The organism is Streptomyces sp. NPDC107498 (genome assembly GCF_055582805.1).
In genome coordinates this window covers 1-57,671 of record NZ_JBVJPE010000015.1, presented here as the reverse complement: position 1 = coordinate 57,671, position 57,671 = coordinate 1, and the positions used below count along the sequence as shown (strand labels likewise).

Genomic DNA, 57,671 nt, shown 5'->3' with positions numbered 1-57,671 from the left:
ACGCCGAGCTTCGCGGCAACCTCGGGGTGCAGACGCACGGACACCTGGTGCGAGCCCAGGGTCTTGATCGGCGAACCGAGCTCGACGCGACGCTTGTCGACGTCGGGGCCACCCGCGGTCTTGATCGCCGAGGCGATGTCGGCCGGGGTCACGGAGCCGAAGAGACGGCCGGCGTCGCCGGAGCGAACGGCCAGGCGCACCTTCGTGCCCTCGAGCTGGGCCTTGATCTCGTTGGCCTGCTCGATGGTCGCGATCTCGTGGATCTTGCGGGCGCGGCGGATCTGCGCCACGTCCTTCTCGCCGCCCTTGGTCCAGCGGATCGCGAAACCGCGCGGGACCAGGTAGTTGCGAGCGTAGCCGTCCTTGACGTCGACGACGTCGCCAGCGGCACCGAGGCCGGAGACCTCGTGGGTGAGGATGATCTTCATTTCTCGGTCACCCTTCCCTTATCGCGCGGTGGACGTGTAGGGCAGCAGCGCCATCTCACGGCTGTTCTTGACGGCCGTGGCGACGTCACGCTGGTGCTGCGTGCAGTTGCCGGTCACGCGGCGGGCACGGATCTTGCCGCGGTCGGAAATGAACTTCCGCAGCATGTTCGTGTCCTTGTAGTCCACGTACGCGGTCTTGTCCTTGCAGAACGCGCAGACCTTCTTCTTAGGCTTGCGCACAGGCGGCTTCGCCATGGTGTTTCTCCTGTGTGATCAAGAAGTGGGGGTACGAGCTGCTTCCAGGGCGTGCCCTAGAAGGGGGGCTCGTCCGAGTAGCCGCCGCCGGAGTTTCCACCCCAGCCGCCACCGCCGCCGGCCTGCTGGCCGCCGCCGGAGGGGCTGCCGGTCGCCCACGGGTCGTCGGCGGGAGCACCGCCGCCACCCTGCTGGGAACCGCCGGAGTTTCCACCCCAGCCGCCACCGCCGCCGGCCTGCTGGCCACCGCCGCCGTATCCGCCCTGGCCGCCGCGACCGGTGGTCTTGGTGACCTTGGCCGTGGCGTTCTTGAGGCTGGGGCCGACTTCCTCGACGTCCAGCTCGTAGACCGTGCGCTTGACGCCCTCACGGTCCTCGTAGGACCGCTGCTTCAGCCGGCCCTGCACGACGACGCGCATGCCTCGCTGGAGCGACTCCGCGACGTTCTCCGCCGCCTGACGCCAGACCGAGCAGGTCAGGAAGAGGCTTTCGCCGTCCTTCCACTCATTGGTCTGACGGTCGAAGGTGCGGGGGGTGGACGCGATACGGAACTTCGCGACCGCCGCACCGGACGGGGTGAAGCGCAGCTCGGGGTCGTCGACAAGATTGCCGACGACCGTGATGACGGTCTCGCCTGCCATGGGGGAACCTCTCGGCGGGTTTGCTTCTGGCTGCTTCGTTGCTACTCGAACCCGATGACCTCTGAGCTAGAAGCTCAGTGGGTCTCGGGACGGAGGACCTTGGTCCGGAGGACCGACTCGTTCAGGTTGAGCTGGCGGTCGAGCTCCTTGACGACCGCAGGCTCGGCCTGCAGGTCGATGACCGAGTAGATGCCCTCGGGCTTCTTCTTGATCTCGTAGGCGAGACGACGACGGCCCCAGGTGTCGACCTTCTCGACCTTTCCGTTGCCCTCACGGACGACGGAGAGGAAGTTCTCGATCAGCGGGGAGACAGCGCGCTCCTCGAGATCGGGGTCGAGGATGACCATCACCTCGTAGTGACGCATGTGGAACCCACCTCCTTTGGACTCAGCGGCCACGGTCGTTCCGTGGCAGGAGGGTCGTGATGCGTAAGCAACGGTATCCGCCACCACTGACAGACCCCCTCGGCGAGCGAGGAGCGCTGTCGGGGATCCCGGAGGGACCTGGGCAGACACCGGCGCAGCTGTACAGAGTACCCGCACATCGGCTTGCGGTTGAAATTCCCCGGAGAGGGGACGCAATCTGTACACAACGGATGTGGGCGGCGCCGGGACGCGCCGCCTTCCGGTAGCCACGCCAGGAGGTGCCCCATGGCACAGGCAATGCGACGCGACCCCGGCCACTCCCTCTTCGCGACCGACGGCAAGCCCCACCCGCTCCAGGACGCGCTGATGGGCGTCACACTGGCCCTGGGGATCCTCTCCTTCGTGACGGCGCAGTTCCACAACCTGCACCTGTTGAGTTCCTGGGCGGGTCTGATCGGCATCCTGACCGGCGCGTACGGCCAGTTCATCTCCGTGACGACACGCGAACGCTTCCTGATGATCATCGGGCTCGGCGCCTCGGCGGTCGGCTTCTACCTCGGAATGGCGTACGGCGGCCTCTTCGGCTGAGAACGACCGCGCGTCGGCGCAGACACACCCATTCGGGGCGCTCCTCGGTCACAGTAGGCTTCGGCGCGAGAGCCGGAGCCCCTGACCGATGGGGACACACCTGCCGAGGAGCGCCCCGCATGAGCCTGACCCTGAGGACCATCAGCCGTGAGCAGCATCTGGCATTCATCCAGAGCCAGCCCGCCGCGAGCCACTGCCAGGTCCCGGCATGGGCTGATGTGAAGACCGAGTGGCGCTCGGAGAACCTCGGTTGGTTCGACAAGTCCGGCGAACTCGTCGGCGCCGGCCTGGTGCTCTACCGCCAGCTGCCGAAGATCAAGCGCTACCTCGCCTACCTGCCCGAGGGGCCGGTCATCAACTGGTACGCGCCCAACCTCGACGACTGGCTGCAGCCGATGCTGGCGCACCTCAAGCAGCAGGGCGCCTTCTCGGTGAAGATGGGCCCGCCGGTGGTCATCCGCCGCTGGGACTCGGCCGCCATCAAGGCCGGCATCCAGGACCCGGACGTCAAGCGCCTCAAGGACGTCGAGGCCACCCACATCGAGCCGCGCGCCTTCGAGGTCGCGGACCGGCTGCGGAAGATGGGCTGGCAGCAGGGCGAGGACGGCGGCGCCGGCTTCGGCGACGTGCAGCCCCGCTACGTCTTCCAGGTCCCGCTCGCGAACCGCTCGCTCGACGACGTCCTCAAGGGCTTCAACCAGCTGTGGCGCCGCAACATCAAGAAGGCCGAGAAGGCCGGCGTCGAGGTCGTCCAGGGCGGCTACGAGGACCTGGCCGAGTGGCAGCGGCTGTACGAGATCACGGCCGTCCGCGACCACTTCCGGCCGCGCCCGCTCTCGTACTTCCAGCGCATGTGGACCGTCCTCAACAACGAGGACCCCAACCGCATGCGGCTCTACTTCGCCCGTCACAACGGGGTGAACCTCTCCGCCGCGACCATGCTCGTCGTCGGCGGGCACGTCTGGTACTCCTACGGCGCCTCCGACAACATCGGCCGTGAGGTCCGCCCCTCGAACGCGATGCAGTGGCGGATGCTGCGCGACGCGTACGCCATGGGCGCGACCGTCTACGACCTGCGGGGCATCTCGGACTCGCTCGACGAGACCGACCACCTCTTCGGACTCATCCAGTTCAAGGTGGGCACGGGCGGCGAGGCCGTCGAGTACGTCGGCGAGTGGGACTTCCCGCTGAACAAGCTGCTGCACAAGGCGCTCGACATCTACATGTCGCGCCGCTGACCGTTCCGTAGGCTTCGTACTCGTACACACCTCTGACCCACCGCTGCCATCAGAAAGGTTCCGGGCCGGCCATGGCGCTCTCCCTCTACGTCGACACCGCTCGCTGGCGGGCGCACCAGAAGACCGTCATCGACCAGTTCCCGGGGCTCATCCCGGTGTGCAAGGGCAACGGGTACGGCTTCGGACACGAGCGGCTCGCGGACGAGGCGGCCCGGTTCGGTGCCGACATGCTCGCCGTGGGCACCACGTACGAAGCCGCGAAGATCAAGGACTGGTTCGGTGGCGACCTGCTGGTCCTCACCCCCTTCCGCCGGGGTGAGGAACCGGTTCCGCTGCCCGACCGGGTGATCCGTTCCGTGTCGTCGGTGGACGGCGTCCACGCCCTGGTGGGCGCCCGGGTCGTGATCGAGTGCATGAGCTCGATGAAGCGGCACGGCGTGCGCGAGGAGGAGCTCCAGCAGCTCCACGCCGCCATCGAGGACGTCCGTCTGGAGGGTTTCGCCCTCCACCTGCCCCTGGACCGCCCGGACGGCACCGACGCGGTCGAGGAGGTCATCGCCTGGATGGACCGGCTGCGGGCCGCCCGGCTGCCGCTGCACACCATGTTCGTCAGCCACCTGCGGGCCGAGGAGCAGGCCCGGCTGCAGCAGCAGTTCCCGCAGACCCGCTTCCGCGCCCGGATCGGCACCCGGCTGTGGCTGGGCGACCACGAGGCCACGGAGTACCGGGGCGCCGTCCTCGACGTGACCCGGGTCGCCAAGGGCGACCGGTTCGGTTACCGCCAGCAGAAGGCCGCGTCGGACGGCTGGCTGGTCGTCGTGGCCGGCGGCACCTCCCACGGTGTGGGCCTGGAGGCCCCGAAGGCGATGCACGGCGTCATGCCGCGCGCCAAGGGCGTCGCCCGGGCGGGCCTCGCCACCGTCAACCGGAACCTCTCGCCCTTCGTCTGGAGCGGGAAGCAGCGCTGGTTCGCCGAGCCGCCGCACATGCAGGTGTCGATCCTGTTCGTGCCGGCCGACGCCCAGGAGCCCCGGGTGGGCGACGAGCTCGTGGCGCACCTGCGCCACACCACGACGCAGTTCGACCGCCTCGTCGAGCGCTGAGCCGACCGGAGGCAGCACCCGGCGGAGCCCGCCGAAACGCATCACCCCCGGGAGTCCTGCTCCCGGGGGTGATCGCCGTGCGCGTGTCGCCGTGCCTATTCGGGGGCGGCCCAGGGGTCGTCGACGATGCCCCAGCGGACCCGCTGGCCCTCCTCCACGGCCGGGGCGGCGTGCCGGGCCGGGTGGGCCGCCCTGCCCATGACGACGACGTCCCCGGCGCCGTCCAGGACGCCCCCGGAGGGGTCGTCCGCGCCGTCCTGCCGGATCGGGTCCTTCTCGGGCGCCAGGACGTCGCGGACGACCATCGCGCAGAGGTACAGCGTGCCGAGCAGGTGCAGGACGATCGCGAATTGGTAGCCGTCCACCGGCAGGCCCTGCTTCTCGCCGCCGGACGTGAACGCCAGGTACATCCAGATGCCGACGAAGTACATGACCTCGCAGGCCTGCCAGACCAGGAAGTCGCGCCAGCGCGGCCGGGCGAGCGCGGCCAGCGGGACCAGCCACAGGACGTACTGCGGCGAGTAGACCTTGTTCGTCAGGACGAAGGCGGCGACGACCAGGAAGGCCAGCTGGGCGAAGCGCGGCCTGCGGGGCGCCGTGAGCGCCAGGAACACGAGGCCCGCCACCGCCACCGCCATCAGCAGCAGCGCGTACAGATTGGCCCGGCCCGGCGTGATCACGTCACCCGTCCGCTGGCTGACCAGCAACCAGATCGAACCGAAGTCGACGTTCCGGTCCCGGCTGAAGAGGTAGAACTGCTTCCACCCCTCCGGCGCGAGCAGCATCACGGGCAGGTTCACGACCAGCCAGGACCCCAGGAAGCCGAGCACCGCGGTCCCGTAGGACCGCCACTTCCCGGCCCGCCAGCAGAGCAGCAGCAGCGGACAGAGCAGCAGTATCGGATAGAACTTGGCGGCGGTGGCCAGGCCCAGCAGGATCCCGAAGGCCAGCGGCCGGCTCCGCGACCACATCAGGACGGCGGCGGCGGTCAGCGCGACGGCCAGCATGTCCCAGTTGATCGTGGCGGTGAGCGCGACCGAGGGCGCGAGGGCGACCAGCAGGCCGTCCCAGGGGCGCAGCCGGTGCGTCCGGGCCACACAGACCACCAGGACGGCCGCGCACACCATCAGCATGCCGGCGTTGACCAGCCAGTACGCCTGCTCCTGTTGGGTGGTGTCGCCGCCGCCGGGCGTCAGCCAGGCCGCGACCTCCATGAAGAGGCCCGTCAGGACGGGGTACTCCAGGAACGGTATGTCGCCGCCCAGCCGGTCGAAGTACGGGACCAGGCCCTCCGCGAAGCCCCGCCCGACGAAGAGGTGCGGGATGTCCGAGTAGCAGGCGTGGGTGTACTGGGAGGTCGTTCCGCGGAACCAGGCCCAGTTGTAGCAGGGCAGCTTCTGCACCATGCCGAGGGCGTACATGCCGAGGGCCACGAGTGCGATCACCCGCACCGGCGTCAGCTGCCCGGTGCCGGCCGCCGCCCGGCGTCCGTAGGGGCCGCCGATCAGTTCGCTGCCCGCGGCGGCCACCTCGTCCCGGTGGGTGGGGATGACCGTCTGCGAGCGCTCCCGCGGCGCGCTCGACTTCTGGAGGCTCGGCATGGGGGACATCCTGCCGTACGTGCCCGGGAAAACGGCGGGAGCCGCCGTGTCCGGTCCGTACGGAAGGTACGGAGCGGACGCGGCGGCTCCCGGGCGTGCTCGGATCATCCGCGCGGGGCGCGGGGATCAGGGGACCCAGGTCCCGTCCCCGGGTTTGTTGCCGTTGCCGTTGCCGCCGGTGGTGGTGTCCGTCGGCGAGTCCGTCGGCGTCGGCGACTCGGTGGTGGGTGGCGTGGTGGTGGGCTCCCCGGTGTTGCCGCCCGTGCCTCCCGGGTGGTGGCAGTTCCAGTCGAAGACGTCACAGGTCGTCTTGCCCGGCTTCGGCGTCTTGGTCGGCGTCGGCGGGGGAGTCGTCGTCGGGGTGGTCGGGGGAGTCGTCGTCGGCGTCGCCGACTCGGTGGGCGTCTGGGTGGCCGTCGGGGTCGGCGTCGGGCTCTGGGCGCCGCCGCCGAAGACGGGCTTGGCGCCCTCCAGCTTCTCCGGCTTCGGGAAGTCCTCGACGGGCATGTCCGCCACGGCGTCCGCCATGTAGGCCTGCCAGATCCGCGAGGGGAACGACGAACCGTGGATGACCGGCTGGTCACCCGTGCCGTACATCTTCTCGAACTTGCGGCCTTCCTTGGTCTCGTCGTCGTCGAAGCGGTACATGTCGATCGCGGTCGCCAGCTGCTTCGTGTAGCCCACGAACCAGGCCGACATGTTGTCGTCGGTCGTACCGGTCTTGCCGGCCACCGGGCGGCCCGGGATCCGGGCCTTGGTGCCGGTGCCCCGGTCGTCGTCCACGACGGACCGGAGCACGTCGGTGACGTTGTTGGCGATGGCCGGGCTGAAGGCCGACTTGGGCTTGCCCTCGTGCTTGTTGATGACGACGCCGCTCCGCTTGACCTTCTCCACGGAGTACGGGTCGTTCTGCTCGCCCTCGTTGGCGAAGGTGGCGTACGCACCGGCCATGCGGATGGCGCTCGGGCTGGAGACGCCGAGGGAGAAGGAGGGGAACTCACCCTTGACGAGGGACTCCTCGCGGAGGCCGGCCCTCATGGCCGCGTCCCGGACCTTGTCGATGCCCACGTCCATGCCGAGCTGCACGTACGGCGAGTTGGCGGACTTGATCATGGCGTAGCGCAGGGAGATGGGGCCGTAGCTGGCGTTCTCGTCGTTGCTCTGCTTCCACTCGTCGCCGTTGTCGTCCCGCCAGATCTCGCCGTTGTACTTGCGGATCGTCAGGTCGTCCTTGCCGTTGTAGAGGCTCTTGTCCGGATCGAGGATCGTGCGCTCGGACGCGTCCTGGTCCGGGCCGAGCCTCTCGTCCCGGACGCCGTCCTTCATCGCGGCGGCGAGCACGAAGGGCTTGAACGTCGAACCGACCTGGGCACCGGTGCTGTCGGCGTTGCTCCGGAAGTGCTTGGTGGCGTCGACGCCACCGTAGAGGGCCACGATCTTCCCGGTCTCCGTGTCGACGGAGGCACCGCCGAACTGGACGTGCGTGTCCGTCTTCGGCCGCTTCTTCGGGTCGATGTTCTCCTTGATGACCTTCTTGATCGTGGCTTCCATCTTGTCCACCTTCTTCTTGTCGAAGGTGGTGTAGATCTCGTAGCCGCCGCGCTGCAGCTGCTGCTCGGTGATCCCGAACTGGTTCTTCATGTTCTGGTCGGCGGTGCTGACCAGGTAGCCGATCTGACCGCTCAGGTTGGCGCTCTTCCGGGGCGGCTGGACCTTGGGGAAGGTGGTGTACTTCGCCCGCTCCGCGGCCGAGATGTGCCCGTCCTTCTGCATCTCGTCGAGGATCCAGCTCCACCGCTTGGTGGCCCGCTCGGTGTTCGCCTTGGCCGAGGCGTTGGGGTCGATCTCGGGGTAACCGGCGGGGTCGTAGTACGTCGCGCCCTTCAGCACCGCGGCGAGCAGCGCCGACTCGCTGGCGTTGAGCTTCCCGACGTCCTTGTTGAAGTAGGCGCGGGCCGCCGCCTGGATACCGTACGCACCACGCCCGTAGTACGAGGTGTTCAGGTAGCCCGCCATGACCACGTCCTTGTCGACCTCGTTGCCGACCTTCATGGAGATGAAGAGTTCCTTCACCTTCCGGGTGACGGTCTGCGACTGGTCGTCCAGGCGGTTGTTCTTCACGTACTGCTGGGTGATGGTCGAACCACCCTGGGTCTCGCCGCCCTTGGCCATGTTCCACACGGCGCGGGCGATGCCCATGGGGTCGACGCCGGAGTCGTCCCAGAAGGTCTTGTTCTCCGCCGAGATCACCGCGTTCTGCATGGACTTCGGGATGTCCGCGAACTGGACGATCTGGCGGTTGGTGCCACTGCCCGTCGCGACCATGCGGGACCCGTCGGCCCAGTAGTAGATGTTGTTCTGCGAGGTCGCGGTGTCGGCCTCGTTGGGGATGTCCACCTGCGAGTACGCGATCGCGGCAGCGCCCATCAGACTCGCCGCGAAGAACAGGAACGTGCCCGTCACGAGCTTCCACGACGGCATCCAGCGACGCCAGCCGTACTTGTTGTGGCGCGGGTAGTCGATGATCCGCTTCTTGCCCGGCGGACGACCGCCGCCACCACCGCGGCCCGGACCGCCACCACGACCGCCGCCACCGCCACCGCGCCGGCCCCCACCGGGGCCGGCGGGGCCACCGGGACCGGCATCGGCTCCCTTGCGGCGGCTGCCGCGCTGGGCGGCCCGCCGGGCCTCCGCGCGCCCGCCGTAGGGACGCTGCTCCTCTCCATGGGAGGAGGGGGGTCCGTACGAGGCCGAAGGGGCCTCCGTACCGACGTCATGGGCCGGGGCCGACCTGCGGCCCATCGGCTGCTGGGCAGCGCGCCGTGCCGCCGCGCGACCACCCGTCGGCGGCTGCTGCGGCGGCATTTTGCGACGATGCTCGCTCATCGAACGACTACTCCTCGGGCAGGCGCGTACGCCTGGAAGCGGCAGTTGAGTTCCGGTCCCCCCGAAATGCGCACGCGGGAACCCCATCGGAGGCCCCCCCGTGTCGCAGCCGGTCACCCGCAGCACTGACGTCCCACGGTGCCGCTCGGTTCCCGGTGATCTGCATGCCGCACAGACTACGCACGGCCAAAACCCGCCTGGAGCCGGAGTTCACCCCAAATCAGGCAAGTCGACCGCCGCGAATCGATGATGTGACGCCGGTCACGGTGGTCCCGCTTGTCGAGACAGGGAGGCCGTTCTATCGTGCTGATGTATCGAGTCGATACATCAGCACGGCATAAGGGCCCCGAAGGCGGAGGAGGAGGCGACGGATGAGCAGACGCTCCGGCATCCTCGAGTTCGCCGTTCTCGGCCTGCTGCGCGAGGCCCCCATGCACGGGTACGAGCTGCGGAAGCGCCTCAACACCTCACTGGGCGTCTTCCGGGCCTTCAGCTACGGGACGCTGTACCCCTGCCTCAAGACGCTGGTCGCCAACGGCTGGTTGATCGAGGAACCGGGCAGCGCCCCCGAGGAGGCCCTCGCCGCGTCGCTCGCGGGACGCCGGGCCAAGATCGTCTACCGGCTGACCCCGGCGGGCAAGGAGCACTTCGAGGAGCTCCTCTCCCACACCGGCCCGGACACCTGGGAGGACGAGCACTTCGCGGCACGCTTCGCCTTCTTCGGACAGACCGAGCGCGAGGTGCGGATGCGCGTGCTGGAGGGCCGCCGCAGCCGGCTGGAAGAGCGCCTGGAGAAGATGCGCGCCTCCCTGGTCCGGACCCGCGAGCGCCTGGACGACTACACGCTTGAGCTGCAGCGCCACGGCATGGAGTCCGTGGAGCGCGAAGTGCGCTGGCTGAACGAGCTCATCGAGAGCGAGCGGGCGGGGCGGGATCAGCGATCCGGCCCGGACGCCCCCGCTCGGCACGACAACGATTCTGGAGAAACGGGCGGCCTGCCCCGGCACGGGGGCAGTACCCGGCCGGATCCGTCCGACGACACCGCCAAGTGAAACCCTGCGCACAGCAGGGCTTCCACGATCACACAGGGAGCAACCGGAATGGGTTCGGTTCGCGTAGCCATCGTCGGCGTGGGCAACTGCGCCGCCTCGCTGGTGCAGGGCGTCGAGTACTACAAGGACGCCGACCCGGCGACCAAGGTGCCCGGCCTGATGCACGTCCAGTTCGGCGACTACCACGTCGGTGACGTCGAGTTCGTCGCCGCCTTCGACGTCGATGCGAAGAAGGTCGGCCTCGACCTCTCCGACGCCATCGGCGCCAGCGAGAACAACACCATCAAGATCTGCGACGTCCCGAACAAGGGCGTCACGGTCCAGCGCGGTCACACGCTCGACGGTCTCGGCAAGTACTACCGCCTGACCATCGAGGAGTCCGCCGAGGAGCCCGTCGACGTCGTCCAGATCCTCAAGGACCGCCAGGTCGACGTCCTCGTCTGCTACCTGCCCGTCGGCTCCGAGGACGCGGCGAAGTTCTACGCCCAGTGCGCCATCGACGCCAAGGTCGCCTTCGTCAACGCCCTTCCGGTCTTCATCGCCGGCACCAAGGAGTGGGCCGACAAGTTCACCGAGGCGGGCGTCCCGATCGTCGGCGACGACATCAAGTCGCAGGTCGGCGCGACCATCACGCACCGCGTGATGGCGAAGCTGTTCGAGGACCGCGGTGTCCGCCTTGAGCGCACGATGCAGCTCAACGTCGGCGGCAACATGGACTTCAAGAACATGCTGGAGCGCGACCGCCTCGAGTCCAAGAAGATCTCGAAGACGCAGGCCGTCACCTCGCAGATCCCGGACCGCGAGCTGGGCGAGAAGAACGTCCACATCGGCCCCTCGGACTACGTGGCCTGGCTGGACGACCGCAAGTGGGCGTACGTCCGCCTGGAGGGCCGCGCGTTCGGCGACGTCCCGCTGAACCTGGAGTACAAGCTCGAGGTGTGGGACTCCCCGAACTCGGCGGGTGTCATCATCGACGCCCTGCGTGCCGCGAAGATCGCCAAGGACCGCGGCATCGGCGGCCCGATCCTCTCCGCCTCCTCGTACTTCATGAAGTCCCCGCCGGTGCAGTACTTCGACGACGAGGCCCTGGCCAACGTCGAGAAGTTCATCAAGGGTGAGGTCGAGCGCTAAAGCGCCGCACGCTTGTCGATCGAGGGTCCCCGAGGCACTGCCCGGGGGCCCTCGTCGTATGTGAGTCTTGCTGCCATGTCCGTCGTACGTGATCTGCGCGTACTCCTGCGCCTGAGGAACTTCCGCCGTCTGCTCGCCGTCCGGCTGCTCTCCCAGTGCTCCGACGGCGTCTACCAGGTGGCCCTGGCCACGTACGTCGTCTTCTCCCCCGAGAAACAGACCTCACCCGGCGCGATCGCCTCCGCCATGGCGGTGCTCCTGCTCCCGTACTCGCTCGTCGGGCCCTTCGCCGGGGTGCTCCTCGACCGATGGCAGCGCCGCCAGGTCTTCCTGTACGGCAACCTCCTGCGCGCCCTGCTGGCCTGCGGGACCGCCCTCCTCGTCCTCGCCTCCGTACCGGACTGGCTCTTCTACGCCTCCGCCCTCTCCGTCACCGCCGTCAACCGGTTCGTCCTGGCAGGGCTCTCCGCCTCGCTCCCCCGTGTCGTCGACGAAGAGCGGCTCGTGATGGCGAACTCGCTCTCGCCCACCGCCGGCACCCTCGCCGCGACCATCGGCGGCGGCCTCGCGTTCGGCGTCCGGCTCCTCGCCGACGAATCCGATGCGGTCGTCGTGGCCTTCGGCGCCGTCCTCTACCTCTGTGCCGCCCTCGCCTCCCTGCGGATGTCCCGGGAGCTCCTCGGACCCGATGCCGGCCCCGCACCCCGGTCCCTCGGCCCGGCACTGAAGTCGACGGCCCACGGACTGGCCGCGGGGGTGCGGCACCTCGCCGAACGACGCCCCGCCGCCCGGGCACTCGTCGCGGTGTCCCTCATGCGCTTCTGTTACGGCGCCCTGCTCGTCACCGTGCTCATGCTCTCCCGCTACTCCTGGAGCTCCACCGACTCCGACGGCCTCGCCCTCCTCGGACTCGCCGTCGCCACGTCCGGCGCCGGCTTCTTCGCGGCCGCCGTCCTCTCGCCCTGGGCGGTCGGGCGGTTCGGGCCCTTCGGCTGGATGACCGTGTGCACGGCTGCGGCCGCCGTCCTCGTCCCGGCCCTCGGGCTGCCCTTCACCCCGACTCCCTTCCTCGTCGCCGCCTTCGTCCTCGGCCTCATCACCCAGGGGGCCAAGATCGCGACCGACACGGTGGTCCAGACGGCCGTGGCCGACTCCTATCGAGGCAGGGTCTTCTCCCTCTACGACGTGCTGTTCAACATCGCCTTCGTGGGGGCGGCGGGAGTCGCGGCGCTGATGCTGCCGCCCGACGGCCGCTCACCCCTACTGGTCGTGCTGGTGGCCGTGATCTACGCGGTGATCGCCGTGGCCTTGCACCGGGAAAGCCGGAAGGGGTGGTGTTTCACGTGAAACACCACCCCTTCCAGAGCATCGAGCGGATCCGTGTTTCACGTGAAACACGGGCCCGTCCGGGCGCAGTCCCGACTCAGCCGCGCGCTGCCCACCACTCCTTGAGCGCGGCGACGGCCCGGTCGTGCTCCATCGGCCCGTTCTCGAGCCGGAGTTCCAGCAGGAACTTGTACGCCTGGCCGATCGCCGGCCCCGGTGCGATGCCCAGGATGTCCTGGATCTGGTTGCCGTCGAGGTCGGGCCGGATCGCGTCCAGCTCCTCCTGCTCCTGGAGCTGGGCGATGCGGTCCTCAAGGCCGTCGTAGGCGCGGGAGAGCGCACTCGCCTTGCGCTTGTTGCGCGTGGTGCAGTCCGAGCGGGTCAGCTTGTGCAGCCGCGAGAGCAGCGGACCGGCGTCACGGACGTAGCGCCGCACGGCCGAATCGGTCCACTCACCGGTGCCGTAACCGTGGAAGCGGAGGTGCAGCTCCACGAGACGGGAGACGTCCTTGATCATCTCGTTGGAGTACTTGAGCGCGGTCATGCGCTTCTTGGTCATCTTCGCGCCGACCACCTCGTGGTGGTGGAAGGAGACCCGGCCGTCCTTCTCGAAGCGGCGCGTGCGCGGCTTGCCGATGTCATGGAGCAGGGCGGCGAGGCGCAGCACCAGGTCGGGCCCGTCCTCCTCCAGGTCGATCGCCTGGTCGAGCACGGTCAGCGAGTGCTCGTAGACGTCCTTGTGCCGGTGGTGCTCATCACTCTCCAGACGCAGCGACGGCAGCTCGGGCAGCACGTACTCGGCGAGGCCCGTGTCCACGAGGAGTCCGAGGCCCTTCCGCGGGTGCGCCGAGAGCAGCAGCTTGTTGAGTTCCTCACGGATGCGCTCGGCGGAGACGATCTCGATCCGGCCCGACATCTCCCTCATGGCCGCCACGACCTCGGGAGCGACCTCGAAGTCCAGCTGCGCGGCGAACCGGGCGGCCCGCATCATGCGCAGGGGGTCGTCGGAGAAGGACTCCTCCGGCGTGCCCGGCGTGCGCAGCACCCGTGCGGCCAGGTCCTCGAGACCGCCGTACGGGTCGATGAACTCCTTCTCGGGGAGGGCCACGGCCATGGCGTTGACGGTGAAGTCACGCCGGACGAGGTCCTCGTCGATGGAGTCGCCGTAGGAGACCTCGGGCTTCCGGGAGGTCCGGTCGTACGCCTCCGAGCGGTACGTGGTGACCTCGATCTGAAAGCGCTGAACAGCGTCTCCGACGCGGGCGTCCTTCTGGCAGCCGACGGTCCCGAAGGCGATGCCGACCTCCCACACCGCGTCGGCCCACGGGCGGACGATCTTCAGCACGTCCTCGGGGCGGGCGTCGGTGGTGAAGTCCAGGTCGTTGCCGAGCCGGCCGAGCAGCGCGTCCCGCACCGAGCCGCCGACCAGCGCGAGGCTGAACCCGGCCTCCTGGAAGCGGCGCGCGAGGTCGTCGGCGGCGGGGGACACACGCAGCAGTTCACTGACCGCGCGGCGTTGCACCTGGCTCAGTGCAGTCGGGGTGTCTTCGTTGGCGTTCGGCACAACAGAAAAGGGTACGTGCCCCGGCTCACCGCGATGTCCTCGTTTTCCGCCGGGCGAGGACCCCCGGCGTCCGCTCCCCGCCGGCCGGGGGCGTGCGGTGGTGCCAGCGGCGGCGAGTCGAAGATCGGGTCGAAGATCGGCTGGAGCACTCCCCGGCACTTGCCCACGGCGTGCCTCGTTACCATGCCTGGACACAGCAACCGGGAACCACCGACACCACTGGCACCACAGACAACGACGAGGACGGGCGAGGCGTGGCCGAGGCGGCAGACATCCAGGGAACCGGTGCCTCACCCGCCCGCCGATGGCTGCGGCGCACGATCACCGTCGCCTTCGGGGCGCCGCTCCTCGCCGGCCTGCTCCAGGCCCCGGTCGTCGCCGCTCCGACGGCCGCCGCCGAGGACGGCGTCGGTTCCAGGACCGTGGATGTGTCACTCGACACGCTGGCCCCGAACGCTCCCGTCGCGGGCGACACCGTCACCGTCACCGGCACGGTGACCAACCGGGGCAAGAAGACCGTCACCGGCGCTACCGTGAACCTGCGCGTCGGACCGAGGATGACGAGCCGCAGCGAGATCGAGCAGATCACGGGGCGCACGGGTTTCCGGAAGGACAGCGACCCCGCTCCCCTCGAGGACGCCCCCACCGTCAAGATCCCCCGGCTGGGGGCCGGTCTCAGCACCGACTTCTCGCTGTCCGTGCCCGTCTCCGAGCTCGGGCTCGACGAGGAGGGCGTCTACCAGCTGGGTGTCTCCCTCACCGGACAGACCTCGGACCGGCAGTACGACCGGGTGCTCGGCATCGAGCGGACCTTCCTGCCGTACCAGCCGGAGGCCACCGAGAAGAAGACCCAGCTCACCTACCTCTGGCCGCTGATCGCCTCGTCGCACGTCTCGGCGCAGACGGCCACGGACGACCAGCAGACCCCGGTGTTCGAGGACGACCAGCTGGCGGCCGAGCTGCGTCCGGGCGGGCGCCTGGACCAGATGGTCACGCTGGGCAAGGACCTGCCGGTCACCTGGGTGGTCGACCCGGACCTGCTGGCCTCCGTCGACGCCATGGCGAACGGCTACCGCGTCAAGGACGGCGACCTGGACGTCCCCGGCAAGAACCAGGCCGTCGCCGAGCGGTGGCTGGACGCGCTGGAGAAGGCGGTCCAGGGGCACAAGGTCGTCGCCCTGCCCTTCGCGGACCCCGACCTGGCCTCGCTGGCCCACCGGGGCAAGGACGTCCCCGGCTCCCTCGGGCACCTCCAGTCGGCGACCGCCCTGGCGGGCATGACGGTGGAGACCGTCCTCCACGTGCAGGCGTCCACCGACTTCGCCTGGCCCGCCGACGGAGCCGTGGACCCCTCCATCACGGCGGTCGCGACCTCGGCCGGCGCCGACAAGGTGATCGCCCGGAGCGACAGCGTCCGCGACGACCTCCCCTACACGCCCACGGCCGCCCGCCCCTTCGGCAACGGCAGCACCACGGCCGTGGTGAGCGACGCGCTCCTGTCCACCGCCTTCGGTGGGGACATGGTCCGCGCGGAGACCTCCACGCTCGCGGTCCAGGAGTTCCTCGCCCAGTCCCTGGCGATCACCCTGGAGCAGCCGGAGGACCAGCGCAGCATCGTGGTCGCCCCGCAGCGGGTGCCGACCGGTGCCCAGGCACAGGCCATGGCGACCGCCCTGAAGGGCCTCTCCGGCCGGCGCTGGACCCAGCCGAGCGACCTCCTCGCCGCCGCGGCGGCCAAGCCGGACCCGGACGCCTCCACCGCGGTGCCGAGCAGCTCCCGCTACCCGAAGGAACTGCGCGACCGGGAGCTTCCGGTCCAGGCCTTCCGCGACATGAAGACCACCCGGGACGAGCTGGACGACTTCAAGGTCGTCCTGACCCAGCCGGAACGCGTCGTGACGCCGTTCGGCAACGCGATCAACCGCGAGATGTCGACCTCCTGGCGCGGTGAGGCCCGGGCGGCCGCGATCTACCGGAACAACGTCCTGGACTACCTCCAGACCCTCACCAAGGGCGTCCAGCTCGTCGACAAGTCGGACCTCACGCTCTCCGGCCGCAGCGCGACGATCCCCGTGACCGTCCAGAACAAGCTGCTCCAGGGCGTGGACAACCTGGTGCTGCGCCTCACCTCCGCCAACAAGAACCGGCTGGAGGTGGACGGCGACAGGTACGCCGAGCTCCCGGTGAAGGTCGGCGGCGGACACAGCCAGTCGGTGAAGTTCCCCGCCTCGGCGAACGTCAACGGCCAGGTGCCGATGACGGCCCAGCTCTACACCGAGGACGGCACCCCGTACGGGCAGCCGATGAACTTCACCGTGAAGGTCTCCGAGATCACCCCCACGGTGATGCTCGTGATCGCCGGCGGTGTCCTCCTCCTCGTCCTCGCCGGCGTGCGCATGTACAGCCAGCGCAAGCGGGTGGCCGCCCGGACCGCCGAGGCCGAGGCCGTCGAGACCGCCGAGGACGACACCGCTTCGGAGCCCGGTCGGGACGGGCCCGGCGAAGGGAAGTCCCACCGGGACGAACCCGTGCAGCCGAGTGACCCGACACCGGACACCGGACCCGAAAGCGGGGACCCGTCGGGCCAGGGTGAGAAAGTGGACCGTTGAGCGATGTCGTGGCCGGTCGGCCGGGGACGATGAGGTGGGGTAATCCATGAACGCGCCGTACGACGGTGACCGCGGCCAGGGCGCGGACGGTCCCGCGCCGTCCGGTGGGACGCCCGCGGTGCCTCCCGGTGCCGGCCACCCGCCGGTCCCGCCCCCGCAGGGCCAGGATCCCTACACGCAGAACCCGCAGGGCCAGGCCCCCTACGCACAGAACCCCCAGGGCCAGGGCCCCTACGCACAGAACCCTCACGGCCGGGGCTCCGACGCGCAGGACCCGCAGGGCCAGGACCTGTACGCCCAGGACCCCTACGTCCAGGACGCCTACGCCCACGACCCCTACCGGGCGCAGGACATGTCCGCGCAGGACCCGGTGACCGAGGCGCTCTACGACCGCGCCGCGCACCCGCCGCCCCCGCCCGGCACCTACCAGGACCCGCACGCGCTCTACCAGCAGCCCGCCGCGCCGCAGCACGCCCCCGACCCCCGGGTGTGGGCGCAGACGCCGGCGCCCGAGCCGGACGGGCCCTCGCGCCACCTGCCGTACGGCGACGACGCGCGCACGGTCCAGTTCACCGGGGTCGACGACCTGGTGACCCGGGCCGGTGAGGAGGCGCCCGAGCCGGACGCGTTCGCGCACCTCTACCGGGACCAGCAGGCGCCGGGCCAGGTGCCCACGCCCACTCCGGAGCCGGACCCCCTGCCCGCGCCCGCCCCCAAGAAGTCCGGCCGTGCCTCCGGACTGCTGAAGTCGAGCGCGGTGATGGCGGCCGGCACCCTGGTCTCCCGGTTGACCGGCTTCGTCCGCAGCCTGGTGATCACCGGCGCGCTCGGCGCGGCCCTGCTCGGCGACACCTTCACCATCGCCTACACCCTGCCGACGATGATCTACATCCTCACCGTCGGCGGCGGCCTCAACTCGGTCTTCGTCCCCCAGCTCGTCCGCTCGATGAAGAACGACGAGGACGGCGGCGAGGCCTACGCCAACCGTCTGCTCACCCTGGTCATGGTGGCGCTCGGCCTCATCGTGGCCCTGGCCGTCTTCGCGGCGCCACTGCTGATCCGGCTGATGTCGAACACCATCGCCGACGACGCCGCCGCCAACAGCGTGGCGGTGACCTTCGCCCGCTACTGCCTGCCCACGATCTTCTTCATGGGCGTGCACGTGGTGATGGGCCAGATCCTCAACGCCCGCGGCAAGTTCGGCGCGATGATGTGGACCCCGGTCCTCAACAACATCGTCATGATCGTCACCTTCGGCCTGTTCATCTGGGTCTACGGCACCTCCGCCGAGTCCCACATGGGCGTGCAGACCATTCCGGACGAGGGCATCCGCCTGCTCGGCATCGGCACCCTGCTCGGCCTCGTCGTCCAGGCCCTGGCGATGATCCCGTACCTGCGCGAGACGGGCTTCCGTTTCCGTCCCCGCTTCGACTGGAAGGGCCACGGGCTCGGCAAGACGGTCAAGCTGGCCAAGTGGACCGTCCTCTTCGTCCTCGCCAACCAGGCGGGCGTCCTGGTCGTCACCCAGCTCGCCACCGCCGCCGGCGAGGAGTCCGGGAAGAACGGCGCGGGCTTCCTCGCCTACTCCAACGCCCAGCTGATCTGGGGCATGCCGCAGGCCATCATCACGGTCTCCGTCATGGCCGCGCTGCTGCCGCGGATCTCCCGCGCCGCCCACGACGACGACCCCGGCGCCGTCCGCGACGACATCTCGCAGGGCCTGCGGAACTCGGCCGTCGCGATCGTCCCGGTCTCCTTCGCCTTCCTGGCGCTCGGTGTCCCGATGTGCACCCTGCTCTACGCCTCCAGCGGCATCGAGGCGGCCCAGGGCATGGGCTTCATCCTGATGGCCTTCGGCCTCGGCCTGATCCCCTACTCCGTGCAGTACGTCGTGCTCCGCGGCTTCTACGCCTACGAGGACACCCGGACGCCCTTCTACAACACGGTGATCGTCGCCGCGGTCAACGCGGCCGCCTCGGCGATCTGCTACGTCGTCCTGCCCGCCCAGTGGGCGGTCGTCGGCATGGCCGCCTCGTACGGGCTCGCCTACGCCGTCGGCGTCGGCATCGCGTGGCGCCGGCTCAGCAAGCGCCTGGGCGGCGACCTGGACGGCACCCACGTGCTGCGGACCTACGCACGGCTCTGCATGGCCTCCGTGCCCGCCGCGATCGTCGCCGGCGCCGTCGGTTTCGGTCTGCTGAAGCTCCTGGGCGAGGGCGCCCTGGGCTCGCTCGCCGCCCTCGTGGTCGGCGGAGCGGTGCTCCTCGGCGTCTTCTTCGTCGCGGCGAAGCGCATGCGGATCGCGGAGCTCAACAGCCTGGTCGGTATGGTCCGCGGACGTCTGGGACGCTGAACCGCAGGTCCCGCACAACCATCGGCGGGGGCCGCGTGTCGTGCATAGCGTCCGACTGTGGGCACAATTGGCTTGGCTGTTGGATGTGGCGCAATGGATGGGGAGGCAGGAACGACGGTGGCGGAACGTAGCACGGCTGCCGTCGACGTGGCCGACAACAGCGGTGACGACCCGCTGACCGCCAAGGCGGACACGGCCGCGACCGACGGGGTGGCGGAAGACCAGAAGACGGCGGAGAAGTCCGCCGAGGCCACGGAGAACAAGGCGGTCGAACGACAGGGCGGCGAACAGCCCCTCATCACGGCACCCGAACTGCACAGCGGTCACAAGCTGGCCAGGCGCTACCGGCTGGAGGAGTGCGTCACCCGTCTGGACGGGTTCAGCAGCTGGCGCGCCGTCGACGAGAAGCTGCGCCGCGCGGTCGGGGTCCACCTGTTGCCGGCCGACCACCCCCGGGCCCGGTCGGTCCTGGCCGCGGCCCGCTCCTCGGCCCTCCTCGGCGACCCCCGGTTCGTCCAGGTCCTCGACGCCGTCGAGGAGAACGACCTCGTGTACGTCGTGCACGAGTGGCTGCCCGACTCCACCGAGCTGACCGCGCTGCTCGCGACCGGCCCCCTGGAGCCCCACGACGCGTACCAGCTCGTCAGCCAGGTCTCCCAGGCCATGGCCGCCGCCCACCGCGAGGGCCTCGCCCACCTCCGACTCACCCCGAGCGCGGTGCTGCGCAGCTCCACCGGCCAGTACCGGATCCGCGGCCTGGCCGTGAACGCCGCCCTGCGCGGCATCACCGCCGAGCGTCCGCAGCGCAGCGACACCGAGGCCATCGGCGCCCTGCTGTACGCCGCGCTCACCCAGCGCTGGCCGTACGAGAACGACGCCCACGGCCTCTCCGGCCTCCCCAAGGGCGTCGGCCTGCTCCCGCCCGACCAGGTGCGGGCGGGCGTCCACCGCGGCCTCTCGGAGATCGCCATGCGCGCCCTGGCGAACGACGGGGCCACCGCCTCGCGCCAGGAACCGCCCTGCACCACCCCGGACGAGCTGGCCAAGGCCGTGGCGGCGATGCCCCGCGTCAGGCCGCCGGAGCCGGAGTTCACCGCCCCGCCCGAATACCAGCACACGACGTACCAGCAGGGCACCTACGGACGCCCCCAGCCGCGTCCCCCGGTCCCCCAGCCGATCGTCGTCCCTCCGGCCCCGCTGGAGAGCCGTACGGGCAAGGCGCTGAAGTGGGCCGTCTCGGCGCTGCTGATCGCCGCGCTCGGCCTCGGCAGCTGGCAGATCGCGGACCGGCTGCTCGCACCGGAGGGCAAGGACGAGACGCCGATAGTGCACCCGTCGGCCGACGACAAGCCCGCGCCGTCGAAGCCGATCGCCATCTCGTCCGCCCAGGACTTCGACCCGCCCCCCGGGGGCAACGGCGAGGAGTACCCGGAGACCGTGGCGAACGCCTTCGACGGTGATCCGAGCACCTTCTGGCACACCAAGAACTACACCACCGAGAAGTTCGGCAATCTGAAGAGCGGCGTCGGGGTCGTGCTCGACCTGGGCTCGGCCCAGAAGGTCGGCTCGGTCGACCTGTCGTTCGTCGGATCCACCTCGGTGGAGATCCGCACGGCGCCCGCCGATGCCTCCTCGGCGCCGTCCACGGCAGAAGGATTCACCACTCAGGCGTCCAAAACGGGCAGCGACATGAAGGTGAAGCTCATCAAGCCGGCCACGACCCGCTACGTTCTGGTCTGGCTGACGGAGCTGCCCCTCACGGACGGCGAGTTCCGCGGCCAGCTGACCGAAGTCAAGGTCATGAGCTGACGACCACAGGGGAGGGGGCTCACCGTTGGACCGTCCGATAGAGGCCGTGGACGACCAGGAACTCCTGGCCCGTCATGTCGCCGGTGACCCCGACGCCTTCGGTGAGCTGGTCCGCCGCCACCGTGACCGTCTGTGGGCGGTCGCGGTGCGGACGCTCGGCGACCGCGAGGAGGCCGCCGACGCCGTCCAGGACGCCCTGATCTCCGCCTTCCGGGCCGCCCACACCTTCCGGGGCCAGTCGGCCGTCACGACCTGGCTCCACCGCATCACGGTGAACGCCTGCCTCGACCGTGCCCGCAAGGCCGCCTCCCGCAAGACCTCGTCCGTCGACGACACCGACCGGTTCGAGCAGCTCCTCGAACCCCACGAGTCCGCCGAGGCCCCGGCCGAGCGCCAGGACCTCCACCGGGAGCTGCTGGCCGCGCTCGCCACGCTTCCTCCGGACCAGCGGGCCGCCCTCGTCCTGGTCGACATGCAGGGATACCCCGTCGCCGAGGCGGCCCGTATCCTCGGCGTCCCCACCGGAACCGTGAAGAGCCGCTGCGCACGCGGGCGGGCACGCCTCCTTCCGATGGTCACTCATCTGCGCGCCGACACCGTGGGTAACGAGGCCGCCGAAGGGGGAAGGAACCGGACGCCGGGGACATCCGTCCCACCGGTGCCGGGGCCGACGGACACCGGACCGACAGATCCAGCTGCTGTGAAGGGCGGAGGTGGGCGCACGTGACTTCCACGGCCGGCAGGGCCGACACCACACAGCACCCGGACGTCTCGGAGATCTCCGATCTGACCGAGGGGCTGCTCTCGCCGACCCGTTCGGCGGCCGTACGGCGGCACGTGGACGGCTGTCCCCTCTGCGCCGACGTACGGTCCTCCCTGGAGGAGATCCGGGGCCTGCTCGGCACCCTGCCGGGACCGCCCCGCATGCCCGCCGAGATCGCCGGGCGGATCGACGCCGCCCTGGCCGCCGAAGCCCTCCTCGACGCCACCTCCCCGGAACGCGACACCCCTGTTTCACGTGAAACATCGCGTTCCTCGGCCGAAACCGCTCCTCCCTCGCCGCCTACCCCGGTCGTGGACCGCCCCGCCGGACGTCCCCGGGCCGGCACCGGCCCCGGGCGCCCCGGGAAGCCCCGCCGCCGCCGGATCGCGCTGCTCTCCACGATCGGAGCCGCGTTCGGAGCCGTGGTGCTCGGAACGAGCCTGTACCTCAGCCAGGCGGGCAACCTGACCGCCGGCAGCACGGCCCAGGACACCAAGAAGGCCGCCACCGTCGCGGGAGCCGCTCTCAGTCCCTTCTCCGGCGCGCCCGTCGAGGACCGCGTCCACGCCCTCCTCACCGAGAACCGCGCGCCCAAGACCCCCCAGGGGATCGGGCCCGAGTCCATGTCCGCCGAGTCCGGTGGCGACACGCCCCAACGCAGCAGGGGCACCACCGTCCCCGCCTGTGTCCTGGCAGGCACAGGCCGCAGCGACGGCGTGCTCGGCTACGAGCAGGGCGAATACCGGGGAACACCCGCCTATCTGCTCGTCCTGACGGATCCCGCGGACAGCACGCGGGTCCAGGCCTATGTGCTCGACGCCTCCTGCGCGGCACGGCCCACGGAGAGCGGAAGCCCGGCCGCCGACCTCCTCCTCAGCAGGACGTACCCTCGCTCCTGACCTCTCTTCCCGTCCGGTCACGGCGCCATGCGGCGGTCTCGGGAATGCACGCCCCTTAGGATCCGTTGGGTGGGGTGAGAGCGACCGAGACAACCGCCCCCGTAGGCAGTGACAGTCTGCAGAGACGAGGAAGAAACCCGTGAGCGACGTCCGTAATGTGATCATCATCGGCTCCGGTCCCGCGGGTTACACCGCCGCGCTCTACACGGCCCGAGCGTCGCTGAAGCCCCTGGTCTTCGAAGGTGCCGTCACCGCCGGTGGCGCCCTCATGAACACCACCGAGGTCGAGAACTTCCCCGGTTTCCGTGACGGCATCATGGGCCCGGACCTGATGGACAACATGCGGGCCCAGGCGGAGCGCTTCGGCGCCGAGCTGGTTCCGGACGATGTCATCGCCGTGGACCTGACGGGTGACATCAAGACCGTCACCGACACCGCCGGCACCGTGCACCGCGCGAAGGCCGTGATCGTCACCACCGGCTCCCAGCACCGCAAGCTCGGCCTCCCCAACGAGGACGCGCTCTCCGGCCGCGGTGTCTCCTGGTGCGCCACCTGCGACGGGTTCTTCTTCAAGGACCAGGACATCGCCGTCGTCGGCGGCGGCGACACCGCGATCGAGGAGGCCACCTTCCTCTCGCGCTTCGCCAAGTCCGTCACGATCGTCCACCGCCGGGACACCCTGCGCGCCTCCAAGGCCATGCAGGAGCGTGCCTTCGCCGACCCGAAGATCTCGTTCGCCTGGGACAGCGAGGTCACCGAGATCCACGGCGAGCAGAAGCTCAGCGGTCTGACCCTGCGTGACACGAAGACCGGCGAGACCCGCGCGCTCCCCGTCACCGGTCTCTTCATCGCCGTCGGCCACGACCCGCGGACCGAGCTCTTCAAGGGCCAGCTGGACCTGGACGAGGAGGGCTACCTCAAGGTCGCCGCCCCGTCGACGCGTACGAACCTCACGGGTGTCTTCGGCGCCGGTGACGTCGTCGACCACACCTACCGTCAGGCCATCACTGCCGCCGGCACCGGCTGCTCCGCCGCGCTCGACGCCGAGCGCTTCCTGGCCGCCCTCGCCGACAGCGAGAAGCTGGCCGAGACCCCCGCGGTCTGACGCCCCGCCTTCCCTCCCCCTACCCCGAGAAACAAAGGAGAGCGCCGTGGCCGGCACCCTCAGGAACGTGACAGACGCCGACTTCGACGAGGTCGTCCTCAAGAGCGAGAAGCCCGTCCTGGTGGACTTCTGGGCCGAGTGGTGCGGCCCGTGCCGCCAGATCGCCCCGTCGCTGGAGGCCATCGCGGCCGAGCACGACGAGATCGAGATCGTGAAGCTCAACATCGACCAGAACCCGAACACGGCTGCCAAGTACGGCGTCATGTCCATCCCGACGCTCAACGTCTACCAGGGCAGCGAGGTCGTGAAGACCATCGTCGGCGCCAAGCCGAAGGCCGCCATCCTGCGCGACCTGGACCCCTTCCTCGACACGACCAAGGCCTGACACGCCTGCGTGTTTCACGTGGAACGGCCCGCTCCTTGCCGGGGGCGGGCCGTTCTCGTCCTCCGAGCTAGAGGGGCCGCAGGGCGGGCTCCTTCTGTACGGCGCCGAGCAAACGGTCCAGGGCCATCTCGACGTCCTCCTTCCAGGAGAGCGTCGTCCTGAGCTCCAGCCTCAGCCGCGGGAAGGCATGGTGCGGACGGACGGTCTTGAAACCCACCGCAAGGAGATGCTCGGCCGGCAACACACAGGCCGGCTCCTTCCACCGGGCGTCGCCGAACGCCTCGATCGCCTTGAAGCCGCGTCTCATCACGTCCTTGGCCACGGTCTGCACCATCACCCGGCCCAGGCCCTGCCCCTGATAACCCGGCATGATCCACGCCGTCATCAGCTGGACGGCGTCCGCCGCCACGGGACTCGTCGGAAAGGCCGTCGAACGCGGCACATAAGCCGGGGGAGCGTAGAGGACGTAACCGACGGGCACCTCGTCGACGTAGACCACCCGGCCGCAGGAACCCCATTCCAGGAGAACGCCCGAGATCCAGGACTCCTTCTCCAGCTCCGGGTGCCCCGCCTTCACCGCCGCCTCACCGCTGACCGGGTCGAGCTCCCAGAAGACGCAGGAGCGACACCGCTTGGGGAGATCCGGAAGGTTGTCCAGGGTGAGCGGTACGAGCCGACGCCCCACGGCTGCTCCTCGTTTCCCTCGCCATCGAGCACGGATACGCCTCTCGGAATCGTATCGATCGGGCGATCGAGGCGATACCGCGCACAGGCAAAGGACGGGCCGCGCTCCGGTGAAGACCGGAGCGCGGCCCGTCCTGAGCAAGCTCGGTGGGCAGGGAGGGGATCAGCCCTCGCCCTCGACGTCCTGTTCGGTGTTCGTACGGCTCAGGACCCGGCCCTCGCCGGGAGCCAGGGTCGAGAGGATCCGCTCCAGATCGTCCATCGAGGCGAACTCGACGACGATCTTGCCCTTCTTCTGCCCCAGGTCGACCTTCACGCGGGTCTCGAAGCGGTCCGAGAGCCGGGTGGCGAGGTCCGTCAGCGCGGGCGAGACCCGGGCACCGGCACGCGGCCCCCTCGGCTTGACCGCGGACGCGGGCTCCTCGGAGCCCATGAGGCTCACGATCTCCTCGACACTGCGCACCGAGAGGCCTTCGGAGACGATCCGGTACGCCAGCTTGTCCTGGGACTCCGGGTCCTCGACACCGAGCAGGGCCCGCGCGTGTCCGGCGGAGAGCACTCCGGCGGCGACCCGGCGCTGCACCGGCAGGGAGAGCCGCAGCAGACGCAGCGTGTTGGAGATCTGCGGGCGGGACCGCCCGATCCGCTCCGCGAGCTGGTCGTGGGTGCAGCCGAAGTCCTTGAGCAGCTGCTCGTAGGCGTGGGCCTCCTCGATCGCGTTCAGCTGGGCCCGGTGAAGGTTCTCCAGGAGCGCGTCCAGGAGCATCTTCTCGTCTTCGGTGTCCCGGACGATCGCCGGGATCCGCTCAAGACCCGCCGTCGTCGAAGCCCGCAGACGGCGCTCGCCCATGACGAGCTCGTAGCGGTCGGCCTCGACCTTGCGCACGACCACGGGCTGGAGCAGGCCGACCTCCTTGATGGAGGTGACGAGCTCCGCCAGCGCGTCCTCGTCGAAGACCTCACGCGGCTGGTGCCGGTTGGGCACGATCGCGTCGATCGGCAGCTCGGTGAAGTAGGCCCCTGCCGGAGGCTCAGGGAGGGCCGACGGCTCGGGTTCGTTCCACGTCGGGTCCGACTCCGGAGCCTGCGGGCTCCGCGGCAGCGTCGCCAGCTTCGCTGCGGCCACCCCGCGCTCGACCTGTCGTTCCTGGGGAGCAGCGGGGATCAGCGCACCGAGCCCACGCCCCAATCCCCTACGTCGCTCACTCACTGGATCCCCTCCGACATGCTGCGCTGGTTGCTCTGGTGCCCTACATGGGCGTGCTGCGGGTCGTAGTGCACGGCGGCCCCCCGCAGGGCGATCTCACGAGCCGCTTCGAGATACGACAGGGCGCCGCTGGAACCCGGGTCGTAGGTGAGGACCGTCTGCCCGTAGCTCGGCGCCTCCGAGATGCGGACGGACCTCGGAATGCTGGTCCGCAGCACCTCCTCGGCGAAGTGACTGCGCACCTCGTCGGCGACCTGGGAGGCGAGCCTCGTCCTGCCGTCGTACATGGTGAGCAGGATCGTCGAGACGTGGAGCGCCGGGTTGAGGTGGCCTCGCACCAGGTCGACGTTCCGCAGGAGCTGTCCGAGGCCCTCCAGCGCGTAGTACTCGCACTGGATCGGGATCAGCACCTCGGCGCCCGCCACCATGGCGTTGACCGTGAGGAGACCGAGCGAGGGCGGGCAGTCGATCAGGATGTAGTCCAGCGGCTGCTCATAGGCCTGGATCGCCCGCTGCAGACGGCTCTCACGCGCCACCAGGGACACCAGCTCGATCTCCGCGCCGGCGAGGTCGATGGTGGCCGGGGCGCAGAACAGACCCTCGACGTCCATGACCGGCTGCACCACATCGGAGAGCGGCTTGCTGTCCACCAGGACGTCGTAGATCGAAGGGACCTCGGCGTGGTGGTCGATGCCGAGTGCCGTCGAAGCGTTGCCCTGCGGGTCCAGGTCGATGACCAGGACGCGAGCACCGTGCAGCGCCAGGGAGGCGGCAAGATTGACCGTCGTGGTCGTCTTGCCCACGCCGCCCTTCTGGTTGGCGACCACCATCACACGGGTGTGGGCCGGGCGGGGAAGTCCCTCACCGGCACGGCCCAGCGCCTCTACTGCCAGCTGGGCAGCACGACCGATGGGGGTGTCGTCCATCGGGGGCGGTGTTTCACGTGAAACATCCTCCCCCACCGATTCGGTTCGGGGACCGGGGACCGGATCGGTCATCGGTCCCGCGATGTTGGCGTCGGACCGCAAGGATTCACTCTCCTCGGCTTCAGGCTCGCGATGAGGAGAGCCTGCCATGCTTTCGGGGTCACGAACCAGCGAGGTCGGTGGTTCTGTGGGTGAATCCACCTCTGTGGACAACTCCGTAACCCTCACGGGTGGCTTCACACGGGGCCTACGGTCCCGGGGCGTGGCAGCCGCGCGACCGCGGCTGATGATCCCCTGCAGCAGTGAGCGACGTTTCACGTGAAACACCATGCCGCCGCCGCCCGGCCGGGACCGTTCGACACTCCGAAATGGTACGTATGCGACGCTCAGCGGCGCCGACGGGTCTTGCTCGTCCGGGCGGCCTTGGCCCGCTTGGCCGCGAACCGCACACCGCCGGGGCTCTCGCCGACCTCCACCCGCACGACCGTGGACAACGGGTCGACGATCCCCTCACCCACCTGAAGCACCGAGGTCTCCACCACACCGAGCCGGGAGAGCGCGGCGCGAGCGCCGTCGATCTCCTCCTGCGCGGTGTCACCCTTGAGCGCCAGCATCTCTCCGTACGGGCGCAGCAGGGGGACGCCCCAGCCGGCCAGTCGGTCGAGCGGTGCCACGGCGCGGGCGGTCACCACGTGCACGGGCGTGATCTTGCCGAGCATCTCCTCCGCGCGCCCCCGCGCCACGGTCACGTGGTCGAGACCGAGCAGCTCGACGACCTCCTGGAGGAAGTTCGTCCTGCGCAGGAGGGGCTCCAGGAGCGTGATCTTCAGATCGGGCCGGACCAGAGCCAGGGGAATGCCGGGCAGGCCGGCGCCCGAGCCCACGTCGCAGACGGTGACGCCCTCGGGGACGACCTCCGAGAGGACGGCGCAGTTCAGCAGATGACGCTCCCAGAGACGCGGGACCTCGCGCGGGCCGATCAGGCCCCGCTTCACACCCGCGTCCGCGAGCAGCTCCGCGTACCGCACGGCCTCCGGGAAGTACTCGCCGAAGACTGTCCGCGCCTGCTCCGGCGCCTCGGGGAGCTCCGCTGCCTCCGTCACGGGAACCGTCCTTCCGTACCGCACGCCTCGCGTGCGAGCGCACTGTGGTGGCTGACTATCAAGGCTGACAAAGATCGGCCCCGCCTGCGAACAGACGGGGCCGACACTACGTGAGGGGTCAGGCCGGGAGCACAACGACGAAGCGCTGCGGCTCCTCGCCCTCGGACTCGCTGCGCAGGCCGGCGGCGGCGATCGCGTCGTGCACGACCTTGCGCTCGAACGGCGTCATCGGGTCCAGCTTGACCGGCTGACCGGTGGACTTCACCTCGGCCGCGGCCTTGGCACCCAGCTCGGCGAGCTCGGAGCGCTTCTTGGCCCGGAAGCCGGCGATGTCGAGCATCAGACGGCTGCGGTCACCGGTCTCGCGGTGCACGGCAAGGCGCGTCAGCTCCTGGAGCGCCTCCAGGACCTCGCCGTCACGGCCCACGAGCTTCTGCAGGTCGCGGCTGCTGGAGTCGCTGATGATCGAGACCGCGGCCCGGTCCGCCTCGACGTCCATGTCGATGTCGCCGTCGAGGTCGGCGATGTCGAGCAGGCCCTCGAGGTAGTCGGCCGCGATCTCGCCCTCCTGCTCCAGGCGGGTCAGGGTGTCGCCACCCTCGGCGGCGGCGGAGGTGGTGCCTTCCGTCACGGATGGACTCCTTCTTGCTTCTGGGAGGCTTACTTCTTGGAGGAGGGGTGCTTGGGCCGCTGCTGGCCCTTGCGCTGGCCCTGACCGGACTTGCCCTGACGGGAGCCGCCGGAGCTGGCACGGCTTCCACGCTGGGGCTTGTCGCCCTGCGTCTCGGCCTTGGCCTCGGTGACGGCCGGATCCCGGGGCTTCTTCTCGAGCGAGGTGGTCGCCTCTTCGGCGGCCGGCTCGGAGCCTTCCTCGGAGTCCTTCACCACGGGCTGCGGAGCCACGGAGGCCTGGCGCTGGGCCTTGGTCTGGCGCTTGGGCTGCTGGCGCCTGGCGGCGGCACCGCCCTCCGCCTCGGCCACGATCGTGTCGCTCTTGATCACGGTGCCGTCCGCCTGGGCGGCGAAGCCGGCTTTGGACAGGCCCACGAAGAAGCGGCGCTCGTTCTCGTTGCGGTCGCTGCCCTTGGCGACGATGACCTTGACGACGTTCTTCCGGCGACGACCCTTGACCTCACCGCCGTGCGTGATGCTCTTCAGCAGGCGCTGGAGGTAGGCGTCCTGGGCCTTGCTGCCCGGGGTCGGGTTCTGGTTGATCACGTACATCTGCTGGCCCATGGTCCACACGTTCGTGGTCAGCCAGTAGATGAGGACACCGACGGGGAAGTTGATGCCCATGCCGGCGAAGATCAGCGGGAAGATGTACATGAGCATCTTCTGCTGCTGCATGTACGGGGTCTTCACCGAGAGGTCGACGTTCTTCATCATCAGCTGGCGCTGGGTGAAGAACTGCGAGGCCGACATCATCACGATCATGACGGCGGTGACGATGCGAACCGACGTGATCGAGGCGTCGAGGGCGGCGACCTCAGCGGCGGAGTCCGTGAACTTCGCGGCGAGCGGGGCACCGAAGATGTGGGCCTGACGGGCGCTGGCGAGCAGCGGGCCGTCGATGACGCCGATCTCCTTGCCCGAGGCGATCGCGGAGAGCACGTGGTACAGGGCGAAGAAGAACGGGGACTGCGCCAGGATGGGAAGGCACGAGGAGAGCGGGTTGGTGCCCGTCTCCTTGTACAGCTTCATCATCTCTTCGGACTGACGCTGCTTGTCGCTCTTGTAGCGCTCCTGGATCGCCTTCATCTTCGGCTGGAGCGCCTGCATGTTCCGCGTCGACTTGATCTGCTTGACGAACAGCGGGATCAGACAGATACGGATCAGCACCACGAGGGACACGATGGACAGGCCCCAGGCCCAGCCCGTGTCGGGACCGAAGACCGCCCCGTACACCTTGTGGAACTGGACGATGACCCAGGAAACGGGCCAGGTGATGAAGCTGAACAGACTGGCAATCGTGTCCACTAATCAGGCTCCTTGAGCATTGGGCGAGGTCTCGGCGGCCGGGCTCGTCTCGGTGGGGGACCCGCCCTTGTCACCGCGCAGCGCGTTCCGCAGCATCTCGTGCCAGCGGGGACGCTTGCGCGGGGGGACGTGGTCCACGCCGCCGGGCGACCACGGGTTGCACCGCAGGAGGCGCCAGGCGGTCAGGGCCGTGCCCTTGATCGCGCCATGCCGGTCGATGGCCGTGAATCCGTAGTGGGAACACGACGGGTAGTACCGGCAGACGGGGCCCAGAAGAGGGCTGATCGTCCACTGGTACAGCTTGATGAGAGCCAGCAGCGGGTACTTCATCGCGTGCCCCCTCCCAGCAGCCGCTGGAGAGCGGCGTCCAGGTCTCGGGCCAGCTGTGCGTGATCGGCGTCACCGGCTCCGGGCAACGCCCGTACGACCACCAGGCTACCGGGGGGCAGCATGGCGACGCGGTCGCGGACGAGATGGCGCAGGCGTCGCTTCACCTGGTTGCGTACGACCGCACCACCCACGGCCTTGCTCACGACGAAACCCGCACGCGTCGGGGGAGCGCTCTCCCCAGGCGCGTGCGGGTCCGTTGCACCGCTGCGTAGGTGGACGACGAGGAGCGGGCGACCGGCCCGGCGACCTCGGCGTACCGCGGTTGCGAAGTCCTCGCGCCGCCTCAGCCGATTCTCGGTAGGCAGCACGTCATGACCTGTTTAAGTGGATCAGGCGGACAGCGCCGAGCGACCCTTGGAACGGCGGTTCGCCAGGATGGCGCGACCGGCACGCGTACGCATTCGCAGGCGGAAGCCGTGGGTCTTCGCGCGACGACGGTTGTTCGGCTGGAAGGTGCGCTTGCTCACTCGGGGGCTCCAGAAATGATTCGTAGATGGCGGGACATCGCCTGGCTGTCACCGTGCGCCCACGAGTAGCTCGCAATACGCCCGAGTGCACCGCTACACGATCACTGACCGTGATCTTTGCCCATCGGAGGCAGGCGGCAGCAGCCATCGACAACTCGACCTGGTTACGGTACGCGCGGCTACGCCATCCGGTCAAACCGACCTGTCGCCACCCCCCATTGTGCACAGGCTGTGGACAACAACTTGAACCGCGTCATCCGCCCCGACTACCGTGGACGACCTCCACAATCTTTATTCCGTTCTGTCCTCACCTGTCCTCGACGGACCCATCCTCACGGACTTCGACCCACCGTCCCCGCGAACCACACCATCGTGGGACCTTCGAGAAAGCGTGCCCTGTGGCTGACGTACCTGCCGATCTTGCCGCAGTGTGGCCACGCGTCCTCGAGCAGCTCCTGGCCGACGGCCAGCAGGGAATCGAGCCCAAGGACAAACAGTGGATCGAGCGCTGCCAGCCGCTCGCCCTGGTCGCGGACACGGCCCTGCTCGCCGTCCCCAACGAGTGGGGCAAGCGGGTCCTGGAGGGCCGGCTCGCCCCGCTGATCAGCGAGACCCTGAGCCGTGAGTGCGGCCGGCCGATCCGGATCGCGATCACCGTCGACGACTCCGTCGGCGAGCCGACTCCGCCGGCGCCCCCGGTGCAGCAGTCGCAGCAGCCCCGCTACGACGAGCGCGTGCAGCCCGAGCCGTACGAGAAGTACGAGGGTTACGGCCATCGGCCGATGCCCGACGACGGGCTGCCCACCGCACGCCCCGCCTACCCGGACTACCAGCAGCAGCGGCCCGACCCCGGCGCCTGGCCGCGCACCCAGGAGGACCTCTCCTGGCAGCAGCCGCGGCTCGGCGGCTACCAGGAGCGCGCCCCGTACACCGGTCCGGAGCAGCCCCGGCAGACCCGCTACGACGAGCCCGCCCGCGGCTACGAGCAGCAGCGGCCCGAGCGCGCCGAGCTGCCCGAGCCGCAGAACCACGGCCCGCGCCCCGGCCCCCGCCCCGGCGGTCCGGTCCCCGGGCAGGGCGGTGTGCCGGGGGGCGGCCACGGCTCCCCGTCCTCCGGGCAGGGCGCCGGCGCACCGGGTGAGCAGCACGCGCGGCTGAACCCCAAGTACCTCTTCGACACGTTCGTCATCGGTTCCTCGAACCGGTTCGCGCACGCGGCCGCCGTCGCGGTGGCCGAGGCGCCGGCGAAGGCGTACAACCCGCTCTTCATCTACGGGGAGTCGGGCCTCGGCAAGACCCACCTGCTGCACGCGATCGGGCACTACGCGCGGAGCCTCTACCCGGGCACGCGCGTGCGCTACGTGAGCTCCGAGGAGTTCACCAACGAGTTCATCAACTCGATCCGCGACGGCAAGGGCGACGCCTTCCGCAAGCGCTACCGCGATGTGGACATCCTGCTCGTCGACGACATCCAGTTCCTGGCGAGCAAGGAGTCGACGCAGGAGGAGTTCTTCCACACCTTCAACACCCTGCACAACGCGAACAAGCAGATCGTTCTCTCCTCGGACCGGCCGCCCAAGCAGCTGGTCACCCTGGAGGACCGGCTCCGCAACCGCTTCGAGTGGGGCCTCACCACCGACGTGCAGCCGCCGGAGCTGGAGACGCGCATCGCGATCCTCCGCAAGAAGGCGGTGCAGGAGCAGCTCAACGCCCCGCCGGAGGTGCTGGAGTTCATCGCGTCCCGGATCTCGCGGAACATCCGTGAGCTGGAGGGCGCGCTGATCCGGGTGACGGCCTTCGCGAGCCTCAACCGGCAGCCGGTGGACCTCGGACTCACCGAGATCGTCCTCAAGGACCTGATCCCCGGCGGTGAGGACAGCTCGCCGGAGATCACGGCTCCCGCGATCATGGCGGCCACGGCCGACTACTTCGGGCTGACGGTGGAGGACCTCTGCGGATCCTCGCGCAGCCGCGTCCTGGTGACGGCCCGACAGATCGCCATGTACCTGTGCCGCGAGCTCACGGACCTGTCGCTGCCGAAGATCGGCGCGCAGTTCGGCGGCCGCGACCACACGACGGTGATGCACGCGGACCGGAAGATCCGCGCCCTGATGGCGGAGCGGCGCTCCATCTACAACCAGGTCACCGAGCTCACCAACCGCATCAAGAACGGCTGACGCCAGGCCTCCAGGACTTCTCTGCACGGGTCTGCACGGGCCCCCTGCACGGCCTCTTCGCACGGGCCTCCTGCGACCCTGCGACCTCTCCAGGGCGCCCCGGGACACCTCCCGGGGCGCCCTTCGCCGTCCCCGGGAGTCTCTTCCGACGCCCTCCCGGCCCCCCAGCCGTCCCCGGCCCGTTCGATTACCGCGTTCCGGTGGCAGGTTCTCCACAGATTGCGGGATGATCTCCCGTCCACAGGGTGGGGACCGCCAAGTTATCCGGATTGTGTCCACAGGGCTGCCTGGTGACAGGCCATCACCGCAGCTCAGGTCCCTGTGGAATTGTTGGCAAACGATTTCCACAGGCTGTGGATGAATCCTCCGTCCACAGGGCGTCTCGAAGGTTGTCCACCGGGTGCCCACAGGGAGGAGTCGGTTGCCCACAGCTTCTCCACACCGCTGTCCACTGTTCGGCAACGAAACACGCCTACTCACTGAGACGAGTGAAAGCGGTCACACCGAGGGAGACGTTTGGGCTGTGGGGAACCTGGGGAAAGCTGGGGACAGCGCTGGGGAGAACTCCCCGTGGCCTGTGTACCGGCTGTGCAGAACTTTCGAGTGTCCACAGATACCCCCGGTTGTCCACGGGTTCCACCCACAGGGTCGGTGGACAAAAAACTGGGCTTGACCTGGGGAAACGACGTTATCCACGGTTTCCACAGGCCCTACTACTACTCCCACATAGAGTTAGCCCGGAATTCGCTTCGAAGTGGGGCCTGTGCACAACTCGGCGCCGGAGCTCCGTCGCGCCCTCGTCCCGACTTGACCCCGAGCAGCACCGAGTGTCGGTGGCGTGCGTCAGACTGGTTCCCGCAGTCGACGAAGAGCCAGCAACAGCAGGAGGCGGTTCCGGTGAAGATCCGGGTGGAGCGCGATGTACTCGCGGAGGCGGTGGCCTGGGTGGCCCGCAGCCTTCCGGCCCGTCCGCCGGCGCCCGTGCTCGCGGGCCTTCTCCTGAAGGCCGAGGACGGCGCCCTGAGCTTCTCGAGCTTCGACTACGAGGTCTCGGCGCGGGTCTCGGTCGAGGCCGAGGTGGAGGAGGACGGCACCGTCCTCGTCTCCGGCCGGCTGCTCGCCGACATCTGCCGCGCCCTTCCCAACCGCCCCGTGGAGATTTCCACAGACGGTGTACGGGCGACCGTGGTCTGCGGCTCCTCCCGCTTCACCCTCCACACCCTGCCTGTGGAGGAGTACCCGGCACTGCCGGAGATGCCCACCGCGACCGGCACCGTCCCCGGTGAGGTCTTCGCCTCCGCCGCCGCGCAGGTGGCCATCGCCGCCGGCCGTGACGACACGCTGCCCGTCCTCACCGGCGTGCGCATCGAGATCGAGGGCGACACGGTCACCCTGGCCTCCACCGACCGCTACCGCTTCGCGGTCCGCGAGTTCCTGTGGAAGCCGGAGTCCCCGGACGCCTCCGCGGTCGCCCTGGTGCCCGCGAAGACCCTCCTGGACACCGCCAAGGCGCTCACCAGCGGCGACACGGTGACCCTGGCGCTCTCGGGCTCCGGCAAGGGCGAGGGCCTCATCGGCTTCGAGGGCGCGGGCCGCCGCACCACCACCCGCCTCCTGGAGGGCGACCTCCCGAAGTACCGGACGCTCTTCCCCACCGAGTTCAACTCGGTCGCGGTGATCGAGACCGCTCCCTTCGTGGAGGCCGTGAAGCGCGTGGCCCTGGTGGCCGAGCGCAACACCCCGGTCCGGCTGAGCTTCGAGCAGGGCGTGCTGATCCTGGAGGCCGGCTCCAGCGACGACGCACAGGCTGTGGAGCGCGTGGACGCGCAGCTGGACGGCGACGACATCTCGATCGCCTTCAACCCGACCTTCCTGCTGGACGGCCTGAGCGCGATCGACTCCCCGGTCGCCCAGCTCTCCTTCACGACCTCCACGAAGCCGGCGCTGCTGAGCGGCAAGCCCGCACTCGACGCGGAGGCGGACGAGGCCTACAAGTACCTGATCATGCCGGTGCGGCTCTCCGGCTGACGCCCTCCCCGGGGGGCGTCGCCTGAGCGGCTGACCCCACAGGTGTGCACCCGGGTCCGGGCGTAGGCTCGGACCCGGGTAAACCGCACACGACGCTTAAGGAATCTCTGATGGAGCTCGGTCTCGTCGGTCTCGGCAAGATGGGCGGCAACATGCGCGAGCGCATCCGCCGCGCAGGCCACACCGTCATCGGATACGACCGCAACCCGGACCTCGCCGATGTCCACAGCCTCGAAGAGCTTGTGGGCAAGCTCAAGGGTCCGCGCGTCGTGTGGGTCATGGTCCCGGCCGGTGCCGCGACCCAGTCCACCATCGACGAGCTGGCCGAGCTGCTCTCCCCCGGCGACATCGTCGTGGACGGCGGGAACTCGCGCTGGACCGACGACGAGAAGCACGCCGAGGAGCTCGCCGCCAAGGGCATCGGTTTCGTCGACTGCGGCGTCTCCGGTGGCGTCTGGGGCCTGGAGAACGGCTACGCGCTGATGTATGGCGGCGACGCCGAGCACGTGGCGAAGGTCCAGCCGATCTTCGACGCGCTGAAGCCCGAGGGCGAGTTCGGCTCGGTCCACGCGGGCAAGGTCGGCGCCGGCCACTTCGCGAAGATGGTCCACAACGGCATCGAGTACGCGATGATGCAGGCCTACGCCGAGGGCTGGGAGCTCCTGGAGAAGGTCGACTCCGTCACCGACGTGCGCGAGGTCTTCCGCTCCTGGCAGGAGGGCACGGTCATCCGCTCCTGGCTGCTCGACCTCGCGGTGAACGCGCTGGACGAGGACGAGCACCTGGACGAGCTGCGGGGCTACGCGTCGGACTCCGGCGAGGGCCGGTGGACGGTCGAGGCCGCCATCGACAACGCCGTCCCGCTGCCGGCGATCACCGCGTCGCTGTTCGCGCGGTTCGCCTCCCGTCAGGACGACTCCCCGCAGATGAAGATGATCGCCGCGCTGCGCAACCAGTTCGGTGGCCACGCGGTCGAGACGAAGAAGTAATCCACAGGCTGTGCACCCCGCGGTGCACAGCCGCCGGGGGAAGAAGGTCGGCGCCCACCATGCACGTCACGCATCTCTCGCTGGCCGACTTCCGCTCCTACGCCCGGGTCGAGGTCCCGCTCGACCCGGGCGTCACCGCTTTCGTGGGCGCGAACGGCCAGGGCAAGACCAATCTGGTCGAGGCCGTCGGCTACCTCGCGACCCTCGGCAGCCACCGCGTCGCCTCCGACGCCCCGCTCGTCCGGATGGGGGCGGAGCGCGCGATCGTCCGGGCCGCCGTCACCCAGGGCGAGCGCTCCCAGCTGATCGAGCTGGAGCTCAACCCGGGCCGCGCCAACCGCGCCCGCATCAACAGGTCCTCGCAGGTCAGGCCGCGCGATGTGCTGGGGATCGTCCGGACCGTGCTGTTCGCCCCCGAGGACCTCGCCCTGATCAAGGGCGACCCCGGCGAGCGCCGGCGCTTCCTCGACGAGCTGATCACCGCGCGCACGCCGCGCATGGGGGGCGTGCGCGCCGACTACGAGCGCGTGCTCAAGCAGCGCAACACGCTCCTGAAGTCGGCGGCGATGGCCCGGCGGCACGGCGGCCGGGGCATGGACCTGTCCACCCTGGACGTGTGGGACCAGCACCTGGCCGGGGCGGGCGCCGAGCTGCTCGCCCAGCGGCTCGACCTGATCGCCGTACTGCAGCCGCTCGCCGACAAGGCGTACGAGCAGCTCGCGCCCGGCGGCGGACCGATTCTGCTGGAGTACCGCCCCTCCGCCCCCGGCCCCGGGCACACCCGCGAGGCGCTGTACGAGCAGCTGCTCGCCGCCCTCGCCGAGGTCCGCAAGCAGGAGATCGAGCGGGGCGTCACGCTCGTCGGGCCCCACCGGGACGAGCTGCTCCTGAAGCTCGGCGACCTCCCCGCGAAGGGGTACGCGAGCCACGGCGAGTCCTGGTCGTACGCGCTGGCGCTCCGCCTCGCCTCGTACGACCTGCTGCGCGCCGAGGGCAACGAACCGGTCCTCGTCCTCGACGACGTCTTCGCCGAGCTGGACGCGCGGCGGCGCGAGCGGCTCGCGGAGCTGGTGGCACCGGGCGAGCAGGTGCTCGTCACGGCGGCGGTCGACGACGACGTGCCGGGCGTGCTCGCGGGCGCCCGGTACGCCGTGTCCGGCGGGGCGGTGGAGCGGGCATGACGGGGACGAGCGGACAGCAGCCCCTGGAAGGGCCGCCCGGCCCCGGCGGCCCCATCGGTTCAGCCGCGCCCGAACCCTCGGGCGTCGACCTCGCGCGGGTCGCGCTGCGCGCCGCCAAGGAACAGGCGAGGGCGCGGGGCGCGGCGGCGGCGCAGAAGAAGCAGGCCCGGCGCGGGGGCGGGCTGCGCTCCGGCGCGCGCGCCGACGGGCGCGATCCGATGGCGCTCGGCGCCGCGATCAACCGGCTGATCACCGAGCGGGGCTGGGAGACCCCGGCGGCGGTCGGCGGGGTCATGGGCCGCTGGCCGCAGATCGTCGGCGAGGACCTGGCGAAGCACTGCGTACCGCTGAAGTTCGACGACGAGCCGGACGCGCGGGTGCTGACGGTGCAGTGCGACTCGACGGCGTGGGCGACGCAGCTGCGACTCCTCGCGCCGCGGCTGGTCGCGCGGCTGAACGAGGACCTGGGGCACGGAACCGTGCGGATGATCAAGGTGCTGGGGCCGGGGGCGCCCCGACGGGGGTACGGGCCGCTGCGGGCGCCGGGCAGCGTCGGGCCCGGAGACACCTACGGGTAACCCGCGCGGGGCGGGGCGCGAGCGGTGCGGGCCCGGGCGAAGGGCCCCCGCGGGCGGCGTCGCGCCCACCCGTTCCGCCCTTGCGGGACACGGGCCCGCGACGGGGCGGACCGCTTGCCCACAACCGGTCACCACTCGAAGCGCTAGGTGGCCGTCTGTGGCCTCTGGAGCCCCTATCCGGATATGGGGAGTCGTCTCGCTCCCGCCCAGGGCGGCACATGCGCATTCAGGTACCGGCAAACCCCCATGACTGTCGGCGCTACCGGTAGACTGGGAGACAATCCCGCCACCCTGCGGAACATGTCGAACGACGCAGCCGCTCCCGTATGCCCGGAGAACGGCCTGTGCTGTGCCAGAAAGGGCGCTTCGTGGCCGATTCCGGCAACCCCAACGAGAACAACCAGTACACCGCCAGCAACATTCAGGTCCTCGAGGGCCTGGATGCGGTGCGCAAGCGCCCCGGCATGTACATCGGATCGACCGGCGAGCGCGGTCTGCACCACATGGTGCAGGAGGTCGTCGACAACTCGGTCGACGAAGCCCTGGCCGGCCACGCCGACACCATCGACGTGACGATCCTGGCCGACGGCGCCGTGCGCGTCGTCGACAACGGTCGTGGCATCCCCGTGGGCATCGTGGCCTCCGAGGGCAAGCCGGCCGTCGAGGTCGTCCTGACCGTGCTCCACGCGGGCGGCAAGTTCGGCGGTGGCGGCTACGCCGTCTCCGGCGGTCTGCACGGTGTCGGCGTGTCCGTCGTGAACGCCCTGTCCACGAAGGTCTCCGTCGAGATCAGGACGGACGGCCACCGCTGGACGCAGGACTACAAGATGGGCGCTCCGACCGCGCCCCTGGCGCAGCACGAGGCGACCGACGAGACGGGCACCTCGGTCACCTTCTGGGCCGACCCGGACATCTTCGAGACGACCGAGTACTCCTTCGAGACGCTCTCGCGCCGCTTCCAGGAGATGGCCTTCCTCAACAAGGGCCTGACGATCACGCTCACCGACGAGCGCGAGTCCGCGAAGGCGACCGTCGGCGCCGACGACCCGGACGCCGAGGCCGCCGCCGAGCCGTCCGCGCGCACGGTCAGGTACCACTACGAGGGCGGCATCGTCGACTTCGTGAAGTACCTCAACTCGCGCAAGGGCGAGCTGATCCACCCCACCGTGATCGACCTCGACGCCGAGGACAAGGACAAGAGCCTGTCCCTCGAGGTCGCGATGCAGTGGAACAGCGGCTACAGCGAGGGCGTGTACTCCTTCGCCAACATCATCCACACCCACGAGGGCGGCACGCACGAGGAGGGCTTCCGCGCGGCGCTGACCTCGCTGATCAACAAGTACGCGCGCGACAAGAAGCTGCTCCGCGAGAAGGACGACAACCTCACGGGCGACGACATCCGCGAGGGTCTGACGGCGATCATCTCGGTCAAGCTGAGCGAGCCGCAGTTCGAGGGCCAGACCAAGACCAAGCTGGGCAACACGGAGGTCAAGACCTTCGTCCAGAAGGCGGTCTACGAGCACCTCAACGACTGGCTGGACCGCAACCCGATCGAGGCCGCGGACATCATCCGCAAGTCGATCCAGGCCGCCACCGCGCGCGTGGCCGCGCGCAAGGCGCGCGACCTGACCCGCCGCAAGGGCCTCCTGGAGTCGGCGTCGCTGCCGGGCAAGCTGTCCGACTGCCAGTCGAACGACCCGTCCAAGTGCGAGATCTTCATCGTCGAGGGCGACTCCGCCGGCGGCTCGGCCAAGTCCGGCCGCAACCCGATGTACCAGGCCATCCTGCCGATCCGCGGCAAGATCCTGAACGTCGAGAAGGCCCGGATCGACAAGATCCTGCAGAACACCGAGGTCCAGGCGCTGATCTCCGCCTTCGGCACCGGTGTGCACGAGGACTTCGACATCGAGAAGCTCCGCTATCACAAGATCATCCTGATGGCGGACGCCGACGTCGACGGCCAGCACATCAACACCCTGCTGCTGACCTTCCTCTTCCGCTTCATGCGGCCGCTGGTCGAGGCCGGGCACGTCTACCTCTCCCGCCCGCCGCTCTACAAGATCAAGTGGGGCCGGGACGACTTCGAGTACGCGTACTCGGACCGGGAGCGGGACGCGCTCGTCGAGCTGGGCAAGCAGAACGGCAAGCGGATCCGCGAGGACTCGATCCAGCGCTTCAAGGGTCTCGGCGAGATGAACGCCGAGGAGCTGCGGGTCACCACCATGGACGTCGAGCACCGCGTGCTCGGCCAGGTCACCCTGGACGACGCCGCCCAGGCGGACGACCTGTTCTCGGTGCTGATGGGCGAGGACGTCGAGGCACGGCGCTCGTTCATCCAGCGCAACGCCAAGGACGTTCGCTTCCTCGACATCTGAGTCGGTCTCAGCTGACCGTACGAAAGGACTGACGACCAGCAATGGCCGACGAAAACACCTCCGGCACCACCGAAGAGCAGGAGCCCGTGCTGCGGATCGAGCCCGTCGGGCTCGAGACCGAGATGCAGCGCTCGTACCTCGACTACGCGATGTCCGTCATCGTGTCCCGCGCGCTGCCCGACGTACGGGACGGCCTCAAGCCCGTGCACCGGCGCGTGCTGTACGCGATGTACGACGGCGGCTACCGGCCCGAGAAGGGCTTCTACAAGTGCGCCCGCGTCGTCGGCGACGTCATGGGCACGTACCACCCGCACGGCGACTCCTCGATCTACGACGCGCTCGTCCGCCTCGCCCAGCCCTGGTCGATGCGCCTGCCGCTCGTCGACTCCAACGGCAACTTCGGCTCCCCGGGCAACGACCCGGCCGCCGCCATGCGCTACACCGAGTGCAAGATGGCGCCGCTGTCGATGGAGATGCTCCGCGACATCGACGAGGAGACCGTCGACTTCACGGACAACTACGACGGCCGCAACCAGGAGCCGACGGTCCTCCCGGCCCGGTTCCCGAACCTGCTGGTCAACGGCTCCGCCGGCATCGCCGTCGGCATGGCCACCAACATCCCGCCGCACAACCTGCGCGAGGTCGCGGCCGGCGCCCAGTGGGCCCTGGAGCACCCTGAGGCCACCCACGAGGAGCTCCTCGACGCGCTGATCGAGCGGATCAAGGGCCCGGACTTCCCCACCGGCGCGCTCGTCGTGGGCCGCAAGGGCATCGAGGAGGCGTACCGCACCGGCCGCGGCTCGATCACGATGCGCGCGGTCGTCGAGGTCGAGGAGATCCAGAACCGCCAGTGCCTGGTGGTCACGGAGCTGCCCTACCAGACCAACCCGGACAACCTCGCGCAGAAGATCGCCGACCTGGTGAAGGACGGCAAGATCGGCGGCATCGCCGACGTCCGCGACGAGACCTCGTCCCGCACCGGCCAGCGCCTGGTGATCGTGCTCAAGCGCGACGCCGTCGCCAAGGTCGTCCTCAACAACCTGTACAAGCACACCGACCTCCAGTCGAACTTCGGCGCGAACATGCTGGCGCTCGTCGACGGCGTGCCGCGCACCCTGTCGCTCGACGCGTTCATCCGCCACTGGGTGACGCACCAGATCGAGGTCATCGTCCGCCGGACCAGGTTCCGGCTGCGCAAGGCCGAGGAGCGCGCCCACATCCTGCGCGGCCTGCTCAAGGCCCTGGACGCGATCGACGAGGTCATCGCGCTCATCCGCCGCAGCGACACGGTCGAGGTCGCCCGCACGGGCCTGATGGACCTGCTCTCGATCGACGAGATCCAGGCCAACGCGATCCTGGAGATGCAGCTCCGCCGGCTCGCCGCCCTGGAGCGCCAGAAGATCGTCGCCGAGCACGACGACCTCCAGGCGAAGATCGACGAGTACAACGGGATCCTGGCCTCGCCGGAGAAGCAGCGCGCGATCGTCAGCGAGGAACTGGCCGCGCTCGTCGACAGGTTCGGCGACGACCGCCGCTCCAAGCTGGTGCCCTTCGACGGTGACATGTCCATCGAGGACCTGATCGCCGAGGAGGACATCGTCGTCACCATCACGCGCGGCGGCTACGTGAAGCGGACGAAGACCGAGGACTACCGCTCGCAGAAGCGCGGCGGCAAGGGCGTGCGCGGCACGAAGCTGAAGCAGGACGACATCGTCGACCACTTCTTCGTCTCCACCACCCACCACTGGCTGCTCTTCTTCACCAACAAGGGCCGGGTCTACCGGGTCAAGGCGTACGAGCTGCCGGACGCCGGCCGCGACGCGCGCGGCCAGCACGTGGCCAACCTGCTGGCCTTCCAGCCGGACGAGCAGATCGCCCAGATCCTGGCGATCCGCGACTACGAGGCCGCGCCGTACCTGGTGCTCGGCACCAAGGCCGGCCTGGTGAAGAAGACCGCGCTGAAGGACTACGACTCGCCCCGCTCGGGCGGCGTCATCGCGATCAACCTGCGGGAGCGCGAGGACGGCAGCGACGACGAGCTGATCGGCGCCGAGCTGGTCTCCTCCGACGACGATCTGCTGCTCATCTCGAAGAAGGCGCAGTCGATCCGCTTCACCGCCACGGACGACGCGCTGCGCCCGATGGGCCGCGCCACCTCGGGCGTCAAGGGGATGAGTTTCCGCGAGGACGACGAGCTTCTCTCGATGAATGTCGTCCGGCCCGGTACTTTCGTCTTCACCGCGACCGACGGCGGGTACGCGAAGCGCACCCCCGTCGACGAGTACCGCGTCCAGGGCCGTGGCGGCCTCGGTATCAAGGCCGCCAAGATCGTGGAGGACCGCGGCTCGCTCGTGGGCGCGCTGGTGGTCGAGGAGACGGACGAGATCCTCGCCATCACGCTGTCCGGCGGTGTGATTCGTACGCGAGTCAATGAAGTCAGGGAGACCGGCCGTGACACCATGGGCGTCCAGCTGATCAACCTGGGCAAGCGCGATGCCGTCGTCGGCATCGCACGGAACGCCGAGGCCGGTGGCGACGACGAGGACGTCGACGATGCCGAGGACGCCGTCGAGGCGGCCGAGGTCGAGGCGGTCGGGGGCACGGAGCCCTCGACCGGGGAGCACGAGGAGTAGAGCGTGAGTGGAGCCACGGGCGCCGGATCGGCGGCTGCCGGAGCTTCTGCTGGTGCTGGAGCGAACGGTGCCCGTGGTTCCGCCACGGACTCCCAGGGGGTTGCGGTGACGGACACTCGGGGGCAGCAGCCCTCGTACGAGAGCTACAACGGGCCGCTGCCCGGCGAGCGCCCCCAGGGGCAGCCGAGCGGGCCCTACCACCCGCCGCAGGCGTACGGCACTCCTGCGGGCGGCACGCCCGTGGGCGGTACGCAGGGCGGGCAGACCGGGGCCGTGCGCCGGCCGCGGACCGGGGCGCGCACGACGCCCAGGACGCGCAAGGCGCGGCTGCGGGTGGCCAAGGCCGACCCGTGGTCGGTCATGAAGGTGAGCTTCCTGCTCTCCATCGCGCTGGGCGTCTGCACGGTCGTGGCCGCCGCGGTGCTGTGGATGGTCATGGACGCCATGGGCGTCTTCTCGACGGTCGGCGGCACGATCAGCGAGGCCACGGGCTCGAACGAGTCCAACGGCTTCGACCTGCAGTCGTTCCTGTCGCTGCCGCGGGTCCTGATGTTCACCTCGGTGATCGCCGTGATCGACGTGGTGCTGATGACCGCCCTCGCGACGCTGGGCGCCTTCATCTACAACCTGTCGGCCGGCTTCGTGGGCGGTGTGGAGCTCACGCTGGCGGAGGACGAGTAGTCCGCGTGGGGCCGGTCCCGGCATCGATTTTGGGACTGGCCCCCACGTGCGCTAATGTTCAGGAGTCAGCGCGCGGGACACACACCGCAAAGCGCGGCGGGGCTATAGCTCAGTTGGTTAGAGCGCATCCCTGATAAGGATGAGGCCACAGGTTCAAATCCTGTTAGCCCCACAGATCGGATCGACCCGGATGGTACTCCATCCGGGTCGATCCGTTTGTGTGAGGTTTGAAGCCCGTACAGGTCACCGATCGGTATCGGTCGATGTGTAGAGTGGGCGTCAGAAGTCTCCTACGTCAACGAAAGACGAGGTCGCGCGGTGAAGAAGCTTCTCCTGGTCGCACTGGCCGCCATCGGCGGGCTCCTCGTGTACCGCCAGATCCAGGCGGATCGCGCCGAGCAGGACCTGTGGACGGAGGCGACCGACTCCGTGCCCGCAGGTTCCGGTGTCTGAGAGACACACACTCTGTGGGTGAAGCCCCGGCCGCGCGAGCGGACCGGGGCTTCACTGTGTCGCGGCACCTTCCGGGAACGGCCCCTTCCGGGATTCGCCGGCGCGAATCATGCGCGTGCTCCGGCGAACTCGCCGTCCGGCGGCCCGGTGAAAGGCAGGATGGACCGGCACCGCAGGGCGGGAACGGACGGGGGAGACGCGTGAGCACGCAGGCCGGGAGGCGCACCGGGATCGGCCGGAGGGCGGGAGCCCTGATCGCGGCGGTCGCGGCGGTGGGCGCGATGACGTCCGCGCCCGCCCGGGCCCGGGCCGCCGAGGCCCCGCCCGCCGAGGGCGCCGGGGGGACGGCCGCGCCGCCGTACGCCTTCGACGGCTCGGCCCAGCGGATCCGGGGCGCCGCCTCCAGCCTCGACGCGACGACCCTGCGGACCGGCCGGACGTACCGCGACACCCTGGAGAAGGACGGCAAGGTCTCCTACCGGGTCGACCTCGACACGAAGCGGAACGCGTACGTCTCCGTCGTCGCCGTCCCCGAGCCCGGCGGCAAGGTCGAGTACGGCGACGGCTTCGAGGTCGGCATCCAGGACAACTCCGGCGCCGACTGCGGCTCCCAGCAGGTGCGCTTCGGCCCGGGGCAGTACGCCCGGCCGCTCGCCGCCTACGCCCGCCGGATCGTCGACCCGGACTCCTCCGGCTGCCAGGAGCAGGGCGCCCACTACGTGGTCGTCGAGCGCGAATCGGCGGCGACCTCCGCCCCGGACGACTGGGAGCTGGAGATCCGGTACGTCACCGAGCCCCTCCTCGAGCGGGCCGGTCCCACCGCCCTGCCCGAAGCCTGGCCGTCGGGCACCCCCGCGCCGCCGGCCGGAGGGCAGCGGAAGCGGCAGGGCGGCGCCGGGTTCCACGAGGCCGTCGCACTGCGGGAGGGCGAGTGGCGGGCCGACATCCGGCCCGGCCAGACCCTCTTCTACCGGGTGCCCGTGGACTGGGGGCAGCAGCTCTTCGCCGGCGCCGAACTGGGCAGCGGCACCGAGGGGGAATCCGTGGGCAACGCGCTCGCCCTCTCGCTCGACAACCCGGCCCTCGGCTTCGTCACCATGGACACGGTCCGCTACGACGGGAAGCCCGCGACGCTGGCGCTCGACCCGCTGCGGCCGGTCGCCCACGAGAACCGCACCTCGTACCAGGAGGCCACCAGCGGCATGCGGTTCGCCGGCTGGTACTACCTGTCGGCGACGCTGAGCCCGGAGGTCGCCGCCGAGTACGGCGACGAGCCGGTGCCGCTGACGCTCCGGGTGAACGTCGAGGGCAGCCCGAGGCAGGCTCCCCCGTACGACGCGGACCCCGGGATCTTCTCGGTGACGGCGGACGACCGGGAGGCCGCGGCGAACGGCGCCACCGGGGCCTCGACCGCGACGGACGGCACGATGGCGATCGTCGCGACGGCCGGCATCGGCACCGGGACCGTGCTGCTCCTCGGACTCGGGGCCTGGACCCTGCTGGCCCGGCGGCGGGCCTGAGGCCTCAGAGCCGCGACAGGGCCCAGAAGCCGACCGCGAGGCACACCAGCGCGACCAGGAGCACCGGGACCGCCACCTTCGGGGGCGGTCCCGGCCGGCGCACGGGGGAGAGCGGCGCGGGAGCCCGGGCGGGGAGCGGGCCGTGCGGGGGGTGAGGGGCGTACGGGGGAGCAGGAGCCCGTCCGTACGGCGCCGCCGCCGGGGCGGGCGCCTGCGCGAAGGACGGGGCCGGGTGCGGGACCGGGGGCGGGACCGGCGGAGGCAGGTGGAAGCTGCCGGTCTCGGAGGGGCCGGGCAGCATCGGGGCCGCCTGGGCCGTCAGGGCCGCTGGGGCCGTCAGGGCCGCTGGGGTCGTCTGGGCCGCCGGGGCGTGGGCGGCGGGGGGTGTGGTGGTGGCGGGGTGCGCGGGTTCCGCGGGCTGCCCCGCGGGGCGTGTGGGGCTTGTGGGGCCGGTGGGGTGGGCGGAGCCCGTGAGGTTTGCGGGGTTTGCTGAACCTGTGGGGCCTGCGGAGCCCATGAGGTCTGCGGGAACCGCGGAGCCTGCGGGGGCCGTGGGGCCTTCCGGGCCGAAGCCGGCCGGGAGGGGGCCGAGTCGGTCGGGGATCTCCACCGGCTCCTCCGGCTCCTCGCCGGGGCCGGGCCCGGGCAGCATCTCCGCGGCGGCGCTCAGCGCCTTGCGCGCTCCCGTGGCCGTCCGGAACCGCGCCTGTGGATCGGGCTGGAGCAGCCCGGCGAGCACCTGCCACAACGGCTCCGGGACGCCCTCGGGAGCGCCCGGGGTGCCGTGCGCGAGGAAGTGCTCGACCAGCGCCCGGGAGTCCGGCCTGCGGCCCTTGAGCAGACAGAGCGCGACCAGTCCGACGGCGAAGAGGTCGGCGGTGACGTCCGGCTCGGCGCCGAGGAGCTGCTCGGGCGCGAAGTAACCGGGCGTCCCCACCACGTGGTCGGTCTCGGTGAGGCGGGGTTCGCCCTTGCGCATGGAGATGCCGAAGTCGGACAGCCGCAGGTGCGGCCGCCCGGTGCCGGTGACCTCCATGAGGATGTTGGCGGGCTTGATGTCCCGGTGCACGACCCCCTCGGCGTGCACCGCGGCCAGGCCCGAGAGCAGCTGGTCGAGCAGGGTGCAGACGAAACGGGGCGGCAGCGGCCCGCGGTCCCTGACGACATGGGCCAGCGAGCCGCCGGCCACCAGGTCCATGGTGAAGAGGACCTTGTCGTCGTCGGCGGCCCAGCTGGCCGGGGCGAGGACGTGCGGATGGTCGATCCGCAGCGCCTGCTCACGGACGAAGCGGAGCAGCGTGTGCGCGTCGCTCTGCAGGAGCACCTTGGCCGCCACGTAGCGGCGGCGCCGGTGGTCCCAGGCACGCCACACGGCGCCCGCCCCGCCGCGTCCGATCGGGTCGACCAGCTCGTACCGACCAGCGAAGACCTCACCCATCGCGCTGCGCCCGCTCCCCGTGTGCGTCGGCCCCGCGGTGCCGGCCGTCCGCCGGGCCCGCGTCAGTTCTGGTGCGACTCGTAGTGGGCGACCGCGTCGGCGGTGCGCCCGGCGCCGTACACCCGGAGGAACTCTGCCAGTTCCGGGTGGGCCGGGGCGAGCGAGTCGGCGGCGTCGAGGATGTCGCCGGCGGCCGCCACGGAGCGCAACAGGGACTGGATCTCGCGGACCACGCGGCGCACGGTCGGCCCGCCCGAGGCGGTGCTCGGCTGGGCCGTGCCGGTGAGGACGGAGCCGCCCTGCGACTTCTTGACCTCGTCCATCCGGTCGGTGGCCTCGGCGGCGCTGACGCTGCCGTCGGCGACCTGGACGGCGAGTTCCTGGAGTGCCTGGACGCGCTGGACGACGGCCGGATTGCCGATCTTGGCCCGCTGGCCGCTCATCAGCTGGGACAGCATGGGCGCGGAGAGCCCGAGCACGGCCGCGAGCCTGGCCTGGTTGAGCCCGAGGTCGTCGATCAGGCGACGGAAGAGCGCCCCCAGCGGCTCTCCGTACCAACTGCGCTGAAGCTCTCTGGCTCTTGCCGTGGCTTCCTGCTGCGCTGCGTCCATTGCTTCTCCCCATCCCTTGGTTCGCCACTGCGAACCCCGGTCAGCATCTTACGGAGCGTGGTCGCCCACCGGGAGTCCCAATCCTTTTGCCGGACATGGGGGGTGACCCGGTACGCTGTCCTCGTTCCGGGGCCTTAGCTCAGTTGGTAGAGCGCTGTCTTTGCATGGCAGATGTCAGGGGTTCGACTCCCCTAGGCTCCACTCGGACAGACCCCCTCGGCCTGCGACAGCGCAGGCCGAGGGGGTCTTTCGCGTTCCATGAGGGGGCCGGGGGGCGGGGAGGCGGCCCCGGGGCCGGACGTCGTGGCGCTGGGTGACCGGGCGGCACGGGGCCGTACGGGTGGTGTTCATCGGAAGAACTGCGCGGCGACGGCGTCGGTCCCCGCAAATCGGGACCGCATCAACATCATGAGAAAGGTATGTAAAGCGCGCAACCCGAAATGAACCATCCGGGAACGTCACGAAAGTGAGGGACCATGGCCACCGCCAAGGTCAAGCAGTTCTGGACCGCCTTCATCTCCGTCCTCTTCGCCCTCCTCGCCTCCGTCGGCCTGGCGAACACCGCCGCCGCGGCCGGGCAGCCCGCCGTCCAGCAGCCCGAGGAGCCGGCCGCCCCCGTCGCCGTTCCCGCCGCCGCCGCTCCGGAGCGCGCGCTCGCCTCCGTACCGGCGCAGCGGGCGCGCCGGTGGCCGCTCGCCGGGGACCGCTCCCTGCCGCCCACCATCAAGCAGCGCATCGCCGCCGAGGCCCATGGTTCCTCCCCCTCCGCGCGGCAGCGGTCCTCGTCGACCGCCGGGGTCGAGACCGACCCGGCCGCGCTGACGGAGCTCGCGCTCGCCGCGGCGTAAGGCGTGGAGAGCCACGACGCGTACTCCCCCCCACCCCACCCGCGGGACCCCGCGGAACGACCGCGGCGGGCCCGGCGAGACCACGGCAGGACCAGCGGAATCCCCCGTACGGCCCAGCAGGACCACGTGCAGGCCCGACAGGGCCCGGAGCAGGATCACGTACGGGCCCCGGCAGGGCCCGGAGCAGGACCACGTACGGCCCGGCAGGGCCCGGAGCAGGACCACGTACGGGCCCCGGCAGGGCCTGGCAGAACCCGAGCAGGAACTGGCAGTGCCCCATCAGGACCCCGGCAGTACCCGAGCAGGACCAGGCAGGACCTCGTAACGACCCGGCAGGGACCCGGTAGGGCCCCGGCAGGAGCGGTGGTCGGTCAGCGGCGCTCGTCGCGTTCGGCGGCCTCCGCGGCGGCCGCGGCATCCGCCTCGGTCTCCACCTCCGCGTCGAGGGGAGCCCCACCGCCGTCCTCGGGCGGCAGCGAGGAGCCCTCGTCCATCTCGGTGGGAGCGGGAGGCTCGACCAGCCAGTCGGGATTGGCCTGCTTGTCCCACCACTTCCAGGCGGCGAACACGCCGCCGACCACCACGCCGAGGACGACGAATCCCTTGGCGACGCGTCCGGCCCTGGCCCGACGCTCGTGCTTCTTGACGATCTTCTGGATTTCCTTCGGCGTCACCTGACCGCGCAGCGCGGCCCAGGCGGCGGTGGAACGCGCCCCGGCCTCCTCTAGAGCGGGACCGGTCGCGGCGACCGCGCTCTCGACGCGCGGAACGGTGTAGTCGGCCGCCTGACGGGCGGCCCGGCGGGTCTTGACCGCCGCACGGTGTGCGGCCGCGTCGACCCGCGGCGGTACGCGTGGTGCGACGTACGAGTCGTACTGCACGCGAGCCTGCGTACGGGCCTGCTGAGCGGCCTTCGAGAGCTTCGGCGCGAGCATCGCCCGCGCCTCGTGCGCGTAGAGTGCGGCCTGGTCCTTGGCCGTGCCGGCGTAGGGCGCCACCACTTCCGCGGCGTGCAGGACGCTCTCCTTCGCCGAACCTGTCGCGGAGCGCACGCTGTCCATGCGGGTCACGGGATTCCTCCTCCTCGGTGGCGATGTCGGGTTTTCGCCTTTCCATCCTTTTCGGAATCATGCCCGCCGAAGCGAGCTCCGGCATGTGGGGCTGGCATCCGGGGCATGCGAGGATCGGACGTGCCGGAGACAGACGCGGCATGATCCGAGACGACGTGGACGGAAGGCGACCGTGGCCGAGCAGCTGTACGCGATCCTCAGGACGAGCCTGGGGGACATCGAGGTGCGGCTGATGCCGTTCCACGCCCCGAAGACGGTCCGGAACTTCGTCGAACTCGCCTCCGGGGAGCGCGAGTGGACGCACCCCGCCACCGGCAAGGTCTCCTCGGACCCGCTCTACGACGGAACGGTCTTCCACCGGGTCATCAAGGGGTTCATGATCCAGGGCGGCGACCCGCTGGGGAACGGCACGGGCGGACCGGGCTACGAGTTCGCCGACGAGTTCCACCCTGAGCTCTTCTTCGACCGTCCCTACCTGCTGGCCATGGCCAACGCCGGCCCGGCCACCAACGGCTCGCAGTTCTTCGTCACCGTCGGCCCGGCGACCTGGCTGAACCGCAAGCACACCATCTTCGGCGAGGTCGTGGACAAGGAGAGCCGGAAGGTCGTGGACGCCATCGCGACCACCGCGGCCGACCCGCACACCGACCGCCCGCTCCAGGACGTGGTCGTCGAGTCCGTGGTGATCGAGAAGCGCTGAGGCGGAAGGGACGGGACCTCCCATGGACACGCAGCCCGGTCCGCTGCGCTGCTACCGCCACCCGGAGGCCGAGACCGGCATCCGCTGCGCCCGCTGCGAGAGGCCCATCTGCACGCGGTGCATGATCTCCGCCTCCGTCGGCTTCCAGTGCCCCGGGTGCGTGCGGGACGGTTCGGGGACGGGGCACGCCGCCGACGCCAACCAGCCCCGGACGCTCGCCGGTGGTCGGGTGACGACGGACGAGCGTTTCGTCACCAAGATCCTCGTCGCGATCAACCTGGCGCTGTTCATCGCCGTCCAGGCGGTGGGCGACCGGCTCGTCGACGACCTGGCGCTCATCGGCGGCGCGTACCTGCCGGGCGGTGAGCTGGTCGGGGTCTCGGACGGCGAGTGGTACCGCCTGCTGACCTCCGCCTTCCTCCACCAGGAGATCCCGCACTTCCTCTTCAACATGCTGGGCCTGTGGGTGATCGGCGGGATCGTCGAACCCGAGCTCGGGCGGATCCGGTACGCGGCCCTCTGTCTGCTCGCCGGGCTCTCCGGCTCCGCGCTCGCCTATCTGCTCTCCCCGCAGAACCAGTTCTCGTTGGGTGCCTCCGGCATCGTCTACGGCCTGATCGGCGCCTGGGCCGTGCTGGCCCGGCGTCGGCGGCAGGACATGCGGCCGGTGGTCCTCTTCGTGGCGCTGTCGCTGCTCATCACGTTCACCCGTCCGGGGATCTCGTGGCAGGCGCACGTCGGCGGTCTGGTGGCCGGGGCCCTGGTCGCGTACGCGATGGTGCACGCGCCGCGGGCCCGCCGGGACCTCGTGCAGTACGGGGCCTGTGCGCTGGTGCTCCTGATCGATCTGGGGATCGTGCTCGCCCGTTCGGCAGCGCTCACCTGAGCGTGCACACCTGTGGAAGAGCTCTTCTGTGAGCTTTCCCCAGAGTTATCCACAGTGTGTGGCGAGTCCTGTCCGCTGCGTGGGGAAAGACAGCGCCCCCCGCCTCTGACCTGGTGTTTCCCCAGGGAGGCGAGGGGCGCTGTGGATAACCTCGGGGGGTGATTCCGGTCATACCGGCGTCAACCTCATGCTGAGTTATCCACAGATCTTCGTAAGTTATCCAGTGCTGTGCACAACTCTGTGGATAAGCTCGGGGGAGAACTTGACGAGCGACCGGTGTGACCGCTAGGTCACCCGGTCCGTCCTCGCTCGGTCCCCTACTTCCACTGCGTGGAGACGCCGAAGCCGGCCGCGATGAAGCCGAAGCCCACCACGATGTTCCAGTTCCGGATCGACTCGACCGGCATGGAACCGTCGGTGACGTAGAAGACCACGATCCACACCAGCCCGATGGCGAACAGCGCCAGCATCACGGGCGCCACCCAGCTGCGGTTGGTCAGCTTGATGCTGGTGGCCTTGACGGGCGGAGGCGTGAAGTCGGCCTTCTTGCGGATCCGTGACTTCGGCACGAGGGACTCTCCTGTCGATGCGCTGCGTGACCGCGCAGGGAACTGTGGCTGGCGCCGGGATGTGACGAAGGAGGACGACTGCGTCCCCCAAGCGTCCGTTAGCGTAGTGGTTCCGCGGCACCGAAGGGGATCAGGGTACGTTGAGCAATTCCGCCGACACTCCCGAAGGGCCGGGCCGCACCACGAGGTGGCGCCCCGTCCGAGTGCTCACCCTTGCCGTCTTCGCCCTCGCCGGACTGATCTTCGTCACGAGCTTCAACACCGCCAAGGGCACCAATCTCCGGACGGACGCCTCGCTCCTGAGGCTCTCCGACCTCATCGAGGAACGCAGCCACAAGAACGCCGGCCTCGACGAGACCACCGCCGCCCTGCGCACCCAGGTCGACTCCCTCGCCGCCCGCGACGACGGCTCCACGCGCGCGGAGGACGAGAAGCTCGACGCGCTCGAGGCGAAGGCCGGGACCACCGAGGTCTCCGGCTCCGGCCTCACCGTCACCCTCGACGACGCCCCGCCGAACGCCCAGGCCGCCCCCGGCTACCCCGAACCGCAGGCCAACGACCTCGTCATCCACCAGCAGGACCTCCAGGCCGTCGTCAACGCCCTGTGGCACGGCGGCGCCGAAGGCATCCGGGTCATGGACCAGCGGCTCATCTCCACCAGCGCCGTGCGCTGCGTCGGCAACACCCTGATCCTCCAGGGCCGCGTCTACTCCCCGCCGTACAGGATCACCGCCGTCGGTGACCGGGGGAAGCTGACCAGGGCGCTCGCCGAGTCCCCCGCGCTCCAGAACTACCAGCTGTACGTCAAGGCGTACGGACTCGGCTGGAAGGTCGACGAGCACAGGAGGGTGACTCTTCCCGGGTACGCGGGCACAGTGGACCTCCACTACGCGAAGCCGGTGGGCTGACGCGTCGAGTGGTCGACCGGGGGGAGCCGGGGCCGTGACGGTACGACTGGTCGTACGGAGCCTCAGCGAGCTGTGCGTCACCGTCGGCGCCCTGGTCGTCCTCTTCGTCGCGTACCTCCTCTACTGGACCGGCGTCCAGGCCGACAGTGCCGGAGCCGCCCAGATCGACACCCTCCAACGGGAGTGGGCCGGCACACCCGTCGCCGCCGCGCCCGCCCCCGCGCGCGTGCCGGCGCCGTACGTCACCGGCAAGGGCTTCGCCGTCATGTACGTCCCCCGGCTCGGCCCCGACTGGAAGTGGCCCGTCCTCGAAGGCACCGGGCCCGACGTCCTGAAACGGGGCCTCGGCCACTACGCCCGCACCGCCCCGCTCGGAACCACCGGGAACTTCGCCGTGGCCGGCCACCGCCGGACCCACGGCGACCCCTTCAAGGACTTCCCGCGGCTGCGACCCGGCGACGCGATCGTCCTCACCGACGGCACGACCTGGTTCACCTACCGGATCGACCGCGGCCCCCACCGGACCGTCCCCGGCGACACCGCCGTCGTCGACCCCGTCCCCAGGAAGTCCGGCTTCGACGGACCCGGGCGCTACCTCACCCTCACCACCTGCGACCCCGAGTGGGGCAGCAGCCACCGGCTGATCGTCTGGGCGCACCTCGACGCCACCCGCCCGGTGACCGACGGTCGTCCACAGGCTTTGGGCAGCTGACCCCCCGCGGCCCGCTCGCCCCGTACTCTGGTCCCCGTAACGAACGGAAGGGGCGGTCGACGTCATGTACGGCTGGATCTGGCGGCATCTGCCGGGCAACGCGTGGGTACGGGCGCTGCTCTCGATCGTGCTGGTCCTCGCGGTCGTCTATGTCCTCTTCCAGTACGTGTTCCCCTGGGCGGAGCCTCTGCTTCCGTTCAACGATGTGACGGTGGACGGCCAGTGAGCGCGCGAATTCTCGTCGTCGACAACTACGACAGCTTCGTCTTCAACCTCGTTCAGTACCTCTACCAGCTCGGCGCCGAGTGCGAAGTCCTCCGCAACGACGAGGTCGAGCTGAGCCACGCCCAGGACGGCTTCGACGGCGTCCTGCTGTCCCCCGGACCCGGAGCGCCCGAGCAGGCCGGGGTCTGCGTCGACATGGTCCGGCACTGCGCCGACACCGGCGTGCCCGTCTTCGGCGTCTGCCTCGGCATGCAGTCGATGGCCGTGGCCTACGGCGGCGTCGTCGACCGCGCGCCCGAGCTGCTGCACGGCAAGACCTCGCTCGTCACGCACGAGGGCCGGGGCGTCTTCGCCGGTCTGCCCTCGCCGTTCACCGCGACCCGCTACCACTCGCTGGCCGCCGAGCCCGCCGCCCTGCCGGCCGAGCTCGAGGTCACGGCGCGGACCGAGGACGGCATCATCATGGGGCTGCGCCACCGCGAACTGCCCGTCGAGGGAGTGCAGTTCCACCCCGAGTCGGTCCTCACCGAGCACGGCCACCTGATGCTGGCCAACTGGCTGGAGCGGTGCGGCGACAAGGGGGCGGTCGGACGGTCGGCGGGGCTCGCTCCGGTGGTGGGCAAGGCCGTCGCGTGACGACGGGCTCGCCGTGGTTCCGGCCGTCCAACGGTCCGGAACCGGAGCCGATACCCGGGGACCCGTACCCGAACACCGAGCCGTACGCGCCGACCGGCGAGGGCTACGCGTCGGCCGCCGAGCCGTACGCGCCCGCGACCGAGCCGTACGCGCCCGCGGCCGAGCCGTACGTGCCGGTCGCCGAGCCGTACGCGCCCGCCGTCGAGCCGTACGTGCCGGTCGTCGAGCCGTACGCGTACGAGGAGCCGGTGCCCCGGGGCGCCGCCGTCCAAGGGGGCCCCTACGAGCCCTCGTACGGGCCGTACGAGGCGGAAGTGCCCCCGGTGGCCACGCCGGACGAGACGATGCCCCTGCGGGCCGTGGAGGAGCCCGCCGGACCGCCGCCCCCGGGGCCGGGACGGGCCGAGCGCCGGCGTGCCGCCAAGGGAGGCCGGGGCAGGAACCGGGGCGCCGCCCCCACGGCTCTGGCCCCGGCGTCGGCCGCCGCCGGAGGGCGCCCCCTCTCCCGCGTGGAGGCCCGACGGGCCGCCCGCGCCGCCAAGGAGAGCGTCGGCGTCGTCGCCAGTCGGCTCGTCGGAGAACTCTTCATCACCTTCGGCGTCGTCATGCTCCTCTTCGTCACCTACCAGCTGTGGTGGACGAACGTCCGGGCCGGCCAGGAGACCGACCGGGCCAAGGCCCAGATCGAGGACACCTGGGCCAAGGGCGGCGACGAGAAGCCCGAGGCCTTCGAGCCCGGCAAGGGCTTCGCCATCATGTACATCCCCAAGCTGGACGTCGTCGTCCCCATCGCCGAGGGCACCAGCAAGACCGACGTCCTCGACAAGGGCATGGTCGGCCACTACGGCGAGGGCAAGCTCAAGACGGCCATGCCCGCCGACAAGCAGGGCAACTTCGCGGTGGCCGGCCACCGCAACACCCACGGCGAGCCGTTCCGGTACATCAACCGGCTGAAGCCCGGGGACCCGATCGTCGTCGAGACGCAGAACGCGTACTACACGTACGAGATGACCGGCATCCTGCCGCAGACCTCGCCCTCGAACGTGTCGGTGATCGAACCCGTGCCGAAGCAGTCCGGCTTCAAGGGCCCCGGCCGGTACATCACGCTGACCACCTGCACACCGGAGTTCACCAGCACGTACCGCATGATCGTGTGGGGGAAGCTGGTCGACGAACGCCCGCGCAGCAAGGGGAAGCCGGAAGCGCTCGTAGGCTGAGACCCCACACCTCCGGACGGGACGACGGGACGACCTAGTGGCACGCGCGCGCAACCGGATCGCCGGGCTCATCAGCCTCTTCGGCGAACTCCTCATCACGGCGGGCCTGGTGCTCGGCCTCTTCGTCGTCTACTCCCTGTGGTGGACCAACGTCCTCGCCGACCGCGCCGCCGACAAGGACGGCGCCCAGGTCCGCGACCGGTGGGCCGACGGGCCCGGCGCACTGGACACCAAGGACGGCATCGGCTTCCTCCACGTACCCGCCATGCAGAACGGCGAGGTCCTGGTGAAGCAGGGCACCGGTACCGACGTCCTCAACCACGGCGTCGCCGGCTACTACACCGACCCGGTCGAGTCCGCGCTCCCGCAGGACGAGCAGGGCAACTTCACGCTCGCCGCCCACCGGGACGGGCACGGCGCCAAATTCCACAACATCCACAAGTTGAGGACCGGGGACGCGATCGTCTTCGAGACCAAGGACACCTGGTACGTCTACAAGGTCTACAAGACCCTGCCCGAGACCACGAAGTACAACGTGGACGTCCTCCAGCCCGTCCCGAAGGAATCCGGCAGGACCGAGCCCGGCCGCTACATCACGCTGACCACCTGCACCCCCATGTACACCTCGGACTACCGCTACGTCGTCTGGGGCGAACTGGAGCGCACCGAGAAGGTCGACCGCGACCGGACCCCTCCGGCGGAACTCCGCTGAAGCCGGGAAGGCCGAAGCCGGGACGGTGTCCCGGGGGACGGGAGAGCCCCGGCATCCGTACGGGATGCCGGGGCTCTCGTGCGTGCCGGGTGCGGGGGCGTCAGCCGAAGAAGCCGCCGCCGCCACCGCCGGGGTTGCCGTTGTTGTTGTCCCCGCCGCCACCGCCCAGCGTGTTCACGGTGATCGGCTGGTTCTTGTCGACCATGGAACCCTCCGGCGGGTTCGTGCCGAAGACCAGGGCGTCCTCCTTGTCCGAGCCCGCCTGGACGACCGTGAGACCCAGGCCCTGGAGGGTGTCCCGGACCTCCTTGAACTTCTTGCCGGTCAGGCCCGTGGGGATCTGGACCTGCGTCTGCTGCGGGCCCTTGGAGACCTTCAGCGTGATCTGGACGTCCTTCGGCTGGTTCGACGGGCCCTGCGGGGTCTGGTCGATGACCGTGCCCGCGGGCTCGTTGGAGTCGACGTCCTCCCTGGACACGTTCGTGAAGCCGATCGCGTTCAGCTGCTGGACGGCCTGGTCGTAGTTGCGGCCCTTGACGCCGGGGAGCTCCGACAGCTGCTTCTTCGCGACGGTGATCGTGATCTCGGAGTTCTTCTCCGCCTTGGTGTTGCCGTCCGGGTTCTGGCGCAGGACCGTGCCGGGGTCCTCCTCGGACTCCTCCTGCTCCACCTTGACCTTGAAGCCCTTGTCCTTGAGGCTCTGCTCGGCCCGCTCCTGGGACTGCTCCACGACGTCCGGGACCTCGACGAGCGGGGCACCCTCGGAGAGGAAGACCTGGATCGTGCCGTCGACGTCCATCTTCTCGATGTTGTCCGCGGCCGGCTCCTGGCGGCAGATCGTGTCCTTCGGCTGGTCGCAGCGCTCGGTGCCGGCCTGCTGGACCTTCACCTGCGCGTTGCGCGCGCGGTCCTGCGCGGCCTGCATGGTCTGGCCGACCAGCTGCGGGACGGTGACCTTCTGCGGCCCGTCCTTCTTGTCGAAGAGCGAGACGCCGATGAAGATCGCGCCGACGAGCACCAGGACGCCCGCGAGGGCCAGGAGGATCGTCGAGGTGTTCGACTTCTTCTGGCCGCCGCCGCGACGGCGGTCCGGACGGTCGTCGTAGCCGTAGCCGCCGTCGTCCGGGCTGACCGGCGGCAGCATCGACGTCTGGCCGGCCGGGTCGGCCTGGCGCAGCGCCGTGGTCGGCTGGTCCTCCGGCGGATAGCCGCCGTATCCCCCGCCGTACGCGGGCGCGCCCGCCATGCCCATCCCCATCGCGGCGGCGGCCGCGACCGGCTGGCCGTCGAGGCAGGCCTCGATGTCCGCGCGCATCTCGTCGGCGGACTGGTAGCGGTAGTCGGGGTCCTTGACCAGCGCCTTCAGGACGATGGCGTCCATCTCGGGCGTGATCTCGGGGTCGAAGTTGCTCGGCGGCTGCGGTTCCTCGCGGACGTGCTGGTACGCGACCGCGACCGGGGAGTCGCCGATGAACGGGGGACGGACGGTGAGCAGCTCGTAGAGGAGGCAGCCCGTGGAGTACAGGTCGGAGCGGGCGTCGACCTGCTCTCCCTTGGCCTGCTCCGGGGAGAGGTACTGGGCCGTGCCGATCACCGCGGCGGTCTGCGTCATGGTCATGCCCGCGTCGCCCATGGCGCGCGCGATGCCGAAGTCCATGACCTTGACCTG

The 57,671-nt window shown here is 70.1% G+C and carries 53 protein-coding genes and 2 tRNA genes (1 of these 55 running past the window's edge); 34 read left to right on the top strand and 21 right to left on the bottom strand.

What is annotated here, in order from left to right; all coding sequences use genetic code 11:
* The 4 genes from rplI to rpsF all read right to left on the bottom strand — a co-directional run.
* Positions 1–428, bottom strand: the 5' portion of a protein-coding gene (rplI, locus tag ACZ66Z_RS24810) for a 50S ribosomal protein L9 (RefSeq protein ID WP_053640001.1). Its footprint begins 19 nt before the window's first position; only the first 428 of its 447 coding nucleotides appear in the window; its start codon is at positions 426–428; its stop codon lies off the left edge, out of view.
* 18 nt (positions 429–446) lie between these two features.
* A complete protein-coding gene (gene rpsR / locus ACZ66Z_RS24805; RefSeq protein ID WP_005315025.1) occupies positions 447–683 on the bottom strand; it encodes a 30S ribosomal protein S18 in 237 nt (78 codons plus the stop codon).
* A gap of 56 nt (positions 684–739) precedes the next feature.
* On the bottom strand, positions 740–1,324 hold the full coding sequence (locus ACZ66Z_RS24800) for a single-stranded DNA-binding protein (protein ID WP_469937412.1): 585 nt from the start codon (positions 1,322–1,324) through the stop codon (positions 740–742).
* A 74-nt stretch (positions 1,325–1,398) separates the two neighbouring features.
* Positions 1,399–1,689, bottom strand: coding sequence for a 30S ribosomal protein S6 (gene rpsF, locus ACZ66Z_RS24795; RefSeq protein ID WP_015034882.1), 291 nt, complete (start codon positions 1,687–1,689; stop codon positions 1,399–1,401).
* 285 nt (positions 1,690–1,974) lie between these two features.
* Between rpsF and ACZ66Z_RS24790 the strand changes: the two genes are divergently transcribed.
* The 3 genes from ACZ66Z_RS24790 (at position 1,975) to ACZ66Z_RS24780 (ending at position 4,618) form a co-directional block, all read left to right on the top strand.
* Positions 1,975–2,277 (top strand): hypothetical protein, encoded by a 303-nt coding sequence (locus ACZ66Z_RS24790; protein ID WP_469937410.1) that lies wholly within the window; start codon positions 1,975–1,977, stop codon positions 2,275–2,277.
* Positions 2,278–2,396: 119 nt separating this feature from the next.
* Positions 2,397–3,515, top strand: a complete 1,119-nt coding sequence (locus ACZ66Z_RS24785) for a lipid II:glycine glycyltransferase FemX (protein ID WP_030685738.1) — start codon at positions 2,397–2,399, stop codon at positions 3,513–3,515.
* Positions 3,516–3,586: 71 nt separating this feature from the next.
* Positions 3,587–4,618, top strand: a complete 1,032-nt coding sequence (locus ACZ66Z_RS24780; RefSeq protein WP_469937408.1) for an alanine racemase — start codon at positions 3,587–3,589, stop codon at positions 4,616–4,618.
* A gap of 95 nt (positions 4,619–4,713) precedes the next feature.
* Here ACZ66Z_RS24780 and ACZ66Z_RS24775 read toward each other — a convergent pair whose 3' ends face one another.
* Together ACZ66Z_RS24775 and ACZ66Z_RS24770 are read right to left on the bottom strand one after the other, a co-directional pair.
* Entirely contained in the window at positions 4,714–6,219 is a 1,506-nt protein-coding gene (locus ACZ66Z_RS24775; RefSeq protein ID WP_469937406.1) for a glycosyltransferase family 87 protein, read from the bottom strand.
* A 126-nt stretch (positions 6,220–6,345) separates the two neighbouring features.
* Positions 6,346–9,105: a transglycosylase domain-containing protein gene (locus ACZ66Z_RS24770; protein WP_469937404.1), complete on the bottom strand. Its 2,760-nt coding sequence runs from the start codon at positions 9,103–9,105 to the stop codon at positions 6,346–6,348.
* A gap of 371 nt (positions 9,106–9,476) precedes the next feature.
* On the opposite strand from ACZ66Z_RS24770, the gene ACZ66Z_RS24765 reads away from it, so the two are divergent.
* The 3 genes from ACZ66Z_RS24765 (at position 9,477) to ACZ66Z_RS24755 (ending at position 12,635) form a co-directional block, all read left to right on the top strand.
* Positions 9,477–10,157 (top strand): PadR family transcriptional regulator, encoded by a 681-nt coding sequence (locus ACZ66Z_RS24765; RefSeq protein WP_469937402.1) that lies wholly within the window; start codon positions 9,477–9,479, stop codon positions 10,155–10,157.
* Between the two features lie 48 nt (positions 10,158–10,205).
* Entirely contained in the window at positions 10,206–11,288 is a 1,083-nt protein-coding gene (locus tag ACZ66Z_RS24760) for an inositol-3-phosphate synthase (protein WP_351176442.1), read from the top strand.
* A 75-nt stretch (positions 11,289–11,363) separates the two neighbouring features.
* A complete protein-coding gene (locus tag ACZ66Z_RS24755) occupies positions 11,364–12,635 on the top strand; it encodes an MFS transporter (RefSeq protein WP_469937400.1) in 1,272 nt (423 codons plus the stop codon).
* A 76-nt stretch (positions 12,636–12,711) separates the two neighbouring features.
* Here ACZ66Z_RS24755 and ACZ66Z_RS24750 read toward each other — a convergent pair whose 3' ends face one another.
* A complete protein-coding gene (locus ACZ66Z_RS24750; protein WP_469937398.1) occupies positions 12,712–14,178 on the bottom strand; it encodes a CCA tRNA nucleotidyltransferase in 1,467 nt (488 codons plus the stop codon).
* 254 nt (positions 14,179–14,432) lie between these two features.
* Between ACZ66Z_RS24750 and ACZ66Z_RS24745 the strand changes: the two genes are divergently transcribed.
* The 7 genes from ACZ66Z_RS24745 (at position 14,433) to trxA (ending at position 24,101) form a co-directional block, all read left to right on the top strand.
* Positions 14,433–16,787, top strand: a complete 2,355-nt coding sequence (locus ACZ66Z_RS24745) for a DUF6049 family protein (protein ID WP_469937396.1) — start codon at positions 14,433–14,435, stop codon at positions 16,785–16,787.
* 46 nt (positions 16,788–16,833) lie between these two features.
* Positions 16,834–19,140, top strand: a complete 2,307-nt coding sequence (gene murJ / locus ACZ66Z_RS24740; RefSeq protein WP_469937394.1) for a murein biosynthesis integral membrane protein MurJ — start codon at positions 16,834–16,836, stop codon at positions 19,138–19,140.
* A 117-nt stretch (positions 19,141–19,257) separates the two neighbouring features.
* Positions 19,258–20,949, top strand: a complete 1,692-nt coding sequence (locus ACZ66Z_RS24735; protein ID WP_469937392.1) for a protein kinase family protein — start codon at positions 19,258–19,260, stop codon at positions 20,947–20,949.
* A 25-nt stretch (positions 20,950–20,974) separates the two neighbouring features.
* Positions 20,975–21,676 (top strand): RNA polymerase sigma factor SigM, encoded by a 702-nt coding sequence (gene sigM / locus ACZ66Z_RS24730; protein WP_469937391.1) that lies wholly within the window; start codon positions 20,975–20,977, stop codon positions 21,674–21,676.
* The gene (locus ACZ66Z_RS24725; RefSeq protein ID WP_469937389.1) at positions 21,673–22,611 is read left to right on the top strand and encodes an anti-sigma factor; all 939 of its coding nucleotides are present in this window, start codon (positions 21,673–21,675) and stop codon (positions 22,609–22,611) included. Before sigM ends, ACZ66Z_RS24725 begins: the two co-directional genes overlap by 4 nt.
* A gap of 139 nt (positions 22,612–22,750) precedes the next feature.
* Positions 22,751–23,716, top strand: a complete 966-nt coding sequence (gene trxB, locus ACZ66Z_RS24720; RefSeq protein ID WP_356902407.1) for a thioredoxin-disulfide reductase — start codon at positions 22,751–22,753, stop codon at positions 23,714–23,716.
* A 46-nt stretch (positions 23,717–23,762) separates the two neighbouring features.
* A complete protein-coding gene (gene trxA, locus ACZ66Z_RS24715; RefSeq protein WP_469937387.1) occupies positions 23,763–24,101 on the top strand; it encodes a thioredoxin in 339 nt (112 codons plus the stop codon).
* Positions 24,102–24,168: 67 nt separating this feature from the next.
* On the opposite strand, the gene ACZ66Z_RS24710 is transcribed toward trxA, so the two are convergent.
* From ACZ66Z_RS24710 to rpmH, 9 genes are all read right to left on the bottom strand, one after another.
* A complete protein-coding gene (locus ACZ66Z_RS24710) occupies positions 24,169–24,786 on the bottom strand; it encodes a GNAT family N-acetyltransferase (protein ID WP_469937385.1) in 618 nt (205 codons plus the stop codon).
* 162 nt (positions 24,787–24,948) lie between these two features.
* Complete coding sequence (locus ACZ66Z_RS24705) at positions 24,949–25,995, bottom strand: ParB/RepB/Spo0J family partition protein (protein WP_469937383.1); 1,047 nt, start codon at positions 25,993–25,995, stop codon at positions 24,949–24,951.
* Positions 25,992–27,068 (bottom strand): ParA family protein, encoded by a 1,077-nt coding sequence (locus ACZ66Z_RS24700; protein ID WP_469937381.1) that lies wholly within the window; start codon positions 27,066–27,068, stop codon positions 25,992–25,994. Before ACZ66Z_RS24700 ends, ACZ66Z_RS24705 begins: the two co-directional genes overlap by 4 nt.
* A 236-nt stretch (positions 27,069–27,304) precedes the next feature.
* Positions 27,305–28,021 carry a 16S rRNA (guanine(527)-N(7))-methyltransferase RsmG gene (gene rsmG / locus ACZ66Z_RS24695; protein ID WP_469937379.1) on the bottom strand — a complete coding sequence of 239 codons (717 nt, stop codon included), beginning with the start codon at positions 28,019–28,021 and terminating at the stop codon, positions 27,305–27,307.
* A 118-nt stretch (positions 28,022–28,139) separates the two neighbouring features.
* Positions 28,140–28,652: a Jag family protein gene (locus ACZ66Z_RS24690; RefSeq protein ID WP_093875131.1), complete on the bottom strand. Its 513-nt coding sequence runs from the start codon at positions 28,650–28,652 to the stop codon at positions 28,140–28,142.
* Between the two features lie 29 nt (positions 28,653–28,681).
* Positions 28,682–29,998: a membrane protein insertase YidC gene (yidC, locus tag ACZ66Z_RS24685; protein WP_469937377.1), complete on the bottom strand. Its 1,317-nt coding sequence runs from the start codon at positions 29,996–29,998 to the stop codon at positions 28,682–28,684.
* Positions 29,999–30,001: 3 nt separating this feature from the next.
* The gene (yidD, locus tag ACZ66Z_RS24680; RefSeq protein ID WP_030685785.1) at positions 30,002–30,328 is read right to left on the bottom strand and encodes a membrane protein insertion efficiency factor YidD; all 327 of its coding nucleotides are present in this window, start codon (positions 30,326–30,328) and stop codon (positions 30,002–30,004) included.
* Positions 30,325–30,696: a ribonuclease P protein component gene (rnpA, locus tag ACZ66Z_RS24675; RefSeq protein WP_469937375.1), complete on the bottom strand. Its 372-nt coding sequence runs from the start codon at positions 30,694–30,696 to the stop codon at positions 30,325–30,327. Before rnpA ends, yidD begins: the two co-directional genes overlap by 4 nt.
* A 21-nt stretch (positions 30,697–30,717) precedes the next feature.
* Complete coding sequence (gene rpmH, locus ACZ66Z_RS24670) at positions 30,718–30,855, bottom strand: 50S ribosomal protein L34 (protein WP_007265229.1); 138 nt, start codon at positions 30,853–30,855, stop codon at positions 30,718–30,720.
* A 398-nt stretch (positions 30,856–31,253) separates the two neighbouring features.
* On the opposite strand from rpmH, the gene dnaA reads away from it, so the two are divergent.
* From dnaA to ACZ66Z_RS24615, 11 genes are all read left to right on the top strand, one after another.
* Entirely contained in the window at positions 31,254–33,032 is a 1,779-nt protein-coding gene (dnaA, locus tag ACZ66Z_RS24665; RefSeq protein WP_469937373.1) for a chromosomal replication initiator protein DnaA, read from the top strand.
* A gap of 897 nt (positions 33,033–33,929) precedes the next feature.
* Complete coding sequence (dnaN, locus tag ACZ66Z_RS24660; RefSeq protein ID WP_041130169.1) at positions 33,930–35,060, top strand: DNA polymerase III subunit beta; 1,131 nt, start codon at positions 33,930–33,932, stop codon at positions 35,058–35,060.
* Positions 35,061–35,170: 110 nt separating this feature from the next.
* Entirely contained in the window at positions 35,171–36,049 is an 879-nt protein-coding gene (gnd, locus tag ACZ66Z_RS24655) for a phosphogluconate dehydrogenase (NAD(+)-dependent, decarboxylating) (RefSeq protein WP_469937371.1), read from the top strand.
* Positions 36,050–36,108: 59 nt separating this feature from the next.
* A complete protein-coding gene (gene recF, locus ACZ66Z_RS24650) occupies positions 36,109–37,230 on the top strand; it encodes a DNA replication/repair protein RecF (RefSeq protein ID WP_469937369.1) in 1,122 nt (373 codons plus the stop codon).
* Positions 37,227–37,808 (top strand): DciA family protein, encoded by a 582-nt coding sequence (locus ACZ66Z_RS24645; RefSeq protein WP_469937367.1) that lies wholly within the window; start codon positions 37,227–37,229, stop codon positions 37,806–37,808. The genes recF and ACZ66Z_RS24645 overlap by 4 nt, the downstream gene beginning before the upstream one ends.
* A gap of 344 nt (positions 37,809–38,152) precedes the next feature.
* Positions 38,153–40,183: a DNA topoisomerase (ATP-hydrolyzing) subunit B gene (gyrB, locus tag ACZ66Z_RS24640; protein WP_469937365.1), complete on the top strand. Its 2,031-nt coding sequence runs from the start codon at positions 38,153–38,155 to the stop codon at positions 40,181–40,183.
* Positions 40,184–40,224: 41 nt separating this feature from the next.
* A complete protein-coding gene (gyrA, locus tag ACZ66Z_RS24635) occupies positions 40,225–42,816 on the top strand; it encodes a DNA gyrase subunit A (RefSeq protein WP_469937363.1) in 2,592 nt (863 codons plus the stop codon).
* 105 nt (positions 42,817–42,921) lie between these two features.
* Positions 42,922–43,497 carry a DUF3566 domain-containing protein gene (locus ACZ66Z_RS24630; RefSeq protein WP_469937361.1) on the top strand — a complete coding sequence of 192 codons (576 nt, stop codon included), beginning with the start codon at positions 42,922–42,924 and terminating at the stop codon, positions 43,495–43,497.
* Positions 43,498–43,595: 98 nt separating this feature from the next.
* A tRNA-Ile gene (locus tag ACZ66Z_RS24625) sits at positions 43,596–43,669 on the top strand.
* 146 nt (positions 43,670–43,815) lie between these two features.
* On the top strand, positions 43,816–43,950 hold the full coding sequence (locus ACZ66Z_RS24620) for a DLW-39 family protein (protein WP_003958712.1): 135 nt from the start codon (positions 43,816–43,818) through the stop codon (positions 43,948–43,950).
* 200 nt (positions 43,951–44,150) lie between these two features.
* Positions 44,151–45,470 carry a hypothetical protein gene (locus tag ACZ66Z_RS24615; RefSeq protein WP_469937359.1) on the top strand — a complete coding sequence of 440 codons (1,320 nt, stop codon included), beginning with the start codon at positions 44,151–44,153 and terminating at the stop codon, positions 45,468–45,470.
* Between the two features lie 4 nt (positions 45,471–45,474).
* Here the strand turns inward: ACZ66Z_RS24615 and ACZ66Z_RS24610 are convergent, their stop codons facing one another.
* Positions 45,475–46,908 carry a serine/threonine-protein kinase gene (locus ACZ66Z_RS24610; RefSeq protein WP_469937357.1) on the bottom strand — a complete coding sequence of 478 codons (1,434 nt, stop codon included), beginning with the start codon at positions 46,906–46,908 and terminating at the stop codon, positions 45,475–45,477.
* Between the two features lie 62 nt (positions 46,909–46,970).
* Positions 46,971–47,519, bottom strand: coding sequence for a helix-turn-helix domain-containing protein (locus tag ACZ66Z_RS24605; protein ID WP_469937355.1), 549 nt, complete (start codon positions 47,517–47,519; stop codon positions 46,971–46,973).
* 128 nt (positions 47,520–47,647) lie between these two features.
* Between ACZ66Z_RS24605 and ACZ66Z_RS24600 the strand changes: the two genes are divergently transcribed.
* A tRNA-Ala gene (locus ACZ66Z_RS24600) sits at positions 47,648–47,720 on the top strand.
* 275 nt (positions 47,721–47,995) lie between these two features.
* Positions 47,996–48,367, top strand: a complete 372-nt coding sequence (locus ACZ66Z_RS24595; RefSeq protein WP_469937353.1) for a DUF6344 domain-containing protein — start codon at positions 47,996–47,998, stop codon at positions 48,365–48,367.
* 371 nt (positions 48,368–48,738) lie between these two features.
* Here the strand turns inward: ACZ66Z_RS24595 and ACZ66Z_RS24590 are convergent, their stop codons facing one another.
* Positions 48,739–49,437, bottom strand: a complete 699-nt coding sequence (locus ACZ66Z_RS24590; protein WP_469937351.1) for a DUF5324 family protein — start codon at positions 49,435–49,437, stop codon at positions 48,739–48,741.
* A gap of 172 nt (positions 49,438–49,609) precedes the next feature.
* Between ACZ66Z_RS24590 and ACZ66Z_RS24585 the strand changes: the two genes are divergently transcribed.
* Both ACZ66Z_RS24585 and ACZ66Z_RS24580 read left to right on the top strand, forming a co-directional pair.
* Positions 49,610–50,137, top strand: a complete 528-nt coding sequence (locus tag ACZ66Z_RS24585) for a peptidylprolyl isomerase (protein ID WP_469937349.1) — start codon at positions 49,610–49,612, stop codon at positions 50,135–50,137.
* 22 nt (positions 50,138–50,159) lie between these two features.
* Entirely contained in the window at positions 50,160–51,023 is an 864-nt protein-coding gene (locus tag ACZ66Z_RS24580; RefSeq protein ID WP_469937347.1) for a rhomboid family intramembrane serine protease, read from the top strand.
* 317 nt (positions 51,024–51,340) lie between these two features.
* Here ACZ66Z_RS24580 and crgA read toward each other — a convergent pair whose 3' ends face one another.
* Positions 51,341–51,592: a cell division protein CrgA gene (gene crgA / locus ACZ66Z_RS24575; protein ID WP_469937345.1), complete on the bottom strand. Its 252-nt coding sequence runs from the start codon at positions 51,590–51,592 to the stop codon at positions 51,341–51,343.
* A gap of 140 nt (positions 51,593–51,732) precedes the next feature.
* Between crgA and ACZ66Z_RS24570 the strand changes: the two genes are divergently transcribed.
* The 6 genes from ACZ66Z_RS24570 to ACZ66Z_RS24545 all read left to right on the top strand — a co-directional run bounded on the left by ACZ66Z_RS24570 (position 51,733) and on the right by ACZ66Z_RS24545 (position 56,002).
* Positions 51,733–52,500, top strand: a complete 768-nt coding sequence (locus tag ACZ66Z_RS24570; protein WP_469937343.1) for a DUF881 domain-containing protein — start codon at positions 51,733–51,735, stop codon at positions 52,498–52,500.
* A 34-nt stretch (positions 52,501–52,534) separates the two neighbouring features.
* The gene (locus ACZ66Z_RS24565; protein ID WP_469937342.1) at positions 52,535–53,212 is read left to right on the top strand and encodes a class E sortase; all 678 of its coding nucleotides are present in this window, start codon (positions 52,535–52,537) and stop codon (positions 53,210–53,212) included.
* A gap of 64 nt (positions 53,213–53,276) precedes the next feature.
* On the top strand, positions 53,277–53,438 hold the full coding sequence (locus tag ACZ66Z_RS24560) for a hypothetical protein (protein WP_017240377.1): 162 nt from the start codon (positions 53,277–53,279) through the stop codon (positions 53,436–53,438).
* Positions 53,435–54,073 (top strand): aminodeoxychorismate/anthranilate synthase component II, encoded by a 639-nt coding sequence (locus tag ACZ66Z_RS24555; RefSeq protein WP_469937341.1) that lies wholly within the window; start codon positions 53,435–53,437, stop codon positions 54,071–54,073. Before ACZ66Z_RS24560 ends, ACZ66Z_RS24555 begins: the two co-directional genes overlap by 4 nt.
* Complete coding sequence (locus ACZ66Z_RS24550; RefSeq protein ID WP_469937339.1) at positions 54,070–55,290, top strand: class E sortase; 1,221 nt, start codon at positions 54,070–54,072, stop codon at positions 55,288–55,290. Before ACZ66Z_RS24555 ends, ACZ66Z_RS24550 begins: the two co-directional genes overlap by 4 nt.
* Before the next feature lie 37 nt (positions 55,291–55,327).
* Positions 55,328–56,002 (top strand): class E sortase, encoded by a 675-nt coding sequence (locus ACZ66Z_RS24545; protein WP_469937337.1) that lies wholly within the window; start codon positions 55,328–55,330, stop codon positions 56,000–56,002.
* 100 nt (positions 56,003–56,102) lie between these two features.
* Here ACZ66Z_RS24545 and ACZ66Z_RS24540 read toward each other — a convergent pair.
* Positions 56,103–57,671: Stk1 family PASTA domain-containing Ser/Thr kinase (locus ACZ66Z_RS24540; RefSeq protein WP_469937335.1), on the bottom strand; the 1,569-nt coding region annotated here is incomplete at its 5' end.

Bases quoted from the DNA above. Each gene is read 5' to 3' on its own strand.
- rpsR (WP_005315025.1), bottom strand. From the start codon at position 683: ATGGCGAAGCCGCCTGTGCGCAAGCCTAAGAAGAAGGTCTGCGCGTTC.
- ACZ66Z_RS24800 (WP_469937412.1), bottom strand. From the start codon at position 1,324: ATGGCAGGCGAGACCGTCATCACGGTCGTCGGCAATCTTGTCGACGAC.
- rpsF (WP_015034882.1), bottom strand. From the start codon at position 1,689: ATGCGTCACTACGAGGTGATGGTCATCCTCGACCCCGATCTCGAGGAG.
- ACZ66Z_RS24790 (WP_469937410.1), top strand. From the start codon at position 1,975: ATGGCACAGGCAATGCGACGCGACCCCGGCCACTCCCTCTTCGCGACC.
- ACZ66Z_RS24785 (WP_030685738.1), top strand. From the start codon at position 2,397: ATGAGCCTGACCCTGAGGACCATCAGCCGTGAGCAGCATCTGGCATTC.
- ACZ66Z_RS24780 (WP_469937408.1), top strand. From the start codon at position 3,587: ATGGCGCTCTCCCTCTACGTCGACACCGCTCGCTGGCGGGCGCACCAG.
- ACZ66Z_RS24775 (WP_469937406.1), bottom strand. From the start codon at position 6,219: ATGCCGAGCCTCCAGAAGTCGAGCGCGCCGCGGGAGCGCTCGCAGACG.
- ACZ66Z_RS24770 (WP_469937404.1), bottom strand. From the start codon at position 9,105: ATGAGCGAGCATCGTCGCAAAATGCCGCCGCAGCAGCCGCCGACGGGT.
- ACZ66Z_RS24765 (WP_469937402.1), top strand. From the start codon at position 9,477: ATGAGCAGACGCTCCGGCATCCTCGAGTTCGCCGTTCTCGGCCTGCTG.
- ACZ66Z_RS24760 (WP_351176442.1), top strand. From the start codon at position 10,206: ATGGGTTCGGTTCGCGTAGCCATCGTCGGCGTGGGCAACTGCGCCGCC.
- ACZ66Z_RS24755 (WP_469937400.1), top strand. From the start codon at position 11,364: ATGTCCGTCGTACGTGATCTGCGCGTACTCCTGCGCCTGAGGAACTTC.
- murJ (WP_469937394.1), top strand. From the start codon at position 16,834: ATGAACGCGCCGTACGACGGTGACCGCGGCCAGGGCGCGGACGGTCCC.
- ACZ66Z_RS24700 (WP_469937381.1), bottom strand. From the start codon at position 27,068: ATGGCAGGCTCTCCTCATCGCGAGCCTGAAGCCGAGGAGAGTGAATCC.
- yidD (WP_030685785.1), bottom strand. From the start codon at position 30,328: ATGAAGTACCCGCTGCTGGCTCTCATCAAGCTGTACCAGTGGACGATC.
- gnd (WP_469937371.1), top strand. From the start codon at position 35,171: ATGGAGCTCGGTCTCGTCGGTCTCGGCAAGATGGGCGGCAACATGCGC.
- recF (WP_469937369.1), top strand. From the start codon at position 36,109: ATGCACGTCACGCATCTCTCGCTGGCCGACTTCCGCTCCTACGCCCGG.
- ACZ66Z_RS24645 (WP_469937367.1), top strand. From the start codon at position 37,227: ATGACGGGGACGAGCGGACAGCAGCCCCTGGAAGGGCCGCCCGGCCCC.
- gyrA (WP_469937363.1), top strand. From the start codon at position 40,225: ATGGCCGACGAAAACACCTCCGGCACCACCGAAGAGCAGGAGCCCGTG.
- ACZ66Z_RS24610 (WP_469937357.1), bottom strand. From the start codon at position 46,908: ATGGGTGAGGTCTTCGCTGGTCGGTACGAGCTGGTCGACCCGATCGGA.
- ACZ66Z_RS24605 (WP_469937355.1), bottom strand. From the start codon at position 47,519: ATGGACGCAGCGCAGCAGGAAGCCACGGCAAGAGCCAGAGAGCTTCAG.
- ACZ66Z_RS24595 (WP_469937353.1), top strand. From the start codon at position 47,996: ATGGCCACCGCCAAGGTCAAGCAGTTCTGGACCGCCTTCATCTCCGTC.
- ACZ66Z_RS24580 (WP_469937347.1), top strand. From the start codon at position 50,160: ATGGACACGCAGCCCGGTCCGCTGCGCTGCTACCGCCACCCGGAGGCC.
- ACZ66Z_RS24560 (WP_017240377.1), top strand. From the start codon at position 53,277: ATGTACGGCTGGATCTGGCGGCATCTGCCGGGCAACGCGTGGGTACGG.